Source organism: Gloeothece verrucosa PCC 7822 (assembly GCF_000147335.1).
GTDB lineage: Bacteria > Cyanobacteriota > Cyanobacteriia > Cyanobacteriales > Microcystaceae > Gloeothece > Gloeothece verrucosa.
The window spans coordinates 3,860,001-3,917,671 of record NC_014501.1 but is presented as its reverse complement, the minus strand read 5'-3'; the positions used below and the strand labels follow the sequence as shown (position 1 = coordinate 3,917,671).

Here is a 57,671-nt window from a genome sequence, read left to right as displayed (position 1 = left end):
GTCACATGATGCTGAGGAATTTTAAAGGTGACTCCCTCTAAGGCTTTTTTCGTTCCATACCAAAAGCTAACATTTTCAATATCAATAGCCGGTATAATCGGTTTGGAATTGGCAATTTCTGGCTCATTAAGATTGAGATCAATAGTCATAGTTAAACCTTTCTTTTACGAATAACAACACGAGAAATAATACTGGTAGCCAAAACTAAAATAACTAACACTAAAGAAGCCGTCCAAGCAATAGCATTTTGATCGATAAAAGGCGAACTGGCATAGTTATAAATGAGAACCGGTAGCGAAGGGGTGGGACTGAAAAGACTTTCCTGCCAAAATTGACTAAATAGGGCGGTAAACATCAGGGGGGCCGTTTCTCCGGCTGCCCGGGCCACTGCCAGTAAAACCCCTGTGGTAATAGCCGGAAGTGCCGCCGGAATCACGATGTGAAAAATTGTCGTAAATTTATTCCCACCTAAAGCGGCTGAACCGAGACGATAAGGCATAGGAACTAATTTTAAGGCTTCTTCTGTGGTCAGAGAAACAATGGGCAACATAATCACCCCAAGGGCAAAGCCGCCAGCTACAGCCGAAAATTGCTTAGTGGTTAAGACCAAAACTCCATAAGCAAAAACGCCGACAATAATTGAAGGAACACTGCTCAAAATAACAATTACAAAGCGGATAACATTAGCAATAGTTGATCCTTTAGTAAACTCTGATAAAAAGATGCCCGTCATAATGCCTAGGGGGATACTAAAAATAGCGCCAATTCCCACCATCGTTAAAGTTCCGACAATAGCATTAGCAAAACCATTGGGTTGATCTTCCACCCCAGGAGGAGCCGGTAAAGAAGTAAAAACTTCCCATCTAAATTGGGGTAGTCCTTGATAGGCAATGGCTAAGAGAATTGCAAATAGCGGTGCTAAAGCCACCAAAGTAAGGGCAAAAGCTATCACCGTCATGCCCAGATCAAAGCTAGACCTAAACGGCGATAGTGGGCGATGTAATTCTTTATTTAATGGCAATTCGTTGGTCATAAATAGTAGGGAACGGGGAGTAGGGGGAGAGGGAATAACTAAATTAAATCTAAAATTCTAGCCGCTCAGAAAATCCCATGAATCAAAGTGATTAAATATTTCTTTGAATAAACTGAACTAATAGAACAGCAATACTATTAACAAATAAAGTAATCACAAAAAGAATCAAAGCCAAATACATTAAAGCGCCAATATGTAAAGGCTCAAAAGCTTCGGCAAACTGATTAGCCAAAACTGCCGGAATCGTATAGCCCGGGTCTAACAAAGAAGCACTAATGATATTAGAATTACCAATCACCATTGTCACCGCCATCGTTTCCCCTAATGCCCGTCCTAAGCCTAAAATCACGCCGCCGATAATTCCAGAACTAGCCGTCGGTAAAATCGTGCGCCAGATTGTTTCCCAACGGGTTGCCCCTAAAGCCATCGAAGCACTGCGTAATTCGGGAGGAACGGCTAACAGAACATCTCGACTAATGGCCGCAATTGTGGGCAGAATCATGATCGCTAAAACTACCCCGGCAATTAACATACTCGGTCCGTAGGGAGGGGTATTAAATAGGGGAATCCAACCCAATGCGCTATGTAACCACTCTTGTAAAGGTTTCGACAGAGGAATTAAGACAAAAATCCCCCATAATCCCACAATCACACTGGGAATAGAGGCGATCAACTCCACCATAAAACCCACTGGTGAGCGCACCCACAGAGGCAGAAAATTCTCACTGGTGGTAATGGCCACAGCCAAACTTAAAGGAACAGCGATCAACAAAGCCAAAAAAGAACTGACTATGGTGCCGTAAATATAGGGAAGCCCACCAAATTTTTGCTCTCCGACATTCCAGTCTACAGACCAGAGAAATTTTAGCCCCATATCTTTCAGCGCGGGTTCAGCATCATTAAAAACAATCCACGCTATCCACAGCAAAATCACAACCCCTGAAAAGGCACATAACCACACCAAGCCGCTAAACAGTTTATCTAGCCATTCAGCAACAGTTTGTTGACTGGTAATATTTACCTGTAAATCAGGGGTTTGAGGGTCAGATTGAATGGGATCAGAAAAATTAGTCATGAGTTATGGGTGGTTGGTCATGGGTCATTAGTCATTAGGTCAGTAGCTTTTACTTACGCCGATGGTCATCGACTAACTGTTTACTCAGAACTGATGACTCATGACTAAAGACTAATAACCCATGACTAATCTCTTATTTACTTAATTTTATCTACTGCCGCACTCGCTTTTTGAGCAACTGAAGCCGGAATTCTCGTGAATTCTAACTGTCCATTGATATTTTGGCCAGCGCCGAGAATCCACTTGACTAATTTTTTCACCTCGGCGGCTTTTTTATCATCTTTGTAGTCAGTGTAGAGGAGTAACCAGGTAACGCCCATAATGGGATAACCATCTTTGGGGTCATCTACATTAGCTGTAAAATCGCTGTTAAAAGTGACACCTTGCATGGCTTTGTTAGCTTCAGCTAGGGTCGGTTCTACATATCTACCGGCTTTGTTTTGAATCAAAGCTGTCTGAAGCTTGTTACTACGGGCATAAGTATCTTGAACATAGCCAATTGCCCCGTCTGTTTGTTTGACGAGAGCGGCTACCCCATCATTTTTAGGTCCTTTGAGGACGGTAAAACCCCAGTTAGGCTCTTTACTGGCTCCTACTTTACTTTTAAAGCTTGCATCGATAGCACTCAGGTGACTGGTAAAGATTTCTGTGGTTCCACTTCCGTCAGCCCGCACCACGACTTTAATCGGTTTACTGGGAAGTTTTGGGTCTACTTGTTTCCAGTTGTTAATTTGTCCGCTAAAAATTTTCCCGAGAACTTGACGAGAGATTTTTAGATTGTTGACTCCAGCAAGATTATAAATGACGGCTACGGCTCCTCCTGCTGTGGGAACCATTAATACTCCCCGTTTCATCTGGCCTTTTTCTGATTGGGAGGGAGGCACGTCACTGGCACCAAAATCTACAGTTTCCCCGATAAACTGGCGAATTCCTGCACCACTACCGATAGAGTTGTAGTTAACGGTGACTCCCGTCGCTTTTTTGTAGTCAGCAAAATAACGTTGATATAACGGAGCAGGAAAGGTTGCCCCGGCACCGTTAAGACTTTGGGCGATGGCTTGCCCTGCGGTTCCCATTGCGATGACAACGGTAGTCATCGAACCCATAACAATACGATTAATTGTGGTTGTTGAAAACACCATTGTTGTTTCGATCTGAGTTGATAAACCCTTAGTAATGGTTAATGAGCAAATGAGTTTCTGTATTAAATCATAAATAATATTGCCACTTTTTCAACAATTTTTAGCTCAATTTTATCAGAGTTAAGGTTTGGTTAAGTTTGGCTAATATTTTGCTTAAAAGAGCAGTTTGATTAAATATTTTCTGGAAGATCCCATTAGAAAATCTTCTTTGATAGAGATGTAAAGTCACAGGAATTTTTAGAGAGTTGGCTGGCAACGTCTCCATGAAACCTATTGATTTTAGTCAATCCCGTTGCCGTAACTGCTAGGCAAAAACAGTTATTCTCAAGGGAAACCCCTAGATCACTTTAACCAAATCGTCCACTCACGTAATCTTTAGTTGCTTCTTGGGCAGGGTTTTGAAAAATGATTGGTGTCTTATCATATTCTACTAGGTAACCGACTTTACCCCCCTTTGCCGCTTCAGCATTAAAGAAAGCAGTAAAATCAGAAACCCGTGAAGCTTGCTGCATATTGTGGGTGACGATGACAATGGTGTATTGCTGTTTTAATTCGTGAAGAGTTTCTTCTACTTTAATGGTAGAAATAGGGTCTAAAGCTGAACAAGGTTCATCCATTAAAATTACTTCAGGTTTAATAGCAATAGCTCTAGCAATACAAAGTCTCTGCTGTTGTCCGCCGGAGAGTGCTAACCCACTTTGTCTCAGTTTATCTTTTACCTCTTCCCATAACGCCGCTTTTTTGAGGGATTCTTCTACCACTTGATCCATGTCCTGTGTGATGCCATTGAGACGCGCTCCCCAAGCAATATTATCATAAATTGATTTCGGGAAAGGATTTGCTTTTTGAAATACCATGCCAATGCGACAGCGCAATCTCACCGGATCGATTTTACTGTCATAAATATCCCGTCCTTTAAAGGTGACTTTTCCTTCAATTTTTGCCGAGGATACTAAATCATTCATGCGATTAAAGCATCTTAGCACGGTACTTTTCCCGCATCCCGAAGGACCAATAAAAGCCACCACTTGTTTTTCAGGAATATCTAGAGAAACATTTTTAACGGCTAAATGAGAGCCGTAATAAACATTTAAATTTTTTGTCCGCAAAACGGCTTCTGTGATTACATCTGTTGTCGTTGTCATAATTTCCTCTCAAGTTTTCATACTCAGTTTTAAAAATACAATATTTAGCCTTTAGCCAAAACGTCCGCTTACATAATCTTTGGTGGCTTGTTCTCGAGGATTGCCAAAAATATTTTCGGTTTTGTCATATTCCACCAGGTAGCCAATTTTACTGCCTTTGCCCACTGCTTCTGCATTAAAAAAGGCTGTCATATCAGCTACCCGCGTTGCTTGCTGCATATTATGAGTAACAATAATAATCGTGTAATTTTCCTTTAATTCGTGCATCAATTCTTCAACTTTTAAAGTCGAAATTGGATCGAGTGCCGAACAAGGTTCATCCATTAAAACTACTTCCGGTTGAGCCGCTATGGTGCGAGCAATACAGAGACGTTGTTGTTGTCCTCCCGATAGAGAAAACCCACTTTCTTTTAACTTATCTTTGACTTCATCCCACAACACGGCACGACGTAAGGAGTTTTCTACCAGTTCATCTAAATCTCCTTGGTAATTATTAATTCTTGCTCCATAGGCCACATTATCATAGATGCTTTTAGGGAAAGGGTTAGGTTTTTGAAAAACCATGCCGATGCGTTTTCTGACTTCTACAGCATCAACATCAGACTCATAAAGATTTTGTCCATGATAAGTGATTTTCCCATTTACTTTAAACCCCTGAATCAAATCATTCAGACGGTTAAAACAACGCAAAATTGTACTTTTACCACAGCCAGAAGGGCCGATAAATGCGGTTATTTTATTTCGATAAATTTCTAGATTAACTTCTTTAACTGCTCGATAATCTCCATAATAGATATCTATGTTTTCAGTCTTTAAAACTGTCTCGGTTTGGGTTATTGTGTTGATTACTTCTTCCATGATCTTTTTTTCCTTGTCATTAGTCATTAGTCATTAGTCATTAGTCATTGGTACTTTCCCCCTTCCCCCTTGCCCTTTCCCCCCTTGCACTGAGCTTGTCGAAGTGTTCCCCCTTGCCCTTTCCCCCTCGCAGAGCCGAGGTGTTCCCTCTAATATGTTTTCTGACGAGTTGCCCAACGGGCTAAGACACTGGTGGTTAATACCAGAAAGACTAAAATCAAAGAACCTGCCCAAGCTAATTCTTGTTGAGCTTTAAAAGGGACAATGGCAAAGTTATAGACTAGCACTGATAGAGTAGCAATAGGTTCTGCTACACCTCTGGGCCAAAAATTGGAATACAACGCCGTAAAAATCAGAGGGGCAGTCTCTCCGGCTGCGCGAGCAATAGCTAGGGTAACACCGGTTAAAATGGCGGGGATAGCCGCCGGCAGCACAATCTTAAGAACCGTTTGATAGTTATAAGCACCTATCCCTAGGGCAGCCCAACGAATATCTTGGGGAACAATTTGTAGGGCTTCATCTGTCGTTCGAATAATAGTGGGTAACATTAACACCGCTAAGGCGACTCCCCCCGCAATTGCTGAAAAACCCACCACGCCGGTTTGTACTAACAACCCATAAGCAAAAATCCCGGCAATAATTGAGGGTACACCACTTAGCACGTTAGTGGCAAAACGAATCCAACGAGCTACTTGGTTGCCTTTACTAAATTCTGATAGGTAAATGGCGGCTAAAACGCCAATGGGAACCGCAATGGCTGTCGCCAAGGCCACTACCATTAAAGTCCCAATAATGGCATTAGCAACCCCTCCTCCTTGTAATCCTGGCGGTGGGGGGAGCTTAGTAAATAGATCGAAATTAATGCGGCTTAATCCTTGAATCGCTACATAAAACAGTAGGGCAAATAGGGGAATCAGTGTCAGAATAATACAAGCCGTCGCTAAAACAGTCATTAACAGTCCAAACAGATTTCGCGGGCTTTTCGGTTTCCTCTTCAGTCCCTCTCCTAATAATCTAGAGTCTGTCGACTCACTCAAATTAGACATACTTTAATAGCTTTACCAAACAAACACAATGGCTATTGATATTTAACCTGGTATTGGTTAAGGATAAATAATGCTCTTACTGATATTTGGCCTTGACTTGGTTAACGATGTATTCGGCGATGATATTAACGACTAAAGTCAATACCAACAAGACAAAGCCGGCATACATTAAGGCGGCTACCTGCATTCCTGAAGCTTCTGCAAATTGGTTAGCTAATAAAGAAGCGATGGTGTTAGCGGGTGCTAATACAGAGGGATTTAGCTGGTTCGAGTTACCGATAATCATGGTTACCGCCATTGTTTCTCCCATCGCGCGACCTAACGCTAACATAACTCCCCCCACAATACCTGAAAAAGCCGCAGGAATTAACACTCTAAATATAGTTTCCCAACGGGTTGCTCCTAAGCCTAAAGAGGCTTGACGTAATTCTGGCGGTAAGGAGGCTAATGAATCTCGGGAAATGGCGGTAATAATCGGTAAAATCATAATCGCTAAAACCATCCCTGCCGGCAGCATTCCAGGACCGGCGGGTGGAGTCGAAAATAAAGGAATCCAACCCAAATGATTATGTAACCAGCTACCAATAGGAGTCACAAGGGGAATTAATACAAAAATGCCCCATAATCCATAAACTACACTGGGGATAGCCGCTAACAGTTCGACTAAAAACACCAAAACTGTGCGAATCTTGAGGGAAATAAAGTCTTCACTCAAAAAAAGTGCTGTTCCTACTCCTAAAGGAATAGCGATGATCAGAGAGATGAGCGAACTAACAATTGTCCCATATATAACCGGTAACGCCCCGTAATCATTGGTAACCGGGTTCCAAGAACTAGAGAAAAGAAATCCTAATCCATATTGTTGAATCGCTGGCCAAGAGCGTATTAAAACAATTAGAGAAATCGATAATAAAATTAATCCTATGCCAATGGCAAAGGCTAACGTTAGCCAAATAAACCCTTGATCTAAAGATTTTTCTAACGGGGACCTGGGGGTACGTTCAGAAGAGTCTTGTTCTGAAAATGTTGGTGCGCTCATAATAGCGTTTAAGAGTTAATAGAGGTGCTTCTTTTAGAGAAGGTTTCAGGGGTTAATTTAAGGGGTAGCAGATGGCTACCCGACAAGTTTTATTTGACCTTAATTTGAAAATCGGGGCTAATTTGATCAGCCGCCGCCGCTACTTTTTCCACGACGTTTTGAGGTAGGGGAATATAACCGAGTTCTGCACTCGATTTTTGTCCTTGAGTCAATCCATATTGAATCATCCCTTCTATGCCTTTGGCAATATTGGGATCGTCATATTTTTTGTAGACTAGCATCCAAGTGTAGGTAACAATGGGATAAGATTTTTCTCCTTCAGGATCGGTAATAAATGCTCGTAAATTTTCAGGCAGAGTTACAGATGCTAAGGTAGCGGCTTCTGATTCTTCGGTGGGGGCAACAAATTGTCCGGCTTTATTTTGTAAGGAAGCCACGCTTAATTTATTGTTCTTGGCATAGCCAGCTTCTACATAGCCAATGGAGCCTTGATTTTGTTGAATTGATGCGGTTATGCCTTCATTTCCTTTTGCGCCGATAAATTTACCGGTTTTGGGCCATTGTACGGTTTTACCTGCCCCTATTTTGGATTTCCAATTGTCACTGATAGCACTTAAATGTTGAGTAAATACGGCTGTTGTGCCGCTTCCATCAGCCCGATGCACTACGGTAATGGGTAAATCGGGTAATTTTACATCCGGGTTATCTTTAGCAATTTTCGGATCGTTCCAGTTAGTGATCTCTCCTAAAAAGATGCCCACATAAGTATCTCGACTTAATTTTAGTTCTCCTTGAACCCCGGGAATATTATAAGCCAGCACGATCGCCCCGGCGGTCATGGGTAAGGTTAACACGCCTCGCTGCACTTTGGCAATTTCTTCATCTTTCATGGCCACGTCACTCGCCCCAAAGTTGATGGTTCCTTGGATGAACTGTTCAACGCCTGCACCACTTCCCACTGATTGATAATTCACCTGTAAATCAGGCACTTCTTGGTTTAGCTGTACAAACCAGTTGGAATAGAGGGGATAGGGAAAAGATGCCCCGGCACCGGTTAGTCTAACCGGTTGAGCTAAGGCTAAGGCTTTGGCTAGAGAGTCTCCTCCGGCAGCAGCAGGAGTTTGTTCGGCTGTACCGCTTTGTCCTTGTCCTTGTCCTGTGTCTGCTGTATTATTGGCACTGCCACAAGCGCCTAAACTGATGCTTAAAGCAAGTATAGATATAAAATTTATTAGGTCTCTAGGTGAGGTTCTTAAATTCTTTTGATTAAGCATATTTAAGGCAAGGCTACTTACTTGAGTTTATCATTTTCATGATACAGGCTATCATTTAATAGTAAAGAGTAGGTTAAGAGAAATCTTAAATTTTTCCAAAATGGTTATTTTATCTTAAATCCACTAGATCCCTTGACGATTTTAGGGTCTCTAGGGGAAGGCTAACAAAGTAGGTTTATTAACAGAATAATCTAGAATTATTCATAAGCTCATCAGTTTATTACCATTCAAGAGCCTCTAATCCGATCAACTCGAGCAAGTAACAAGAGAATTTGCTGGTCAAAGATCAGCCGCATCACAAGAATTTCAGGTTATGATTTATTTAAGGAAAAAAATTGCCTTTTCGCTTTTCGCGGATTTAGCCCTTCAACTTAAGTGACTTAATTATGGCCTCCCCGATTACTTGGCAGCAAGACAGCGATAACCCAGACAACGCTCAAAACCTCTCTCTAATTGGTCAATGGTGGGAAAAACTCGATTCACAAGAAGTCTCGTGGCAACAGCGCATCCTTCCTTCTAATGGGGATATTGATGAGCTTGACTGGAGTTCGCAGCGCTTTGACGAAAAAATTAGCTTACAGAAACCGCAAATGCGGGGAATTACGCTCTATTGGTATAGTCCTTCCTTCAAAGATGAACGCAGCACCACTCCTAGACAGCTTACCCTAGACATGACTAAGGGCGACCTCTACATTTATCCTCAGTCGCAAACTCAGTTAGTTATTCGCATCAATAAACCTCAAATAGTCTTTCAAACTGTAGAAGTGAATGACCCTCTCATCGTTGGTAATTCTGTAGGGGATAACTACGTTCTTCTGCTACGAGACAAACAACAGCAACTACAAGTGAAAATTACGCTAACTCCCCATAGTCTTCAGCAACTATTAGCGAGTCTTCCCCAAAACCCATAAAATTTGTACGATGCGTAACTTCTACCCCAACAACTTTTCTAACAAATTAATCCCCTTCTCACTTTTAACAATAATACTGCGGTCACGCTCAAATAACACTGAACCCACACACACCGATTGCTCGGCTTGTTTTCGGATATACTCTTGAGAGCGTTGATCAATTTTAGCCGCTATAGACTCATATACTGCTTTTACCCAATGAGTATGATTTTCCTGATCTAACTTTCGTAAATAAGATAACGCCGCTTCTGTCGTAGGACAATTAAACACTTGTTGTAAATTAGAAGTCGGTAAACCTAATTGAGCTAAATGAGCGGTCAAAATTTCTAAGCGTCCATCCGCGAGATAATGATGAGTATGAAAAATTCCGCCGGCTAATTTAATCAGCTTTCCATGATAGCCAAATAAAACTATTCCCTTTACCTTTTGAAGTGCTGCCGTCACCAACATCGGACCTAACCAATTAGCCGTTTTAAGCAGTTGTGCCGGATTAATACCCATTTGTTGCGCCAATTGTAACCCGTTTTCCCCGACACAAAACACTAAAGTCTCAAACTGTTGAGCTTTCTCGATTAATGCTTGCTGATAAACTTCTAATTGTTCACTGGCACTGAGCGGCTGAGAAATTCCCGTTGTTCCTAACAAAGAAAGTCCTTCAACTACCCCAAAAGCCTCATTAGAGGTTCTTTGAGCTAATTTTCGCCCTTCCGGTAAGATAATGGTTACAGTTATCTGTTCATCGTTTTGCAGTAGAGATTGGAGATTTTCCTGTAGCAGTCGTCGAGCATACTGATAAATGGCTGATTTCCCCAGTTCATTGCTCAATTTACCCACGCCTTCACCGCCTCGGATCAGAATATTTTCTTCTAGCCACTCGTTTTCTGTTTTAATCCTAGCCGATAAAGATTGAAGATTTTCTGACCTAACTGTTGACTCCACTATCGCCCAAACGGGAGTATTACGAGTAATGTCTAAATTATCCCCAGGATCACTACGAGTAATGGCTAAAGCCTGATTTACGCCGATCTGTGCTACTTGTTCTATTTCAATTTCTACTGTTTGCGCCGCTTCAATTAAGTTGACCCAAACTTTTTTATTTTCCTCCTGTTGATGTAAATGACGCAATGCCGCTATAGCCGCAGCCGTTGCAAAGACAGGTAAAGTATATCCTGAGCGGGGTTTCATAAAAGTTATGAGTGAACAGTTCTCTTCAACAAATTTCCTTAGAATGAATTAATTACTAATTTATTAAAATTTCATCGCTTTTTGGGATTGACTGTCAAGCCAGTAGGAAAATCGGGCACGGCTGTAACATTCTAGTCTCAACTAAATGTTATTCAATCCGTACCCTTACTTCTAGTTATCCTAAATTTCAATAAATTTTGGGGCAACTAAAGCTAGTTTTTTCCATTACCCACAAAAGCAATAGTCAAGCTATCGTGAGCCAAGAAGTGATCGAGATGATAAGCTCTTTCTTCCGTTGCTAAAAGAATTTTTTCTAATAGATAACGGGTAGCACGATCGCCTAAACTTTCAGCTTGAGAAGCTAAACGACGTAACAGTTGAATAATCGCTTGTTCTGCTGATAAATCGTGTTCTACCATAGAGCGGCTATCATAAGAGCCATCTTCTTCAGGTTCAAAGCAGCATAACTCAGCCAGTTTAGTAAAACTAGCGACAGGAATGCCACCTAATCCATTTAAGCGCTCACCCAAATCATGAACATGATTTTGAGCGGCTTCGTACCCTTCTTGGAAAAATTCATGTAAGGAGTAAAATTCTGACCCCTCTACGACAAAATGATGTTTTTGATACTGCAAATACAACGCTTGAAAACTTGCTAAGGCACTATTTAACCCCTCACACACGGGCGTGGTTACGCTTTTATCTAGTAATACGGAATTCTCGCCTACTTCACCGAAGGCACGTACTAAGCCCTGAGTTGTAGCCATTTGATTTTTCTCCTGTTGTTGTTGGGGAATTACTTGTATAGGGTATCTACCTTATCACACTTTACCTGGAGAACGGACAAATTGCACTAGGCATCTCAAGATTTACTGACAATTTCTCCAACTTAAAAAATAGTTGAGAATAATTAGCGTTTATATGGTAGTCTACAAATAGAAGATTTTCCCAGTAAGACTCTAGCCACTCACACTCAATTACGCCCAAACATGAGTTCAGCCAACCCGTCATCATCTTCAAATCAAGTTATTCAGGTTCAAGGTACCGACCGTTGGGAAGTTTATCACCGCTTACAGGAGTTAGACATCCCTTGCCAATGTCATCTCAATCAGCCTTTACAGATAGAACTGGATACTCATATTCAGGCGATTCAGCTATGGAGCGTAGTGAGAAGAATTAAAGCACCCCGCCAGGAATTAATTCTCTGGTTAGATCGATGCTGGGTGCTAGACATTGATAATGAGAATCATTAAACTGTACACTTATTGAAAATATATGTCAAACTGTAAGCCGGAATACACACCCTTTAATGCCGTCGGACAATTGCTAGATTTTGTTATTAAAGACGGGGACAAAATCAAATACTTGAGGATTAATGTTTCAGAGCGCGAATATTGGATCAAACTGCCCAAAGAAATGCGGCAAGGACTAGATCCGCTCATTGCGCCGGGTTGCTGGATAGAAGTGAATGGGAACAGTAAATTATGTGCCAAAACGGGTAAACTGAAGCTAAAAGCCGAAACAATTCGGCCGACTGTACCCTTATCAGACAGAGAAAGCTACCCTCAACAACAGCCAACCCAAACCAGTAAATGCAGAAAACCGGCAGCGAGTATCCTGGTGTGTCAGAAATCTGACTGTTGGAAAAAAGGCGGCAAAGATATGTGTCAAGCGATCGAAAGTTGCCTAAAAGATAATGGTCTAGAAGACCAAGTTCAGGTCAAGCGGACAGGTTGTTTAAAAAGATGTAGTAAAGGCCCCAACATGATTATTTTACCCGATAAGGCCAATTATACTCGTGTTAAACCCCAAGAAATTCCGGTTTTATTGGAAAAGCATTTTGTGGCGGCAAAGGATTAGTCTAGTGCTTATTTATTTTAATCAGCCTCACACTTATATCTATATAGTGTGGGGTTTGTTCTTAGATTTAATCATCAAATTGCTATAGAGGCGCAAGGTTTGCGCCCCAGGAAGGAAAAGAAAAATTTTATATTTAGTTACCTATAAACTAAACAGAATTCGCCCAATCCTTAGCCCAATTCAAAGTAAGATGAACTTGATCTAAATTAGCCGCTTCACAATAAAGACGTAAAATCGGCTCAGTGCCGCTAAAACGAATCAACAACCAACTTCCATCTTGGAGACGGAACTTATAACCATCTATAGCTAGACAATCGATCACAGACTGGCCGGCGATCGTTTTAGGGGGGTCAGTTTCCAAACGAGTTAATAATTTAGATCGTACCTCCATACTAGCCAAAGGCAAATCAATGCGATCATAAGCCGAAATAAAGGCGGCTTTTTCTTGTAATTGAGTATAGCGATCTGATAAATCGACACCCGATTCAACCACCGCCTCTAAAACATATAAAGCTGATAATAAAGCATCGCGTTCAGGGATATGAGTCCCATAACCCACACCACCGGATTCTTCCCCACCAATTAACACCTGACTGGTTAACATACGGTCAGCAATATATTTATAACCAATAGGAGTTTCAAAGATCGGTAAATTATAAAGTTTAGCCAGACGAGGAATAATATCAGAACCGCTAACGGTTTTAACCACCTCTCCACTTAATCCCTTCTTATCAACCAAATGGTCCATTAAAATCGGAATTAAAATCTGAGTAGAGAGAAAATTTCCCTTAGCATCTACTGCCGCAATGCGATCACTATCACCATCAAACACCAAACCCACCTTTAACCCCTCACCCGGGGCCGTTTTAACCGTTTCTAACAATTCCGATAAATAACGGGGTAGAGGTTCAGGGGGATAACCGCCAAATAGGGGGTCTCGCGCACTATGAAGTTCTTGTACCTCACATTCAAGAATTCGACCCAACCCACCAGCCGCCGCGCCGTGCATCACATCCGCAAACACCCGCAAACGTCCAGAATTAATCGCTGCGCGAATGGGTTCAACTTTGACCTGAGTTCGCAGGCGATCGCAGTAACTTGACCAAGGGTCAAAATAACTTAAACTGGGGGAGAATGCGAGTTCCGCACTGCCGCTTGGGGAACTTGGGGAAACCGTTGAGGATAAGCGGGCTTCAATTTGCTGAGTAATCTCAGGAGAAACCGAACCGCCAAACGGTCCTTTAACTTTCAAACCGAGGTAATTTGGGGGATTATGACTAGCCGTCATAACGATGGCTCCGAGAGCCTTGTGAGCTTTAGCCGCCCAACTAAAAGCCGGCGTTGGGGCATAACTCTCGGATAACAACACATCAAATCCGGCCTCGGTAATTGCCTGGGCTGCCGTTCTAGCGAAATCCTCGGCCATAAAGCGGCGATCATAACCGACCACAATCAGACGGTGATCGACATTAGAGCCATAATTATCTGCTAAAACCTGAGCCGCCAGAGGAGCAAGCCGCCAGACTCGCTCAAAAGTAAAGTCGGCGGCGATAATTCCCCGCCAGCCATCAGTACCAAATTTAATCGGGTTGACTGTAAAAGACATGAAATCGCTCATTAATAAACCAGTCTGATCCCAGAGTAGCCGACACAGAGCATTTTGGGAACTGAATTTTCTATCTTTCGGGCGGCAACTCCGAGTCGGGGGTGAGGGTTTTGAGTAAAATTTGAAGTTTCATGCGTTCTATGTAAGGCCAACCTCCTGTTTCTTCAATCTCTCTGAGCAAATGATATAAATCTTTACGAGTATCCGGTAAAGAAGGTTCAAAAAACTGTTCTCGGATTTCTCGATGGAGTTGTTCTAGAGTTCGCAGCAGAGATAATAATGCGTCGAGATCGCCAGAGCATTGCTGCGCCAGCGTTCGGATTTCGGTGGTAATTCGAGCGAGTTGCTTGTTATCTGTTTGAGTATCCCCATTTGGATCGTGATTCATGTAAAGGCATCCATTGAGAAAATCACCCTCATCATAAAAGATTCTGGGTAGTTGAAGTAACCAAATTTGGTAGAGTAGATCCCGATATGTCTCAATAGTGAGCGTTGTCCACAATCTATTGATGGCTTTTTGATAAGTAATACTTATTTGGACAAGAATTATTAATTAGAGATTGACAAAGCGAGGTTGATCATGAGGTTTCGTGCTTTAATTGTTGCCTTTCTGGCTTTATGTCTGGGCTTATTCACAGTTGCTTGTAGTGAAGCGCCCACCGATGTTAGTCGGGAACAACTCACTTATGACGAAATTTTGAACACAGGACTGGCTAACAAGTGTCCTCAAGTTTCCGAATTTACCCGAGGTAATATTCCCGTTGAACGTGGACAAACTTATTTAGTGACAGATTTGTGTTTAGAACCCCAACAATATTTTGTTAAGGAAGAACCCGTTAACAAACGACAAGAGGCTGAATACGTACCCGGTAAACTATTAACCCGTTCTACCACTAGCCTTGAACAAATTTCCGGAACCATTAGCGTTAGTGATGACGGCGTACTAACTTTTACCGAAGAAGAAGGGATTGACTTCCAACCCATCACGGTTCAATTACCCGGCGGTGAACAAGTGCCTTTCTTTTTTACCATTAAAAGCTTAGTGGGTCAAACCGAGGCAGGTTTTAACTCCATCAACAGTTCAGTGGACTTTGAAGGAGGTTTTAAAGTGCCTTCCTATCGAGGTGCTGGTTTCTTAGATCCCAAAGGTCGGGGTGTAGTGACTGGGTATGATAACGCGGTTGCTCTACCCGCTTCTGCTGATGCAGAAGACTTTGCTAATGTTAAATCAACTGATACCGGTAAAGGAGCAATTTCTCTACAAATCACCAAAGTTGATGGAGCTACCGGAGAAATTGCTGGCGTGTTTGAAAGTGAACAGCCTTCCGATACCGATTTAGGCGCTAAAGAGCCAGTAGGTGTGAAGATCCGAGGCATCTTCTATGCCCGCATTGAACCAACCGTTTAATATAAACCCTGCCCTTAAACGGTTTAAAACACTTTGTTAAATTAACGATGGAATAGAGGAAATCACGGTGAGGGGCGTTTCGCCCCTTTTTGAGTTTTTTAAAGACCGTCAAAACTAACTGAAGAATTTACCTTGAAAAAGTTTAAATGAATTTGATGGCTTTTGAGTAGGAAACCCCGGGCAAACCGGACCCTTTTTCTGCTCAGTAAATTAGCGCAAGCCTCATTTGAAAATTGAACAGAAACCTGGTATTTACTCGGTTGCACTAAGCCAGTGACTAGCCTAATCTAGATACAGTCAAAGACTACAACCCGTCAATAAAAACTATTACTTGACGAAAAAAGTTAGCTTTTGACTAACTCGAGTTAGACCGTTTTAAATAAAACCCTAAAAACTTATTTTCCCTTGAAATAAAGTTACAAAAAAATCTTGCAGCAAATAGCAGAAATAGGTTAAGTGCGCTATGTATATTCCCGTCAAAGAAAATCTCAAACTGGAAAGCTTGCGCTTGTTCCAAGATTACCAAAAATCCCCATCAACTGAACTTCGCAACCAAATTTTGGAACTCAACTTCGGGTTAGTAAGAAGAGAAGCTTATCATTGGGTGAGTCAATGTAACGAGAATTATGAAGACTTGCTGCAAGTGGGGTGTTTAGGATTAATTCGAGCTATTGAACGATTTGAAACCGGCAAAGGTCACGCTTTTAGTTCTTTTGCTATTCCCTATATCCGAGGGGAAATTCAACACTATCTGCGCGATAAGGGTTACTCGGTCAGAATTCCTCGGCGTTGGTTAGACTTAGGCCGCCAAGCCATGACTATTCGGCGGGACTTCCAAACTCGATTGAACCGTCAACCCAGCGATGAAGAAATTGCCGAGATTTTAGAAATTTCTGCCAAAGAATGGCAAGAAATAAAACTAGCTTTCCAAAATCGTGAGCCGCTCAGTTTAGATGTTTCCATCAATCACGATGATGATGGACAAACGAGTTTAGGAGACTTGGTTCCCGATCCCAAGTATCGCAGTTTTCAGTTGTCTGAAGATGACCGCATTCGTTTACAACAAGCACTCGCTCAACTCGAAGAACGAACCCGGCGAGTTTTAGAGTTTGTATTTTTGTATGATTTAACTCAACGAGAAACAGCAGAACAATTAGGAATCAGTGTGGTGACCGTTTCTCGCCGCGTTAAAAAGGGTCTGGATCTGCTTAAGGAAACCATGACCAAAGAAGTATTTTGAAAATTAATATTTATGGCCCCCGAATTGCCTAAAATGAATACATTGATGATTATTATTGTCTCAAGGTAAAGCATGACCAAAACGGTTGGCGATGTCATGACCCACAATCCCTATACGGTAACGCCTCAAACTCCACTCTCTGAGGCGATTAAACTCATGGCAGAAAAAAAAATCAGTGGATTGCCTGTGGTCAATGAAATAGGCAATTTAGTCGGGGTAATCTCAGAAACCGACTTGATGTGGCAAGAAACCGGCGTGGAACCCCCACCTTATATCATGATCCTCGATAGCGTGATCTATCTCCAAAATCCGGCTCGCTATGAAAAGGAAATTCACAAGGCACTAGGGCAAACGGTAGGAGAGGTAATGAGCGATAAGCCCATTAGCATTAAAGCCTATCAACCATTACGAGAAGCCGCTCAACTCATGCACGACAAAAAAATCCGACGCTTACCTGTGATTGACGAAACAGAGGCAAAAGTAATCGGTATTATTACTCGTGGCGATATTATCCGCGCCATGGCCAGTAATTGAAGTCTCCCACTCGCTTCGTTTTGGGAGTAGCTCTTGATTAAGCTACATGGTTAAATTTTTTGGGCGACAAAATTCAAGGTGAAGAAAATTAAGAAAAATTCACTAACCTCGCCGGTCAAGTGCGAGGATTGTCCAAACCAATTTGGTCAACGCAAGAAGTGAATAGCCCATTTTAGCCTAACAATCTCACAGACTTCCGAATGCTTCCCTAGTTCGGATTCTCTCTAAACTCGATTGGTACGAGTGTTGCTAAAGACAAGACATGGTTTGTTAGGTGGGCAAAGGAACTTAAACTTAACTCTTTAAGGATTATCTCCATGCTAAGAGTACCTGTTATCTCAAAAGAAGGAAAACCCTTAATGCCCACTAAACCTAGTAGGGCAAGAAAATGGATAAAAGACGGTAAAGCTGTTGGCAAGTTCAACGACTTAAATCAATTTTATGTTCAACTAATTGTCAATTCATCTGACAACAAAACTCAAACTATCTCTATAGGAATTGACCCAGGTAAGCTGTTTTCAGGTATAGGTGTTCAGTCTTCGTCATATTCTTTATGGGCTGGACATTTAGAATTACCTTTTAAAACAATAAAAAAGCGAATGGAAGATCGCCGAATGATGCGTCGTACAAGGAGAGGAAGGCGAATTAATCGCCACCTGCCTTTTGAACTAAGAGCGCACCGTCAAAAGCGTTTTAACAACCGCAAACAGGGCAAATTACCTGGGGTGCGGAACGAGTTCCGCACTCCATCAATTCGCGCTAACAGACAACTAGAATTGAGGGTCGTCAAAGAACTGTGTAAAGTTTTTCCGATAACTGATATTTACTTTGAGTATGTAAAAGCCGATGTAGATTTAACTTCAGGCAGGAAAAAAGCCTGTTCAGGAAAAGGGTTCTCTCCTGTGATGGTTGGTCAAAAATGGATGTTAGAGCAACTAAGGCAGTTGGGAAATGTTGATACCCGTTATGGATGGCAGACCTCTAACTTAAGACAACATTTAGGATTAGAAAAGTCTAAAGACAAAGCCAAACAATCTAAAGAGAGTCATGGCTTAGATGGTTTAACTTTAGCTTGTTTTCAGTTTTTAGATTATAAATCTTTTCAGACTGTTAATAGTCAAGGTCATCACTGGGTAGGTTCAGTAACAATAACAAATTGTCCATTCGCTGTTATTAAAAGACCTCCGTTTAGTCGTCGTCAACTTCATCTTATGCTCAAGAGCAAGGGAGGTATAAGACGACAGTATGGAGGAACAATAACCGACTTTGATTTAAGAAAAGGGGATTTAGTTAATTGCCCTAAAGGAATTGACTATGTCTCAGGTCAAACTAAAAAACAAATATCTGTTAGCGATGCTAATTGGAAACGGTTAGGGCAGATAGCTGTTAGCAAAGTGACTTTGATTAGACGTTCAAACGGATTGATTGTCAATTGCTAAAAAATGTAAAGCCGTCCTTCGCTGTCGCTAAAGGACGGGGTTTCAAACCCAAAATTTTCGATGAGTGTAACCCCAGAATCAGTTCAAGCATTAATTGACTCCAGCGATTTTGGTGATCGCATCCGAGGGATTAATCAATTACGTCAATTAGACCCGAAAATAGCTTTTGAAATGATTCAACCCCTCGTGAGCGATCAAAATGTTCGGGTACGCTACGCGGCAGTTAGTCAGTTAGATCCTTTAGGAAAACAAGATTTAGAAAAAGCCTTAGAATTATTGCGCGAACGCCTACGCTTTGACCCGGAAGCCGATGTTAAAGCAGTGGCGGCTGATGTCATTGGCGGCTTAAAACTGACCGCCGCCTTTGAAGACCTACAACAGTTATATCATCAAACCTCGGAATGGCTGATCCAAATGAGCATTATTGCTTGTTTAGGAGAGTTTGGTGACCCCAGAGGCTTTGATCTTCTTAAAATTGCCCTCCAAAATGAAAATAGCTTGGTGGCTACAGCCGCCATCAGTGCTTTAGGAGAATTAGGCGATTCCCGGGCGATTGAGTTATTACTTCCTTTTATAAATGATCCAGATTGGCAAGTTCGCTATCGTTTAGTCCAGGCCTTCGGAAATTTAGAGGGAGAACAAGCTAAGACCGCTTTAGAACAATTGTCTGGCGATCCAGTGGAACAAGTGGCTGTGGCGGCTCAAACACTTCTTAGTCATTAGTTATTAGTCATTAGTCATTAGTTATTAGTCACGCTCGTCAGTAGAGCAATTGTTCCCGCTACCCTATAGCCTATTGCCTAGTTATTACTAACCATCAACTTAGGGTAAGATAATCAACAAAACTAAGCATTAACGCCCTGAGAGCATCTTGCTATGATCAATCTGCCAAAAGCAACTTTTACCCTATTGGTTAGCTTAGTGATCAGTGGAGTTTTAAAAATTACTCCTACTCTAGCCCAAACCGAGCCGCCTTTATCCACCAAGCAACATAATGAACAATTGGGGGACTTACTACGACAAGGCCGTCAGTACGTCGATAACGGAAACTATACTGAGGCTCTCAACCTCTATCAACAAGCGGCTACCCTCGCTCAAGATAACCCGAAAATTTTTTCGGGCATAGGCTATCTCTACTCCTTACAGGGCAATTATCAAGCCGCCGTCCGCGCTTACCAACAAGCCTTGACGCTAGAGCCTTCTAACCCTGAATTTTACTATGCGCTCGGTTACAATCTCGCTTATGCCGGTGACTACAGCAATGCGGCCACAGCTTATTATTATGCCATGCAGCTTGAGCCGAAAAATGTCAAACACTACATCGGTTTAGGCGTAGTTCTGCTACGACAAAAAAACTATGATAAAGCTATTGAAGTGTATCAATGGGTATTAGCTTTAGACCCGAATAATCAAGAAGCACATGAAATTATGGGGGTCGCTTTATTAGAGCAAAAACGTACCTCTGAAGCCATGAGTTTTCTACAAAATGCCACTGAAAAATTTCCCAGTAGTACCGAATTAAAATTACAGTTAGCTAGTGCTTCTCTTGCTCAAGGAAATCTCGATCAAGGATTAAGTTTATTACAAGATGTACAGCGCTTAGACCCAAATAATTATAAAATTCAATTAAAAATAGGGATTCTGCTAGAAAAGAAAGAGCGTTACGACGAGGCGCTTACTGCTTACCGCAGAGCCTCTTATCTGGCACCTAAATCTATTGAAGCTAATGCTGGTATTGGAAGGGTGTACTTGGCTCAAAAAGATTATTTAGGAGCCATTGTGGTTTATAAAGAACTGGCAGAAGTAGCACCTAATAATCCTGATATTTACTATAATTTAGGGTTCGCTTTAAAACAAAGAGAGCGTAAACAGGAAGCAAAAGAAGCTTTAGAAAAAGCCCGCCAACTTTATCAGAGTAGAAATGATCAAGAAGGAGTAGATAAGGTTAATAAGTTATTGAAAAAAAAGGGGAAGGGGTAGAGGAATAGAGTTAAAATTTGCGAAGTGGGTTGCCAAACATTTATCTTAATTAAAACCACTAGGAGCTAAATAAGGAACATGAAAACCTTAATAATAAACATTAGTGTAGCTAGTTTATCTACTATTTTTGGAACAATAAATTGTTTAGCGGTTCAAGCGGCTAACATAAATTTAACAGCCAAAACAGATAAACCTCTTATTCTAGAAACAAATTTGGCTACTTGGACAGATAATATAGACACAATTGTTTTTAATGCAGACAATTGGACAATACGAGGGAAGCTTAATATTCCGGCACAAACTTTTGATTTCACTTTACTCTCTCATATTGTAGCTCCACATCCAGAAAATCCTTTTAATGAAGAACGCTTTAATGATACATCTGGAGTTCTTGGGGTTTCTATAGATGTCCCAAGAGAACGAAACAAATCTAATACAAAAACTTTTTCTTCAAAACACGGTAATCTTCATCAAGATGTATGGACAGTTACTATAGACACTAACCGGGGTATAATAGGCGGATTTCCTAGCGGTGGAGGAATACAAATAAAAGCAGCACACGTCCCCGAACCCCTCACCCTCCTCGGCGTAGGAACAGCCCTAAGCTTCGGCGCTTATTTCAAACGCCAACTTAAAAAGCAGTAAACCTTCATTTTAATCTATAACCCCAAAGCGACAAGAATAGTAAATAAGTATTGTAAAAGTTTAGACTAGATGATAATTTTTTAACCCGTTTTGGGAACTATACAAGTAAGCATTTACTCCCAACTTGTGTAGTAAAATGAAATCTGTTAAGCAAACTGAACAGCAATTAATTTTAACTTTCCTACCGATTTCTGCCTGGCTTGCCTGTGTAACAAGCTTAATTGGCGCGATTTTGCTCCCTTTACCCGGGTGTTTATTCTGGTTTATTCCCTCAACAATAATTAATCTTATCATTCTCTTCTTTGCTGACTCGGTTAACTGTTATTTTGATAAAAGCAAAGGACAATTAATTCAGCAAAAAATCGGTCTTCGAGGAATGCGAGTAAAGCGGCTGAATCTGTCGGAAATTTCAGGAGTTTATATTGAGAAACTACCCATCAAAAATGATTATATTTATTTGATATATTTTTATGTAAATTCTCGGGAAAAATTTTATTTAACTCGCTGGAAATATGCCAATTTTATAGGAATTAGCCATTCAGCCGCTTTGATTTGCCAATTTCTTGAGCTTCCTCTTTACCATCTAGTGGAAAAGTAATCTAGCTGGTTGAACCTTAATTAATTATCCTCAAATCCGCTCAAAACATTAACGATATTATTACCGATATCTTCTACAGCGTAGCCGCCTTCCATAACAAACAAAGTCGGCTTATGAATGCTGGCAATGTCCTTACCCAAAGTTAAATAATCTTCGGTTTTCAAACAAAATTTAGAAATAGGGTCATATTCAAAGGTATCAACCCCCAGAGAAACCACTAACACATCAGGATGATAATTTTTAATAAAATCAAGCGCGATTTTAAGGGTTTGACGATACTGCTGCCAATCAGTGCCCCAAGGCAGAGGATAATTAAGATTAAAACCCACTCCATCAGCCGCTCCTTTTTCATCTTCATAACCTAAAAAATAGGGATATTCTACTCGAGGATCAGCGTGCAACGAGACGAACAAAACATCACGACGATGGTAAAAAATCTCCTGAGTACCATTCCCGTGATGATAGTCTACATCCAAAATAGCTACCCGGGTTGCCCCTCCATCCAGCAAAGCTTGAGCGGCGATGGCGGCATTATTGAGAAAACAGTAACCCCCGTAAAGATTAGTTGCCGCATGATGACCAGGAGGGCGACACAGAGCAAAAACCGCCTGTTCTCCTGCGGCTAATAACTGTTGTGCTGTTAGAGCTACATTAGCTGAAGCTCTAGCGGCTCGCCAAGTCCCTGCTGTAATGGGAGTGCCGGCATCAAAGGAATAATAGCCTAACTGACCATCAATGGCTTCTGGAAGCCGGTCATAGCCTAAAGTTCGGGTTGGCCAAATCAGGGGAAGGGCTTCCCTTTCTCCGTATACTTTAACCCACTCTGACCAAGCGTTTTGTAGAAAGTCAACAAAAGCCTGCTCATGAACCCGTAAAATGGGCGCGAGACCCCTTTCAAGAGCCGGCAAAACAGAACCTAACCCGACCGAGCGAATGCGGCTTAACACCGTCTCCACTCGTTGAGCATTCTCTACAGGTGGGCGGAGTTGACCGTCAATGAGTTCAAATTTGGGGTTCTGATATTGGTGATCGCGGCTATGAATAGTTAACATGGGATTCAGTAATGGAGAGTAAAGTCATTCCCCTGATTCATTTTATGCTACAGGTTGGAACAAATTCTCAGCGACATAATTACCTATGTTTAAACCTGTAGGCAGGGCATCGGTAATGGTGGACTCTCGCACATGAACCCCTCCATAAACGCGGCTGATAGCATCTTCGGTAGCTAAATCCGAGAAACTATTGTAATTACGAACGATACCGGGTAACTCTTGGGAAACTACACTAAATTCATAATTATCCCCAAAAAAGTTCTTTAAAACCCCTGCAAAAGCTCCTGCAAAAGTTGAATGACCCGAAATATAGTCCGGGAAAGGAGGAGTATCTAGTAAAGGTTTCCAATTGGGATCAGCCACAGTTGCATCAATTCCATCATTGGCGGCAATGCCACCGGCTATCACGTCATCGGGACGGGGTTGAGTATATTTATACTTAGCCGCCCAAGCCACGATCGCCGCATCAGCCAAAGCGACGTTTAACGAAGCAAATAAACGGGCATTTTCCGCTAAAGAGGTGCCCTCACGCACAGCAACTTCTTCAGCGATTTGATTTAATTGCCCGTAGGGACGGAAAGTATCAGCCCGGTCATAAGACCAAAAATGAGCGACTTGGGTTTGGTCAGGAGTACGAGTAAGAGTAGTTATATCAGTGTTAAACCTTCCACCGATTTTTCGTACTTCTTCGATGTTTTCAGCATAGAGTGTGGGGTTATGGGTAGGTGTACCATCAAGCCCATTAGGAGCAAAAGCCTCCTCACTCGGGATAGCCCAGGGGGTAACTTGACCCCAATTAGGGCTAAGTGCTATAAAGTCCGGTGCATCGGGCTGCCAAACATAATCACCCGTAGGGGGTACATAGGGGGCGTTGTTGTTGGAGCCATCGTTTGCTCGCAGAGCGAGAATTTGGTCAGCAACAGAATAGCCAAATAAAGTCCCTGCTGTCTCAGCAACGGGCAGATCGGTAATTTCTGCCAAAGATTTAACCAATTGTTGATTAAATAAAGTGGTTTGCTGAGGAATCAATTGAGTTAGAACCCGGTAGGCTGCACCCACCGCCGCCGCTTGTAATGACGCACCCTTCGGGGCATTAACATCCACTGCATAAGCAGTATAGTTATGTTTAAAAGCATTAACTGTGTCATAAACGGCCGTAGAAACCAGTGCTAATAGCCGAGAGCCTACTGTTGGGGGAATGCCTCGTCCGGCTTCTCCTTCGGCTTGAATGGCATTTAAAGCCGTTGCATTCCAATCGATCACCACATCGGTATTGGGAGCAGACACGAGACGACTAACGGTGTTGTTGTTTTCCTCAAGTTCTGCTACTTGGTTTTGGCTGTCTACTCTGGCAATCAGATTGTAAGCTCCAGGAGCGATAGCTGAAGTATTATTGTCATAATTAATCGTTAGGGTAATACTTTGAAAAGGTTTTAAGTTAATGTTTTTCGTTTGATTCGCCAAAAGAACATCGTTTTTATCAATATTGTTATCGGTTGAACTCCATAGTTCCAGGTTAATTGGACCTGTGGCAGTGGTATTACCCTGATTAGTTATTTTTATCTTGACTTGGCCTTGATCGCCAAATTCCACTGTATCGGGTAGCTTGATTTTGGTAAATTGAGCGATTAAGTCCGGTCCCTGTCCAGTCAAAGTTTGGTTACTAGCAATATTGCTGTTGTTGGCAGGTTGAGGAGAGGAATTGTTTGCTGTGTTATTAGAAACAGAATTGCCCTGACTCTCGATAATGGAATCAGGGCTTGAAGAAGCCGCCTTATAAATCTTGTCTATTTCATCTGACTCAACATCTAAATTTAAGTTTTTTGCCAAACTAGAAAGGTTTTGTTCTGCTAGAGGATTGGCGACATTTAGATCAACAACAGAAATAGAATTCGTGGAACTCATCTCAATAATCTCCTTTTTGCTTTAAATTTACATTTCTCAAAAATCAGCAATATTATTGCTTAAAAATAGAAAAGCCTATTTTTTTGAGGAATTCATGCTTAAATAAAGCTAATTTACTCCAAGGGAGAAATTATCTTTCTCGTTGAGCTAGGGGAAGATTAGAGGTGAACAGTCATGATTAAGATACATCATCATTGAGTCAGATTCCTGAAAAAAAAATTTTTTTATGTTGAAGAGTGATCTATCTGATGGCGGAGTATATTTAAGGTGGCTTGTCCGGTTTTTGCCCAACTAAACTGGCTTGCCCTTTGTAAACTAAGCTTACTGAGATGCGATTGTAATTGACTATCGTTGGCAATAGCTGTCATGGCTGCTGTAATTTCATGGGTTTGATCAGGATTAATTAAAATGGCGGCATCGCCGGCCACTTCAGGCAAAGACGACAAATTAGACGTAATCACCGGCACTCCACAAGCCATTGCTTCTAAGACTGGCAAGCCGAACCCTTCCCATAAAGAAGGAAACACCAAGGCTAAAGCTCTATTAAGAATAACGGGTAATTGGCCATAACTCACATAATCGAGAAATTTCACCTGATGAGTTAATCCTAATTCCTCTACGGCTGTTTGTAGCTTAGGGGTATAACGGCGATCGCTTGGTCCGGCAATCCACAATTGATAGTCGTTGCGGTTTTTCAGTTGGGCAAAAGCTTGCAGCAAACGAGGTAAATTTTTATAAGGATTGGGGCGACCTAGATAGATAAAATAGGGTTGAGATGGTTTAGGCAGATTTAAAGGACGGAAATGGGTAGCGTCATAAGCTAGAGGAATAGGGGTAATCTTTTGGGCTGAAATGCCGAAAAAGTCGATAATATCTTGGGCTGTTGCTTGAGAATTACAGACGATATGACCGGCTTGTTGAAGGACTTGGGGAATATAATAGCGAAAGTAGGGGGTTAAAGGAGAGTAAGGGTTAGAAAAACGTAGGGGAATTAAATCATGAACCATGACCACAAAGCGATGATTTCTATATAGCGGCGCTTCAGGCAAGGGAGAAAATAATAGAGATGGTTGAAGTTTTTTACAGATTTTATCGAGTTTAAATTGAGTCCACCATAAACGATTTAAGTGTCCTTTAATGCCTTGTTCTGGGGTTAAATTGCCCGGAATCGAGTAATTTTTAAAATCGTCAATCGGTTTCGCTGTTAGTAAAGTCGGATTGAGTGGTTTTAAATAGGGCAGAAGATTTAAAATATAATTACTAATCCCAGTCGGTTTATCAAAAACCACAGATAAATTGATTAAAATTTCACTCACCGTTTTTTGATTTTAGGGAACAGGGAACAGGGAACAGGGAACAGACTAATGACTAATGACTAATGACTAATGACTAATGACTAATGACTAATGACTAATGACTAATGACTAATATTTTTTAGCCGCTAAAGCGATCGCCATTGGAAAAATGAGATGTTCTTGGACTTGAATACGGGCGTGGAGGGTGTCTGGTGTATCATCAGGAAGAATGGGGACAGCCGCTTGCATGACGATGGGTCCGCTATCGACTTCTAAACTGGCAATATGAACGGTACAACCTGTCACCTTGACACCGGCGGCTAAAGCTTGTTCTACACCGTTAACGCCTTTAAAACTGGGTAATAGACTGGGATGAATATTTAAAACATGATTGGGGAAAGCATTTAGCAGGACAGGGGTAATAATCCGCATCCAACCGGCCATAATCACCCATTCTACCTCGTGCTGTTTTAAGACCTCGACAATTTTTTGATCCAGTCCTTCTCGATTTTTTTTGTAGTGTCGATGGTTAATTAATACGGTGGGAATATTCCATCGTTGTGCCCTTTGTTGAACTTTAGCATCAGGATTATTATAAATGACGACTTGAATTTGGGCATTTAAGCGCTTATCTGCGATCGCTTGTGCCAAGGCTTCAAAATTTGTCCCACTTCCAGAAGCCATTACCCCTAGTTTTAACGTTTGATCTAACTGGAGTTCTTCGGGGGAACACTGAGGCGAAATAAAGCTAGGTAGTTGGTTGGTCATTCAGAGGATGCTTAAAAGAGCAAATTTATAAGACAACTGTCTCATTTTACTACTCCTAAAGTAATGATTTGATCCAATCTAGCTAGAGAAGATGGTCAAAAAAGACTACAGTCCGCTTCCTGTGCCCTAACCATATACTTTAGTCTATCTTCTAATTTTTAATTATAGAAAAAACTAATAGATAACTTAAAAAATTGGCATTTTACAAAATCAATACTTATAAGTCACTATAAATACAAGAATCTTAACGAAGATGATCAATAGATCGGAGGTAGCCCTTTATGATTGCATCCACAACAGTCGCTCAACAAGTTAATTATTCAGGTCGTTTGACCATCCAAACCCTTGAAATAGGAGAGCAAACAACGGCTATACGCTCGCTGGACTGGGATCGGGAGCGCTTCGATATAGAATTTGGTTTGAGAAATGGAACAACCTATAATTCTTTCTTAATTAAAGGCGAAAAAACCGCTCTGATCGACACCTCTCACCGAAAATTTGAGCAATTATATTTAGAAGCATTAACAGAATTAATTGATTTATCCCAACTAGATTATTTAATTATTAGCCATACCGAACCGGATCATAGTGGTTTAGTCAAAGAAGTCTTAAAAAGAGCGCCTCATGTCACAGTGGTGGGAGCCAAAGTGGCCATACAATTTTTAGAAAACATGGTGCATGAACCTTTTCAACACCAGATGGTCAAAAGTGGCGATCGCCTAGATTTAGGGAACGGACATCACTTAGAATTTGTCTTTGCACCGAATCTTCATTGGCCCGATACCATTTTTACTTATGATGAAAAAACCCGCATCCTTTACACCTGCGACGCTTTTGGGATGCACTACTGTGATGACCACACCTTTGATGAAGAACCCGATTTACTCGAAGATGATTTTAAATATTATTATGACTGTTTGATGGGTCCTAATGCCCGTTCAGTGCTAGCCGGACTCAAACGTATTGAAAAATTAGACATCGGGATGATCGCCACAGGACACGGACCCCTACTACAACATCATTTAACTGAGTGGGTAGAACGTTATCGCAGTTGGAGTCAAGAACAGACAAAAACCGAGAAATTAGTGGCTCTATTTTACAGTCAAGATTATGGTTGGAGTGACCAACTGATCAGGTCCATCGCCCTAGGAATTCATAAAACTGAAGTAGCGGTAGAATTGATCGACTTAAGCACCAGTGAACCGCATGAAATTCGGGAATGGGTCTATCAAGCCGCAGGAATAATTATTGCCATGCCGCCTCAAAGTGATGCTATTGCCCATACAGCCCTAAGTACCATTTTAGCCTCAGTCAACCGCAAACAAAGTATCGGATTATTAGAATCTGGCGGGGGCGAAGATGAACCTATTTATCCGCTACGTAATAAATTTCAAGAAATTGGTTTAACAGAAGCCTTTCCGCCTATTTTAGTCAAAGAACCCCCTACAGCCACCCTAGAAAAAATCTGTGATGAAGCCGGCACCGATCTCGGACAATGGTTAACTCGAGAACGTACCATTAAGCAGATGAAATCTATGGATAGCGACCTTGATCGGGCTTTAGGGCGACTCAGTGGGGGACTGTATATGATCACAGCCGCTAAAGACAATGTTACAGGGGCAATGTTAGCCTCTTGGGTAACGCAAGCGAGTCTAGAACCTCTAGGCATAGCGATCGCCGTTGCCAAAGATCGGGCCATTGAATCTTTAATGCAGGTAGGAGATCATTTTATTCTCAATGTTTTAGAAGAAGGAAACTATCAAAAACTGATGAAACATTTCCTCAAACGTTTTGCCCCTGGGGCGGATCGTTTTGAAGGAGTGAAAACCTATCAAGGAAATAACGGCTGTCCAATTTTAGGGGACGCTTTAGCCTATATGGAATGTGTTGTCACAACACGTATGGAATGCAGCGATCACTGGATTGTTTATAGCACAGTACAGACAGGACGAGTGGCCAAACTCGATGGCTTAACCGCAATTCACCATCGTAAGGTAGGAAATCACTATTAATTAGTTAACCGTGAACAGTTAATTAGTCATAAGATTTGTAGGGTTGGGGAATAAAACCCAACCACCCATAACTTAAAATTGGAGTTTTAATCAAGTGTCTCAATCTTTCAATAATTCTCAGCAAAACTTTAATTGGTTAAGTCTAAAAAGTATTGTTTTAGTTTTAGAACTAATCCAAGATTTTATCGTCATCTGTCTGTGTTTCGGTCTGTTTAGTTTCATGGTACTACAGATCCGAGAAATGTATCTCTCCTTACTGCCACCGGTTCAATTTGAGGCAGTAACGGCAGACATTCTCTCATTATTAATTTGGGTAGAATTATTCCGCCTATTAATTATTTACCTGAAAGAACAACGAGTCTCTATTGGAGTAGCCGTAGAAGTCGCGATTGTTTCTATTTTAAGAGAAATCATTGTTAGAGGGGTACTCGAAACCAGTTGGACACAAGTCTTAGCCGCCTGTGCGTTTTTGCTAGTCTTAGGAGTGCTAATGGTGGTGAGAGTTTGGCTACCCCCCACCTTTGATAATATCGACCCCGAACAACAAGTATCTAAACGACATAGGAGTCGAGTTACCGTACCCGATCCCGACATCAACAATCATATTAATCCCGTTTCTCTCACACCCTCAGAAAAACATAGTTAAAACAAGGTGGGTCAAGTACCCACCCTACCAACAAAATCATCTGTATTCATCTGCTACAGGCTGCATCTAAAAAACCCTTATAAATAAAAACAAAAATGCAAACCTTAACACCAAACCTTAAAAGAGATGTACAAGTAGCCACCCTAGCTACAAACACCACAATATTCCGTTCTCGCACCTGGGACCGACTCAAATTTGAGATAGAATATGCCCGTCAAAAAGGAACAACCGCTAACTCTTATTTAATCACAAGCGAACGAACAGCCCTCATCGATCCACCCGGCGAGTCATTCACCCAAATATTTTTACTGCAATTACGGCAACAGATCAACATAAACCAATTAGACTACATCATTTTAGGTCATGTAAATCCTAACCGCATGGCAACCCTAAAATTATTGATAGAACAAGCACCCCAAGTAAAGCTAATTTGTTCAAAACCGGGGGCTAACATCCTCAAAAATGCCTTTCCCTCATTAGAATCTCAAATTCAGGTGGTGCGTTCCGAGGATACTTTAGACCTTGGCGGCGGTCATCTTCTACAATTTATCTTTGTTCCTACACCCCGATGGGCTGATGGACTCTGTACTTATGACTCCCAAACCCGTATTTTATACACCGATAAGTTATTTGGGGTTCATGTGTGTGATGATGTGCTTTATGATGAAGACTGGAAACAATTAGATAGTGATCGCCGCTACTATTTTGACTGTATCCATGCAGCACAAGCGAAACAGGTGGAGGCGGCTTTAGATAAATTAGGAACCTTTACAGCCAAATATTACGCCCCCGGTCATGGTCCCATTGTGCGTTATAGCCTTAGCCGCTTAACTTATGATTATCGCCAATGGTGTCAGTTGCAGAAAACCCAGGAATTAAAAGTCGCTTTATTTTATGCCTCTGCTTATGGGAATACCACCACTCTCGCTAATGCCATCGCTCAAGGTTTAATCGATAATGGAATAGCGGTAGAATCAATTAACTGTGAATTAGCTGAACCGGCCCAAATTAATCAAGCGGTAGACAGTTGTGACGGGTTTTTAATTGGTTCTCCCACGTTAGGGGGTCATGCGCCGGTACAAATTCAAACAGCATTGGGTATTATTTTAGCGTCAGCCGCCAAAACCAAGTTAGCCGGTGTCTTTGGGTCTTATGGTTGGAGTGGAGAAGCGATCGATCTGCTAGAAAGTAAATTAAGAGATGCTAATTATCGTTTTGGGTTTGACAGTATTCGAGTTAAATTTACGCCCGATGAGAAGACCTTACAGCAATGTCAAGAGGCGGGGGCCACTTTTGCCCAAACCCTGAAAAACCGGCAAAAATTGCGCGTTCCCCGTGCAGGCGGCACAGATGGGCAAGCTGATCGTACTGCACAAGCGGTAGGTCGAATTATTGGTTCTTTGTGTGTGCTAACTACCCCAGGAGGCGACAGTGATCAAGCTTTTCTGACTTCTTGGGTGTCTCAAGCGAGTTTTAATCCTCCGGGCTTAATGATAGCACTGGGAGAAGACCAGGGTGCTGAGAGTTTAATTGAACCTGGAACTCAATTTGTTCTCAATATTTTAAAGGAAGGGCGCACGCTAAGACGGAATTTTGCTTTCTCTATTGCCGGTGAAAATAATTCTTTTCCTGAACTAGAAACTCGTGCGGCTTCTAATAATTGTTTAATCTTAAGTGAGGCATTAGCTTATTTAGAATGTACGGTACAACAACGGATCGCCACTGGTGATCGTTGGTTAATTTATGCTGAAGTTAATAAGGGCGAAGTTCTCGAAGCCGATGGAGTAACTGCTATTTGGCATCGTAAGTCGGGAAGTTGTTATTAAGTTTAGGTGAGCAGTGCGGAACACGAGCGTTGCACCCCAATCCATTTCCTACTGTGTAGAGGCGTTGTCTGTAACGTCTCTATTTTTATGAGATAATAAAAAAACTTGAAATAGTTAAGCTTAAAATTATGGCTATACCAAGAATTAGAATTGCTAAAGATAAAGCCGAATTAGTACAGGCATTAGTGGATTTTAATGGCGCAACGGGTCCCTTTCAAACCTATGCAGATGTGATGGTTTTTGCGGCGGCTTTAGGGGCAAAATTTCAAAAGCGAGTGCCTTTAGGCATTATCTCTAAAGAACCCGCGCCTATTAGTTTAGAAATTTTTATTTCACGCGGCTATGATGCCCTGATTAAACTTTTAGCCATTGCTGAAACTAAAGACCCAAAAATTCTTTCAGCTTATCGTCTTGAAGCTGAAGCCCAACGAGTAGAAATTTTTGAAGAGTATGCTAATGGAGGGTTAGAAATGTTAAGGGATGAGTTACGAGGAGCGGTAGACTATTCAGATCGATTATTATTAATTTTAAGTAATGAACGTTTTCAAGAAGATTCTACTGATGAAGAATTTGATTTAAGTCGATTTTTATCTATTTAATCTTGACGAGGTTGACTATCTATGCTAGTATCAGTCTTCGTAAAAAATCTATTAGAGTTAAATAATGCTGACAAACATAAGACTTTTGACTGAAGCTTGCAAAGCCTTAAATATTCATTATGAAATTCTTCATCCCAGTCAAAATCTAGTTAGATTTAAAATCGGTCAAGAAGATTATTATTTTACCAATTATACTACGCCTTTTCTTTCTAATTCTGTGGGTAAACTTTTTAAAGATAAAGATTATGTCTATTATGTCTTTAAAGACCGAGTAAATGTGCCGAGAAGCGAATCATTTTTATCTCCTTATTGCCCAGAAAAATATTCTAAGTATTTACACTATAAAAATATTGACGCAATAGTCGAAGAAATACAAAAAAATTTTTTGCTGCCTATAATTATTAAAAGAAATACCGGTTCAGCCGGTAATAATGTATTTCTTTGTCAGGATATTGACCAGGTTAAATCCTCCCTGGATATCATTTTTAATGTGAACAGTAAAGAATATGATTATGTAGCCATCGCTCAAGAACAGATAGATATTTTGCGGGAATATAGAGTTATTATTTTTAAAAATGAAATCCTTCTAGTTTATGAAAAAAGTATAGTTGATGCTATCTTTACTGGCAATTTATCGCCGCTTCACTGGGAAGGTTCAAAAGCAATACACATAACCGACTCAAAGATTATTGCTGAGATCAATCAATTTATCGCCCCCATGTTTGAAGAAATGAAAATCCCTTACGGCGGCTTAGATATAGCCATCGATAAAAATGGCCAATACTGGTTAATTGAAATCAATTCTCATCCCAATTTCGAGATTTTTATTAGAGATAATGATGAAAATATTATCATAGATATGTTTAAAAAAATCTTAAAAAGCTATTTAAAAGGATATGTAGGTTAGGTTCAGGCGATGTCTTGAGTGATAGTCGAAGGAAACGAAACCCAACGCCGGTTAAGATAATGTTGGGTTTTACTGCCGTTCAACTCAACCTACAACTAGATTACCGATCAATACTGATCTGAGCCGCCTCTTTCCAGTAATTGTAGCTACAAGTTGAAATTTCTTGTTTGTAATCTTGATACAATTCATTTAAAATGTTGAAAAACGCTAAAGCATATCTATTTAGTCCCAATAGAGTTAAGCTTTTTAATATACGAGTAATTCGTAAATGATTATGATTTTTTATGGTCAACCAATTTTTGCTTCTTTCCTGAAAATTATTCGATTTTTTGAGAGAAACTGACCCCCGAGAATCGTCACAGTCAAACCCATAAAATTTCATCATTAACTTAAAAGATTTAAGGACATTTGTTTTTAAATCTTCATCATTCTTAAAGCATTCTATATCTTCATCGGTTAATACCGGAGCATCTAGATTAAAAGCACTTCTTTCAGCCAGAGGAAAGAGCCATTGAATATAATCATGTACATATTCAAGCCGCTCAAAGTCCCAATTATAAATTTCATCAATTAGATAGCCTTTTTTGCCAGGATGAGAGGTAATAGTGCTGCTTTCACCCTTATAAAAAAGAATCAAAGGACTAGACAGGTTTTTAGCATTCACAAAAGACATAATCTTACTTAACCTCAATAAATCAGCAATTAAACACTACAATTAAACATATTTACGGCCATTTCCGTGTATTCTTTTAACAACTCTTGCGGCAGAGCAGGTTCAGAATTTTCTTTTTTATGAACTATTATATTAATCTCTTCTCACTCAAAAAATATCTTCTTTACCTCCAAGAGTTAAGCAACAATAGACAAAATTAGCCGCTCTCTGGGTTAAACTGCATAAAAGTAGAAGTCAACTTGTGATATCTATGCTCACCCAACTACAGATCTGGTTCAACATTGCTTGGCAGGTGTTAAGTTATAGCCATAAGCTGATCGCTTGGAATCTCTTTTTAGCCTTTATTCCTCTCGTCTTAAGCTTTTGGTTATTCCGTCGAGCGCAAAAACGTTCTCTACTGTGGTGGATCGGTGTTTTAAGTTTTATGGGTTTTTTACCCAATGCGCCCTATGTCTTAACAGATGTTATTCATCTGATTGATTTAATTCGTTATGGGTTTTCAGCTTGGATTGTGGCTTTGGTACTCATTCCCCAATATACCCTATTTATCTTATCCGCTTTTGAAGCATACACCATCTCTGTGATTAATGTGGGTTACTATCTCCATCGACAAAATCTCAGCCGCTATATCCTAGCCACTGAGATCATCATACACGCGCTTTCTGCCATCGGCATTTACTTAGGACGTTTTCAGCGCTTTAATACTTGGGATTTTGTCACCCAACCTAAAATTTTATTGAGTAGTATTTTTGAAACTTTTGTCAAAAAGCAACCGATTCTAGTGACTGTAATTACCTTTGTTGTGATCACCGTTTTATACTGGTTAGTGAAACAAGTTAATTTAGGAATCGCTTTGAGAATAAAAGAATCGAAAAATAAAAATTATTCCGAATAACCCTTTCTTGACCAGTAAAAATTACCCTTTAAAAAAAATGGTTTTAAAGATGAAATACAAAAGCTATTTAAATTTTAGAGAGTCAAATGCGTTGCAGTGCCCCAGAACTTTTCAATTGTGACAGGGTAGTATTACCAGTGCATAATAACGCGGTTTCCAGTTCAGCAATTAAAAATTCTACTAACTGCTCAACAGCCGATTCTGATTCTACGGCGGCTTCTAAAAAAGGTCGCGCCAATCCGGCTAAATCTGCTCCTAAAGCCAGTGCCTTAGCCGCATCTAAACCGTTTTTAATCCCACCAGAAGCAATCAAAGGAATACTCGGAGCAATCTCACGAATCGAGGTGATACACTCGGCGGTAGGAATACCCCAATCCGCAAAAGTTTGCCCTAGACGGCGTTGCTTTTTGTCTTTAGCTCGTTGACTTTCCACTTTCGCCCAGGAGGTTCCACCGGCTCCGGCTACGTCAATGGCGGCTACACCCGCCTCGATTAATTGTTTAGCCATTGGTGCAGAAATCCCATTTCCCACTTCTTTGACCATGACCGGCACGGGTAACTTTTGACAGAGTTCGGCAATTTTGCTCAATAGTCCTCGAAAATTCGTGTCTCCTTTCGTTTGCACGCACTCTTGTAGAGGATTAAGATGTAGAATGAGAACATCAGCCTCGAGCAAATCTACCAGATGTAAGCACTCCTCTAAACCGCATCCATAATTCAACTGCACAGCCCCCAAATTCGCCAACAACAGAATGTCAGGCGCAAGGGAACGCACAGCAAAAGTCGGTGCTAAATGGGGTTGTTCGAGGGCAATTCGTTGGGAACCTACCCCCATCGCTAACCGATAGTGTTGGGCAACTGTTGCTAGTCGTGTATTGACTAGGCGAGCTAATTCTGTTCCTCCAGTCATAGAGGAAATTAACAGAGGTGCGCCAAGAGATTTGCCGAGGAAGGTGGTACGGAGATCGATGTCGCGGCGATCAATTTCCGGAAGACAACAATGGGTAAAGCGATATTGCTCTAAGCCACTGGTGACTTCTCTAAATTGTACGTCTTCTTCTAGACAAACTCGCAGGTGTTCGGCTTTTCTGCTTTCAATATCAGTGATTTGGTTCATTACGCGCACTTGTGGTCATCAAACACGCAAAGCTTACCATAAATCGCTGCCTCATTCCCAGTGTTTTCTGCATGGATGCAAATAAAACAAACCCTTCCCCTACTCGCTACTAAGGAGAAATCCCGAAGCCATTGGGTAACTGCCACAGGTTGATCCAACCTCTCTGACCGCTTTGGGTTTCAACCATAACAAAGTTGCCGCTACGTAATCCGTTATAGGGACGTACAGGCTGACCATCCCGCAATTGGGTAATTAAAGAACCTCCATTAGGTTCTGAACGTAAGTCGGTAGAATCATTAATGGGTTGCCATTGGGCATTATTATAGCCACTCGCTCCTGTAAACCCTGTAAATCCTGTAAAATCTCTATATCCGTTTCCTCCTGTTGGTGTTGCCACAGTGCCAGGGAGAGCGAAGGTTTGTTGTCCTGCAAAGTTTCCTGGCTGCCCTGGAGGTGACTGTTGAGTTAGTGTTTGTTGGTTGTAATTTTGTAAGGAAGAATTTTGAGAGTTAGAGGGAGCTTGTTGCCCATTGAATTCGTTACTTTGAGGTCTATTCGGTGTTGCCTCTACTCCACAGATGGAGGACAAATCGATTAGCTGTCCGGCTTGAGTTACCATATAGCAAGCTGGAGGTTGTGCCTTGGCTGTAGAGGGAAAGCCTACAACTGCCCCTAAACTGAGTAATCCTAAAGACAAACTTATCAGCCGATCAAGTCTATTAACACCCATCATCTTTTTAACCCTTTTCACTACCGCTTTAGTTTTAGATTAGCGGTAGTCAGGGTTCAATCTCCTCTCAAAAGAGAAAGATCATGGTCTATGCTTTAAGGTGTAGAAACTCCTAACCTTTAAAATTTGGTTAAATCAATCGAACCACTGACGGGTTGTACATCCCCATGATTCGTATTTTTCCATTGATTTTGTTCCTCGAGGAAATCCACAGAAGGCGCGGCTTTGTAAGAGCCATTATCAATCTGATATAAGTTAGAATCTACTCCACGATTCGAGGATGATTGATTAGAAAACCACTCGGAAAGATCTTTTGAGGGAAGTTCTCTTAAATCTTGTACTGTGCCGGTGGAAACTTCAGGGTTTTTAACTTCTTCGACAGGAATCTGTCGAACTTCGTCGGCTGTGCTTGGACTAATCCACAAGCCAAAAATTGCCCCAAAAATCGGAAAAATAAGGATTAATGATTGCTTATTCATAGATACAACTCCAAGAGCCTTGATTATTAACTTTAGTTCAAATTTGAGATTAGATTAAGATGGCTCTCGTTTGGAAGGAGCCAAAGCGGGAAATGTCGGAAAATAACTCTTATTCAAGCTGAGAATTAAAACAAGAACTTTTTCTAGCCTACAGAGTTATGACATCCGATCTAAGAGATAATTTACCAGACTGCCCGCTTTTGTGCTACCTGTTAGAGAAGTAGATTTATGGTGCTACGCGCAAGCCGCTCAGGCAATAGCTTACAGCTAGAGGAGTGATAGCCCTACAAGAGCAGCGAGTACACTGCTTCAATCTAGGCCGAGAGCTTAAGTTACCGAATAAATTCAATGAATATTGGGATGAAGAGGGATTTGGGACATCCGCTTATCAGTTACAGAGTATGGGTTTAGTCAAGCTTGCGGGTAATCAAGTCGCGCCGCGTTGTCAATTGTATGGAGTTATTTTAGTGATCTGATTGAAAACCAAACAAATGTAAATCCTAACTAAAATAAATCTATATTTTTGATGTTAAATTCAGACACATCAACTGATAGATCATCTGTATCAAGTTTAACTCCTCTTTCCGCCTCTCTTTTTCCGATTGTTTTAACTTCTGCCAATCTCGCAGATGCTGGAAGATCACCTTTTTCTTCATCGTACAGACTAAACCAGGGTAATCCATATTGGGTGTAAGTCTGCACATCAATTGGTGTTGGAGGTGGTTCAAGACCGGTTATCTCTTGATACTTTTCACTGTTGACAATATATACAGAAATCGACCCGTAGTTCTCTAGATCCCAAGTGTCTATACCATATTCGTCAGGATAGATTTTTTGTTTCATCTTCCCTCCTGCCCCAAGTCCCATTTCACTATCGACTGCGGGTGTCATAGAGGTACTCTCCAATATTATATCATCATAATTATCTGAGATAGGTGGTGGCTGGTCGGGAAATTTACCAAGTTTGGGTTCATAGACTAAAATTTGGATGCCACCAAATTCCTCTACCCCAGTTACTTGAGCTTCAATCGTATCACCTAAACCTAGCGGTACAGCAACAAATTGACGGATGAAACCTTCACCCACATTGATCCCATCTAACCAAGGTTGATTAGGACAAACAAGATAGTCTTGTGGATTATCTTGCAGATATTCGTCCCATGCTTCACCAGAGACTGCATTGATTTGGCCAACTCCTATTTTAACTGCGTTTGGCTTCCAGTATCTCCCGTTAAAGCCAAGCCATAGTGCTTCTCGCTGATACATGGGAATGAAGAAGCTATTAGGCTTCTTCCAATGGTCGGGGACGCGGTTTAGATAGTCAGCAACTCGGTAAACTGGAAACACACCTAATCCTGGTGGGAGTGGATAAATTTTACCATCATCAGGAATTTTGAGTGTCCGTTGAAATTCAATGGAAAATCTTTCTCCGATAAGTATTCTAAAGTCTTCGACAGTAATATCTAGCATAGTAACCGATCTCCAAACTCGATCAATAAATGAAATAGGACTTACACCTAAATTCTACCCATAGCAAGAGACAGTCTCTTTATTCCTACAGGTAGACTATTGACCATTAATTTGCATAAGCCTTGCAGGACTGTTTTAAAACTCAGCAAAGCTCTAACTCTTGAAGACGTTGTTTTATAACTGATGCCGGAACTGCATGGTTAGTGATTCTGGCGTTTCCTCCGTAGTGAATCCCCAAAGCCTTTCCTGTCTCTAAATCCAGTAGAACAGAACCAGAATTTCCTGTAACTGTAGAACAATCATGCTTGATAGAATTATTAGTTACCCCAATAATATTACCAGGTTGTAGCCTCTTCACGTCGTATTTATACTCCAATATCCGAGCTATAAGAGACGCATCTTCGTCTTTGCTGTCAGGTCTTCCTGGATAACCTATTATCGCTACATTTTGGGTCGGTGTGAATTTTGTTGATTCTGATAAAGGAATTGGTTGTCTATCTAGTAAAGAAGTTGGTTGTCTATTTAGACCGTCAGTATTTTCTGTTGTAGATAGCTTTAAAAAAGCAATATCTGGTCCTGATGTTTTCTCAATGTGAAGGATTCGTTCTACTTTAAACAGAGATGTATCGAAAGAGAAATGTTCTCCTCTAAAATCAATACTAGAATCCCTATTAGCCAATTCATCTGCTACATGGCGGTTGGTTATCACAATATCAGAAGTAACAAGCCAAGCTGTTCCGATTGTTATAAAACGATCACTAAAACTATATTGAACTCTTCCAGATGCCTTAATTGCAAACTCGATATGTTTTCTTGCGTTCTCCAAAGGGTCTTTCCATAGGGGATCTACTGCCTCTTTAAAAGTGTCATCTTCGATTAAGATCGGAGTTCTATTAGCTGTTAGGATTATAGCCTCTAGATTTATCTTTAATTCTTCCTCTGGTGTTTTCTTCTCAGAAGGAGGAAGCAAGTCATTCAGATTAATATCTGGATTGTTAATTAAATCTTGCAGATATTTTTTAACTGTTTCGTCTTTAAGAACTTTTTCTACCTCGTCGGCGAGATTAATCTTACTTGTTCCATCAAGTATGTCTTGTAATAGCGATTCTATTAATGAGTCCATTAGTCCTCCTAAGATTGGTTAGTGTTTCGTGAAATTTCAATGGTAAAGTCCCAAGAGAAGTAACCGAATAACTCTTGTGTGTTTCCATCCTTAGCCAACTTATAGAGAGCTATGTAAACGCTCAAATTTTCCGTTCCTGCTCTGCTTACTTTAGCTTCATAACTAACCGAAGTAATGCTTTCGTATTTTGGAGGCAGACCATCTGGGTTTTCTGAGTTGTAGAATGCGCGATTTATAGTGACGAAATTGGGTTGAAAAGATTTAAAAGTACTATTTTTTTGAAAAATTCCGTAAATAATCGTCGCATCTTGGGAATTGGCATAGATCGAAGTAGATTTAAAAGATAGCTGATCGCCAGGTTTGGCGATTAACTCAAGCTTGAAAATCTCTTCGGAAGTTTCTATAACCCTTGTCGAGCCAGAAACGATGAGAAACAGGTCATTGGAATTAATGCGAGTCGGCTTAGTCTTATCCTGGCTAGGTTTTGGATAAGTTGCTCGAATGCGCTTAGTGTCAATTACTGCAATAACATTGAATTTATTGGGCGTTTGCTTTAATTCTGTCGTCATAAAAACCCCTATTTTGGCTATACCTCTGAAGATATACTGTTTTAGGGGATTTGGTTTTTCCCACATCTATTAGACGTTTCTCCACCCCTATTGAGGAATTTTTCAAGTTACGAGCCAATTTTCTCCCCAAAAATCTCCCCTCATCCCCTATAACCATTACCCTTCTTACCTTTGAGGCGTTGCAAATTCTTCTCCACTTCCCCACGAGCCGGATACAATAATTGCTGAATTAAAGCGCTTTGATATGCTTGTATTACTCCCAACTTATCTCCCAACCCTACCAAAGCTATCCCTAACCAGTAATCAGCCGCAACCGGATTAAACGCTTTCAATTGCTGACATCCTTTACAAGCCGCTTCCCACCATCTTTTACTCGCCCTAGCATCTCCTCAACTCTATTCCCCTGTTTCCTCAGCAAAAGTAGAATTTTTATACTAATCAAGCCAAAAAGGTTCTGCTAACAAAGTGGATGTTAGCAACGTCGCGTCAACCTGATATACAGCGTAGTGCAGAGGTAATTCATGCTAAAATAGAACCAAACTTTGGGAGATAAAAATGAACTGGTGGCAAAGGCTAAAACATAACTCTCTAGCTCGTTTTGGAGCCATCTTACTGATCCTGTTTTATGTTATAGTCATTGCGGCTGACTTTGTTGCGCCTTATAGTCCTTATGATGGGCAAGACGATGGTTCCCTCCTACCACCTACCCCGATTTACTGGCGAGTGCAACAAGGCCCTGATCAGGGAAAATGGATAGGACCCCACGTTTATCCCACTACCCAAAGTCCTACTGATCTCAAAACCGGCGAACGTACCATTAAAGAAGACTTTAGTCAACCCTCTCCCATTCGTTTGTTCGTCAAAGGAACCCCTTACCAACTGTTTCAAATTCGTCTTCCTCTTCCCCCCTCGTTTCAAGAAGTGGATATTTTTCCAGGTTTGACAGTGGACCGACATTTATTTGGTGCAGTAGGTCCTGGCAAAATTAATTTACTCGGAACCGATGAACAAGGCAGAGATGAATTTAGCCGCTTATTATTTGGCGGCAGAATTAGCTTATTTATTGGCTTAGTGGGAATTATCATTTCTTTCCCGTTAGGTATGATTATTGGTGGCATATCTGGCTATTTCGGCGGCTGGATTGATATGATTTTGATGCGTTTTGTTGAAGTGCTAATGACGATTCCGGGGATTTATTTATTAGTGGCTTTAGCGGCTGTTTTACCCCCGAGTTTATCGAGCGCTCAACGCTTTTTATTAATTGTTTTAATTACCTCTTTTATTAGTTGGTCTGGACTCGCTCGGGTGATTCGAGGTCAGGTACTTTCTCTCAAAGAACAGGAGTTTGTACAAGCCGCGCGAGCGATGGGGGCTAAACCTTTTTATATTATTATCCGTCATGTGCTTCCGCAAACGGCCAGTTATATTATTATTTCTGCCACGTTAGCGGTGCCGGGTTTTATTATTGCTGAATCGGTTTTAAGTTTAATTGGGTTAGGCATTCAGCAACCCGATCCCAGTTGGGGAAATTTATTATCTTTAGCCACTAATGCCTCTATTTTAGTGTTACAACCTTGGTTAATTTGGCCACCGGCTGTATTGATTGTTTTGACGGTATTAGCGTTTAATTTATTAGGAGATGGGTTAAGAGATGCGCTTGATCCTCGTAGTTTAGAACAACGATAAAAGTCGCTCAATTAAGCAGAAGGTAAAGCAATAATATTAAGATTTCCTTGTAACTCTTCAAGAGACTCAATGGCAATTAGGTCTTGGACATAGGAACGATAACGAAATAGCTGGTATCCTCTTGATAAAAGATATTCAGCAACGGGTGTATTACTGCTTTGACTACCCGCAATATTTTCATAGATAATATTAGGAGAAAATTCTCTCAATAGCCGCTCACAACCGGCTAAAACCTGCATTTCATGACCTTCAGCATCCAGTTTAAGCCAATCAACTTGACTAAGATTTTCCTGCTCAATTAAGCTATCAAGAGTCAAACATTGGATTTCAAGAAGGTTTTTGCCTTCAGGAGCAACAGATTCCTTCATCACTACTTCATTTAATTCATTAGCTGCATGGAGAGCTAAAAAAGCCGTTCCCTGGCGCTCACTGGCGGCTGCTGCATAGATTTTTACCTGAGTTAATTGATTGATTCGTGCAGTTTCTTCTAAACATTTTACACAGCCAACAAAAGGTTCAACAGCTATTACCTTTCCTGTAGAACCGACTTTTAATGCCGCGCTGAAGGTATAAACGCCGACATTAGCTCCCACATCAATAATTGTCATTCCCGGTTGAAGCTGATTGTGCCAAAATTCTATTTCGGTTTCAAACCAATCTCGTTGAGCTAATAATACTAGAGTAACGATACTGTGGAGACTTGATTCTACGGCTAGTAAAACCTCTTCATCAAAAGGTATATAGGTAAAAGGACTATCTAGCGGCAATTGACTCCACGCCCAATCAGAAGATTGATTTGTTTGTTGATAATATTCAGCCGCCATCTGATGCCAAAATTGACTAATTGCGGGTTTTTGTAATTGTTTATAAGCTAAATATAATGACTGAATGGTTTGAGCATAATTGGGTTTTAATTCCCTAGATCTTTGTAAATATAATAATCCTTCCCATTGTTTATTCGCTAAACAAGAAAGTCCTAACTGAAGATTACGAATCACCGAATTAGGAGCAATTTGAGTTCCTAACTGAAGAAACCGCAATCCGCTTAGATTATAAAAAACTAACTGAGCTTGTACCAGGACTTCTGTTAACAATAATAAAGCTTGAGCATAGCCATCGTGAGCTTGTAATAAATTATCTATTTCTTTTGTATAAAGATTAGCAAAAATGGGGTTTTTCTTGGGTAAATAGACTAATCCACGACCCAAATTTTCTCCTTGATATAGAGGTTGCATAATTTCCAAAAAAGACGAAAAAGCTATCCTCCGGGCCTGTTCAATTTCACCTATCATCACGTTAATCAAAGCAATATGAGCCGCACACAGAGGATGAGACTCTTCTTGTACCCCTTGCCTTAAAACTTCTATTGCTGTCTCTAAATAGAGAGAACGAATTGATAAATCTTGGGCCTGTTCTGCTTCAATTAAAGTTATAACAGCAATATTATTTAAATCTGTTGCTGATTGGGGTTCATCCCAGTTGGTCTTTTCTACATCCGTCAACAATTGTGGATAAGAATTTAAATTAAGTGCAGGATAATTTTGTTGAAGATATTCACAATAAACATTTATAGGAGAATTCTCTTGGGAAGTTTCCATATCTAAACAATTTTTCTAACATCTAGGTTAGAAAGATAAATTAAGGGATTTATATAGGCATTCTCCATGAAAAGAGATCTAGTTACTATCTCCTGAATTCTGCTATATGCTCAATCATAACTCTCGGTTCACGGGTTTATAGGATTTCTTCTTTTCCTTTAATTTTCTTCCTCATAGGAAATTGCACTTTCTCTAATTCTGGCAAAGCGACTAACTCGCGTTGTTTTTCCTTAACTGGGGTAGGCATTAACATCGGTAAGGGTTCAGGTTGTTCTAACCAATAACTGGCCACTGGTAGGGTATTTTCTAAATCTTCTAACAATCTGGGGATCACCATTACCGCGTGTAATTCGCCAATGCGTTCAGCTTCCTGCATTCCTACTTCGATGGCCACCGCCACATTAGCAATAGACCCTCGAATAATAGCCGTACATAATCCATCCCCAATAGTCTCATAAGAGGCTAATTGGACATCAGCCGATTTTAACATGGCATCGGCTGCCCCTACCATGGCCGGAAAGCCGCGTGTTTCCAATAAACCGATGGCCCGGTTACTCAAGCGGCTATAACCCTTTTGTTGTTGGGCCACTTCCGCTAGACGAGTTCCGATGGGAAAAATCGCCTCTAAATTGGGCATCGGGCGAGGAATCACCAATTTAGAGATTAATTGGCCAAACTGTTCGGCGGTTTTTTGCCCCTTCTTCTACCGCTAAACGGACATCAGCAATGGGACCTCGCACAATAGCCGTACAGTGACCCCCACCGATTTTTTCATAGCCCACTAAGGTCACTTCTGCTGATTTGAGCATCATATCAGCCGTTCCTACAATAGCGGGAAAGCTTGTGGTGGACACTAACCCAAGGGCACTATCTCGAGATTGTATTCGTTTTTTCATGGGTTGTTGCGAGGGGGCAGGGGTTGAACTCGAATGATGAATCGGTAGTTTAGCCATTAAAAGATAATTTTAGTTTAATTGTGAGAAACCTGCTGGTCTAGTCTATGGATGCTATTATCTAGTTTATCGTGTAGCCTTTAATTAATGCTTAAGATTTATCATCAATTTTATAAGTTACCCTAATTTCTACAGATGAATCGCGCGATGGCAATCATGCTAAGATTGAGAAAGGTAGTAAACGGAAAAGCTATGAGACTCACCACTCTAGCTGGAGTCCCCACACCGTATTTTTAGATGGTAATGAACGAAAAACCTGAAGAAACTTCCACTAATCTCAAAGAAGAAGAAGCCGCCGAATTACTGCGCTCGCTCCTCCATAAGCAAGGAAACTGGGTTGATTGGGGAAAAGCTTGCTATGCTTTACAAAAAGCCGGATATAGTTCCCAAACTATTTTTGAACAAACTGGCTTTCAAGGCAGTCAGCAAAATTTAATTATTGTCGCCTCACAGGTTTATGAGAGTCTCCTCAATGAGGAAGTATCAGCAGAAACCTTGACCTATTATCAAGGCCCTCGTAGCGACATTTTATATGAATTTCGTATTCTAAACCAACAACAACGAGCATCGGTGGCAGAATTAGCCCGAGAAAAAAAATTAGACCTCGATGAATCTCGTGAGTTAGCTAAAGCGGTACAAACTTATGATCGCTTTCCCCAGTTGCCGGCAGGGTTTGAAAAACATCCCGGAGATGCAATGGCTTATCAGTGTTGGAAAGCCGCTAGACAAAAAAAAGACCTTCAAGCTCGTTCCCGTTTAATTGCTAAAGGTTTGAAGTTTGCTTACTCTTCGGGTGCTAGAGAAGCTTTAGAAAAACTCTTGCTTGATTTTACGGTGGTTTCAACTCGCACTGCGCCTTTGATGCCAGTCTATAGGTTAGAACAAGAAACTGAATTAGCCCGTATTATTCCCTTGGTGGGAGTTTTACCGCTAACGGTGGAAGCTCTAGCGGCACTCACCCCGATTGTGGCTGAAGGACCTTTTCAAATCGTCCGCTTAGATCATCAGGCGACTATGGTTCCTATTCCGGGCTGGCAAGTGATTTTAAAAGCCCAAGAGCCGGTAGCCATTCTCTGTTCAAGCGAACAATTGCCTAAACCTTTACCCGGAAAAGCCGAAGAGGTTTTAGTGGTGGTGGAGCGAAATTTAATTGAGTGGGATGTCAATAATTATTACCTGATAGAACAAGAGGGAAATTTAGTCTTTCAATGGTTTGAAGAAGACCCAAATATTCCCTTACTCGGTCAAGTGATTCTAGTGATGAAACCTAAGAAAATCTTTGATGAAAATAATCTTCTAGAACCTTGGCAAATGGATGATTAAATTGCCAAATATCCGTAGTTCTTTATGTCGAACAAAAGCCATTTAAAAAACCTTGATGCTCTCCGAGGAGCGGCGGCTTTTTACGTAGCTTTAGCTCATTTTATAGATGGGCTAAAGTTTTTCCCTCATTCTCTCCAAACCCTGTGTTTTTCCTTTGGGCAAGAAGCCGTTATGCTTTTTTTCTTGCTCAGTGGATTTGTCATTTATTGGTCGGTTGAACAGAGTCCTAATTTAAGCTTTAAATCTTATTTAATTAAAAGATTTCGTCGCATATATATACCTTTTTTTATTGCCCTTCTGGTTTCAATAACGATTTTTTATTTAAATGGATCTTTAGCCGATAAATTTAGCTGGAAAAATTTTCTTGGCAATGTTTTTATGCTACAAGATTTTGCTTCAGTGAAACCTGGAACTTTAGTTAAACCCTTTTTAGGGAATGATCCCCTTTGGAGTTTATCCTATGAGTGGTGGTTTTATTTACTCTTTTTTCCCGCTTATAAATTGTTACCTAAAACTTCCAATCGCATCTATTTTATATTGATTTTATCAATTATTAGTTTAGGGGTTTACCAGTTCATTCCTAATCAACCTGCTCTCTGGTTATCTTACTTTATTATTTGGTGGGCAGGATTAGAATTAGCGGAGATTTATAAGAGTCAAGGAAAATTTACCTGGCAAAACTGTACCTCAATTTTTTTATCTTTGTTGGTGATGCTGAGTTTGTCATTGATGCCGGTTTTATATACTAAAGAAATTCGATTTGGCTACTATCCCTTTTTAATTTTTAGACATTTTTTTGCGGCTTTCTTATTGTTAAGTTTTGGCTTGATTGTGTTTCAAAAAAAATTTTGGTTTATGGAAAAATTTTTAGCCGTATTTGCGCTCATTGCACCGATTTCTTACGGACTATATATTTTTCATTATCCGATTTTAAAACACAGTCATTTAGAGCAATATTTTTCTCATGTTTGGCTTGGATATATCCTCGAGGTTGGGCTAATTATCGGATTAGCTTATGTGGTAGAGCTAAAAATACAACCTTGGATTTATAAATGGTTGAAATAACCAGGTGCGCTGAAAATACTATTTTGGCTTGGTTTTCCAATATTTCTTAAAGAATCAGGCTAAACTCTTCAGTACCAAAAACGCCATAACCTCCCTTGACTTTCCCTTGGTATAGCGCCTGTTGCGCCGCTTGATATAAATTTTGTAAAGTCTGGCCATTAAGAGGATACTCAGCAACACCCACAGTAAGTTTAACTTGAAAACAGTGATCTAAAGCATCAGTAAACAGTGAGTTTGAGCAAAGAGCTAAAAACTCTCTGGTTCGGGTAATTCCCCCCTGTAGATCAATATTATATAATCCAAGAACAAACTCTTCGTTTCCCCAACGGGCAATAATATCCTCATATCTAAAAGTCTGCTGTAAGATTTTTGCTAAACCTCGCAAAACCTGATCCCCAACAGCATGACCATATAGCTCATTAATCTGTGACAAATTCTCTATATTAAGAATAATAAAACAACAAGGCTGTTTTTGGCGTTGTGCTAAATGCAGCATACGAGTGATTTCTTGAATAGATTTGCGCCGACTGGCAACACCGGTTAAACTATCTACATCAGCTAATTGGCGGCGTTGGCGTTCTCGTTCTAAACGGTTAAGAATGCGGCTAACCAAATCAGAATCAACAATCGGTTTATAAATATAATCATCTGCACCGGCTTGAAATCCTTCACGCACTACCTTAGCCGAAGTATGAGCCGAAAGAAATAACACCGGTAACTCATGCCAATGGGGATCATTTCGCACCACCTGGCACAAATCTATGCCGCTAATTTCTGGCATTTCAACATCCAGAATTAGGAGGTCTGGATTAGTTTGTTCTAAAGTCTCCCAAAATTGTTTCGGGTCTTGGAGTAATGTCAGGGTAAAGCCCCAAGGTTCCAAATAAGTTCGCGTGATCTCTAACAAGTTGGGATCATCGTCTACAATCATCAGTTTAGCTGTGGGTAGACAACCGGGTTGTACCACTTTGACGATCGCTTCAACAATGCGCTCAGGAGCAAGAGGTTTTTGCAGAAAACCTACTCCCCCTAAACGAGCCACTTTCACCCGAAATGAAAAATCATTTTGAGCCGTCAACACAATGGTAGGAATAGAAGGAATTAATTGGCTCAGTTCTTGTAATAGTTCTAGCCCATTTTCTCCTGTATCAGGAAAGAACAGATCTAACAAAATTACATCAGGCTGAAAACTGGCAATCGCTCTTTTGGCTTGAGATAAGTTACAAGCAATCTCAGATTTTAATCCCCATATTTTTGCCTGAGTTGCTATGGCTTGAGCTAGGGCAAAATCGTTATCGACAATTAACAATTGATAATCTTTTCTTTGATAAGGATGACAAAAACTTAAGGCTTTTACATCTAAATTCGTCTCTTCGTTGTTCTGGTCTGTCTCTAGTTTTTGTCTTAATGTTTTCACCAATTTTAAAAGATTTTCTCGGTCTATTTGATTAGACCCCCTCTCCATTTTTAAAACTCGTTCTATTTCACGAGCAATTCCTGAAGCTTGTTCAAATCCAAAACTGCCAAGGGCACCCACTAGCGTGTGAGCTTCAGTAATGGCTTGTTGTCTATTGACTCCATTCCCATCGGTTAGATGGTTAGAATTAACCACTTGTTCAATAAATTTTACTCGATTAAAATATCCCTCTCGGTGTTGGTTCCAGAGTAATTTAATGGTTTGATCAACTAGATTGGAAGTGCCTGAATTGTTAATCAGGTTGGGGTGCCGAACGAGTTCCGCACTTTCTTTGTCGTTTTCTTCTAATGCCGCTTGTGCGGCGTTAAGGATAGTCCCATTGAGTCGATAGCCGAGTCCATAGACGGTTTCAATCAAATTAGGAGAAGCTCCGGCTCCTCTGAGTTTTTGTCTAAGGCTTTTAATTTGGGTTCTAACGGCATTTTCTGTGGGGGATTCATCAAAAGACCAAAGATGTTCAATCAGGGCGCTTTGACTAAAAATGCGGTTCCGGTTCCTTAAAAATAGTTCTAAAATTCCATATTCTTTGGCTGTTAGATGCAGGAGTTGCCCTTGGTAGCTCACTTGACAACTACTAGGATTAAGGTCTAACGGTCCCCATTGTAAAAGGGGAGTTGAAGACAAACCCCCCCGACGTAATAACGCACGAACTCGGGCTAACAATTCTTGTATATTAAAAGGTTTGACCAGGTAATCGTCTGCCCCTGCATCTAGTGCCCTGACTTTGTATGTGGCATCGTCTTGGGCGGTTACCAGAAGAATGGGTGTAAGGTCTCCTTGTTTACGTCGCTGTTGGCAAAATTGAATACCATCAAGTTTTGGTAACATTAGATCGAGCATGATTAAATCATACTCAAACATTTCGGCAAATTCTAAGCCTGTTTGTCCGTCAGTCGCTAGATCTACAAGGTAGTGCTGACTTTTAAGTGCCCCTTTGATGACCTCAGCAAGGTTTTGGTCATCTTCTACCAGCAAGAGTTTCACGCCTTATTTATTTCTCCCTACATTACAAGGTCTTTATTAAGTAGGAGATAGCTTAAGTTATCTATTTTTGAGGTAAGATGTAGTTTTTTGAATCAAACTACCCTTTTGTGTCCATTGTCTTAGCAGATTTGTTGACAATTTCTTATTTATTAAATTTTAAGTCTCCTCTTTTATCGTACCCTAGGAATTACGGGCGTAGTGCTAAGTTTTGTTGACCTGGTGACACCGAACAATTAAAAGGCAAGGGCAACGAATGACTAACGACTAATAACTAATAACTTACTCGGCCCATTTTCTCAATAAATTAGCAATAGTTTTAGAAACCAGGTCAAATTCTACCGTTTTACCCTGTTGGGAAAACATTGATCGCCTAGCAGTCTCTAGATCAAATAAAATTTCTCGCTCACTTTCAGAGCGAATTAAACTTTGTACCCAACCGACTCCCACCAGTCGAGTGCCTTTTGTCACCGGGTCAACTCGATGGAGGGTTGAGGAAGGATAAATTAAAGCCGCGCCGCTTTGTAATTTATAGGCTTTTTCATCATCAGCCGATTCAATGACTAATTCTCCTCCTTCATAGTCTGAGGGAGGATTAAAAAAGATGGTAAAAGACACATCAGAACGCCAAAAACCTGATCCCATCAAAGCATTATCAGTATGAGTTCCGTAGGACATTCCCACATCATAGCGGCTAAATAGTAGGGAATGAATCATTCTCGGACGCACGGCTGTCTGAAATAGGGCGTTTCGGTTCAGTGCCTCTTTTACCTTCTGTGTTAATTGAGTTTGAATTTGGCCGGATTTTAATTGTTGATTATCTTTTACTAACTGAGCGTGCCAACCGGCGGTTAGTTTCCCATCAGCAAATTCTGCTCCTTCGAGGATAGAGCGAATTTCCTCTAGTTCGGATGCTGTCAACAGATCGGGAATGGTAAAAATCATTTTTGCCCGGTCATGCTTGAAGATGCTAATTCAATTTGCCCTACTAACCCATAAACTTCTTCAGTGGTTTTTACAGGTTTGTTAGGTGGCTCAACCGATGGCCAAGTTTTCTCGAGTTCATCTAATTTAGCCGCTATTTTTTTGGCTTCTTCTGGGCTTTTTTGTTGGATATCTTGCGATATATCTTTATAGAGGGTTTGAGCATAGGCCACAAAGCCCATTGAATCCTGATATTCTACGATTTCTACAATTTTGCCATCTGCGATCGCGGCTTGATATTCTTCGGCCGCCGTTCTGAGCATTTGGTTGATCACTTGTAGTCCAAATTCTGAAGACTGACGTTCTTTTTCGGGTATAGCCGCCATCGCTTGGTCGATCTTTTGAGAGGCTTCTTGGTACAGTTGTTTAACTTTGGGGTCTTTGGGAGCCGATTTGATCAAGTCATTGAGTTGATTTAGGGTAGATTTAAACTCGGGGACTTTACGCTCTTGTAGTTGGGGTTCTATTCCTCCGTATAATTCCTCTACAGGATGACCAATGTGAGGAACGGCTTGTTCATATTTGCCTTTTTCAAGCAATTCTCCTGCGGCTATCAGATGTCCTTTCATTAATCCCAAGGATGTTATGTAATCCACATTTGGACTACCCGTACTTGCGCCTTCACCGCCTTCGCCACCTTCACCACCTTCGCCGCCTTGATCATCTTTATGGCCTCCGTGACCTCCTTGATCTTCGCCGCCTTCGCCGCCTTCACCACCTTCACCGCCTTGAGTTTGAGTGGGGGAAGGTTGTTGATTTACCTCTTCTTTGGTTTGTCCTCCATCATTAGAGGGATTTCCACAGGCGACCATCGTAGTCGCTAAACCAAGTGCTAAAAATATTTGTACTGGCTTTAATTTTTTTGTCATTGCCAAAGTTCCCCCTGAGAAAAAGACTAGAACAATAGATTAGTTTTGATGCAAATAATTGTCAATACTTTCTTGATTCTTATTAGTTTATTTTTTCATTAAGTCGGAAGCACATTAAAAAATCCCATACAACCGAGTTCTGCGGCGAAATCTTGATGAGGATGAAACATATAGCGGCCAGTATAAGGATAGGAAAATTCTAGGATATGACGTTCTGCTGTCCCCATAGTAATCACATCGGTTTCTTCATTGGGGGTTAATGTTCGCCCGCTACGATAGACTCGAAATAGATTAGCGTGGATATGAAAGGTTAGGGCAGGGTTATATTCAACCATATTGAGGACATATAAGCGGATCAGTTGGTTTTGATAAATAGGTATGGGATGATCTCGGTAATAGTTGGGAATGCCATTAAAAGCATAAAGTTCATTTTGCTCATCGTTGTTGATGTCATACGCTCCCATCACCATCACCATTTCATCAGCAGGTGGGCGACCTTTTTTGGGATCGACAATTAATAGGCCATATAGTCCTTTACTAATATGACGAGTTACTGGTGCTATATGACAGTGATAGGGATATAAACCATAGGGACTGACATTAAACTCATAAATCGTGCTTTTGCCATGCCGTACAGGTTTAACGCCATCCATGTCTTCAGGATGAATACCGTGAAAGTGGATACTGTGAGAATGTCCGTCTTGGTTATGAAAGATAATTCGAACCCGCTCTCCTTCTATGGCTCTTAGAGTTGGTCCTGGCACTCGTCCATTTAAGTTCCAACTGACAAAGGAGATGGCGGAATTGAGTTGTAGGGTAGAGCTTTTGGCAACTACTTCAAATTCTCGCACTGTTTTACCGTTTTCTCGTTTAAGAGTACCATAGTTAAAGTCTCTTAAGACAGTGATGGGGTTAAATCCCTCTGCTACTTCGGCTTTTTCTGGGAGGGGGGGAATTTTGACGGCTAGGGAGGAACGACGTTTCTGATAGCTCACAGCAATAGCGGCACTAGCTGCGCCGATTCCACTTAACCCCGAAATTAATAGCTTGCGACGAGTCCAAAAGGAGTTTTTACTCTCTTTTAGATCGGAAAACAATGTCATAATTGGCCATAGTTGAAAATTATTCGCTTTTATTTTATCAGAAAAATTTTCAATAACTCTTGGGCTTCAAAAGATATTAAGTATTTTAAACTAAGTCTAAAGGTAAGGGATAGGCACGCCGGCACTACCCCTAGATGGGCTATAGATGGGTTAAGCTGGTAAACGCTCAGCAATTACCGCATAAAAAGGATCGACTCCGGCTAACCCAAACATTTGTAAGAAAGCAGGGAGTGATGGCTGACGCACCACTACTTCCGGTTGACTAAAACCTGAGACAGCTTGGAAATAGCTTTTAACCAGTTGTACGCGGCTGCTTTCTGTTCCATCTCGCCAAGCGGCAATGGCTTTTTGATAGAACATTCGGTTAGAAAAGCTGATGATAGCCAGGCCACCCGGCTTAAGAATGCGGTAAATTTCCGAAAATACTGCTTCCGGATACTGTAAATACTGAACCGAGACAGCATTGAGAACAGCATCAAATTCTTGGTCATTAAAGGGTAATTTGGGGTTTGCGTTGATATTTTGGACAATATAATGATTTAGGCGCGGATTTTTGGCCAATTCCTCCTCATTTAGTCCGTGTCCTTCAACGTGAGCAAATACCATTTCCTCGGGAAGATGGGAAACCCAACTACTCATGAGATCGAGGATACGAGTATGGGGTTTGAGTTTTTCTCGATAGAGTTCACTCAGTTGATCAATAAACTGATCGTCAACATGGGTCACAAACCGAGGATAGGAATAAAATAGATCGTCTTCGGTTGGGTCTAATTTGGTACGTTGTTCAGGTCGCAACAGCATCAGTCTTTAACTATGATGAGAATGATTGATTGAATTAGTATGATTTTATTTTAGTGATGTTTGCCGGAAAAAAATTAGCTAAATTAGCTCAAGATACTAACGATAAGTCATGGTTAATTAAAAAATTATTTCCTCATAGTTAATAACTATTCTTCAAGGTAACCAACGCGGCTTAAAACCTGGATTAAGTTCTTCGGGAAGAATTTTTACTAAGTTCTGTTCTGTCACCTCTTCTGGTAAGGGAAGTAACCAAAGACGGCCATCAGCAATTCCCTGTCCTCCTTGTGTTACCAAGTTATTTTTAAGATTTAAAGGAGTTGTGACTAATTGATCAAATAATAAAGCCACTCCATCGGGAGACATACTCATCTGTACATCTCGATAATTAGGTAAGGCTAAAAAAGGAATATCTTTACCGGTTTTTAAATCCACAATAGAGAGAAAAGGTTCTTCTCTATATTTTTCTTTTTCCTGTTCAACTAAATCGGTTTTAAGGCAATAAAGAGTCGTTTCTTGTCTCGGTTCAAATTTACAGCTAATAATAGGATTATGAGTTTGTAATAGCTGTTTGCCTTTTCCGTCCTTATTGACCAGCAATAAAGATCGGGTAAAATCTGAGTTATTTTTGACCAATAATTTTTGAGTTCCGTCTTTGGAAAAGCCAACAACTTTTTCATATCCTTGAAAAAATTGAGGAGAACCCGAGCCGGGCGTTAAGGGAATAATTCCGACTCCTTGATCTTGAGAAACCGCTACGGTTTGACCATCAGGAGCGACGATAAATTCATTGGCTTGAAGACCTAAAGGTCTAGGTTTTCCATCTTCAGGAATCACCCATAATCCGGCATCGGCTCGGTTGCGTTGATTTTCTCGTTCTATGACTATGGTTTTACCGTTATCAGATAAGTCAAACTGTAAGTTTTTATAGTCTTTGGCATCTAAAATCCGTTGCAGTCTGCCACTAGGTTCTCTTTGTTCTGATAGTAGAAAATTGAGTCCTGTGGTGACGGTGTAGAGTTGTTGCTGGTTGAGCCCTTCTGTTCCTTTACTGGGATCAAATGCGGCAAAAAGAATTTTATCGCCTTGAGGATAAATTTCAAAATTAGTGACCACTAAATCTTCTGGCGTTAAAATGACTTTTTTTAATTGAGTGGTGCTTTGATTGGACTGAATAATATTACATAAAATTAATCTTCCGCGTTCTTGTGCTTCTATGCCAATATAAGCAAAAGCTCGATCATGAGTATTAATTACACTGATAAAGGGTTCAATGGCTTGATTGCTGTAAGTAGGGGTGGCATCAGTCAGTTGTATTTCATATTTAGTGCCATAAATTGGCAGTTCAGTTAAAGTATAGACTAATTTTGGGCCGGACCAACTGGTTTTTCCGGGAAGAGGGGGATTGGTGACTAAATTTTGTTCGACGGTTTGAGGATTTACAGGACGATTAAATGAGAGGGTGAAGTAACGATCTTTTATACCTATCTGTTTTCCATCCCAACTAAAGTGAGTGACTTGGAAGGGAACTTGATCCCCTCGCCAGAGAATTGCAGTGATCGCCACAGCTAAACTGAGGATACAGATCATTACAACCCAATCAAAACCTTGTAAACGTTTTACTTGTAAACGCTTGAAGCGTGGCAGTTTGAATTTAAGTTTAGGAATTGATTTCATCGATTATCACTCCTCTAGAGGAGCGGGGGGGTTAAAAAGGAATCAAAAAAAAAGAATGATGTAGATAGGTTATTTTATCTCATCACTCATGACTTATGATAGTTGCTTGTTGATCCTTAGTGGATTTATTTTTTCGGAGAGAGCAACATCATCATATTACGTCCTTCTTTTTTGGGAGCTTGTTGGACTTCGGCAATTTCCTGCAAATCGTTTGCCATTCGTTGGAGTAATTCTTCTGCTAAATTAGCGTGTTGAATTTCTCGGCCTCGGAAGGTTATCGTTGCTTTTACCTTGTCCCCTGACTTCAAGAAACGTTGCGCTTGATTGACGCGGACATTATAGTCATGGTCGTCAATTTTGTAACGCATTTTTACTTCTTTGACATCAGCCGTATGTTGTTTCTTTTTAGCTTCTCTTGCTTTTTTCTCTTGTTCAAATTTATATTTACCGTAATCCATGACTCGGCAAACTGGAGGATTGGCCGTTTCACTGACCAATACTAAATCCAGTTCTTTCTCCTCGGCAATTCTTAACGCCTCGTCTGGTGTCATGATGCCAATTTGCGAACCATCATTATCGATGACCCGAATTTGTGGAAAACGGATTCTTTCGTTTATTTGGGGTTGATCGCGCTGAGGGCGTTTAGTATTATTTATCACAGGTGTTTGTTTATCGCTCCAATCAGTGAAATTAGCTAAATGAGTTAGATGGATAATTTATTTGCTATTTTACTAGCTGTAAATGCAAGTGTCTGTATTCAGTAAATAAGTGTATTAGAATTGTACCTTAACCCCTAGAAGGTAATGGTGGTACATTATATCGATTATCCCCCTACCAAGCCCGAGCGGCTACTACAATTAAAGAAAAGTAAAGATTTATTGGGGGAGTTGAGAAAGTTGTGACTATTGCTGAAAATTGGGAACAGCGAATCGGCTATCAACGGGATTGGGTATGGCGCGGTTGGCAAGTTCGTTATTCTTATAAGCGTTGCGAAGCTGAAAATGATAAGTTATATCCCTCTGTAATTTTGATTCATGGTTTTGGAGCCGCCATTGAACATTGGCGCAATAATATTGGGGTTTTAAGTCAACGTCATCGAGTTTATGCCATTGATCTACTGGGTTTTGGCGCTTCCAGAAAAGTCTATACTAATCTTACCGTTGATTTGTGGGTAGAGCAAGTTTACGATTTTTGGCGAACCTTTATAGGAAAACCTGTGGTCTTAGTTGGTAATTCTTTAGGGTCATTGGTTTGTGTTGTTGCTGCTGCCAAACACCCGGAAATGGTTAAAGGCATTGCTATGCTCAGTTTACCGGATTTTTCGGCTCGGCAAGCGGTTGTCCCCCAATGGGTGCAGCCTATTGTGGATAATATAGAACGGGTTTTTTCTTCTCCGATTTTTATTAAACCTTTGTTTCAATTTTTGCGCCGTCCAGGGGTCATTCGTCGTTGGGCCAGCATTGCTTATTATGATCATAAGGCTATTACAGACGAGTTGATAGCTATTTTAGCCGCCCCTCCCCAAGATGAGGGCGCAGAGCGAATGTTTTGTCTTTTATGTCAAAGAGTTTCTAATCCTGAAGTTTTTCCTTCTGCTAAAACGATTTTAGAGCGCTTAGATCTTCCTATGTTATTAGTTTGGGGCCGTCAAGACAGAATGGTTCCTTTTAAGTTAGCTCCCTTGTTAGCGGCAAAAAATCCTCAAATTAAGTTGGTTGAACTAGATCACATGGGGCATTGTCCTCATGATGAAGATCCCCAAAGATTTAATCCAATTCTTTTAGATTGGTTAAAGGATAATTTCAGCTAGTGACTCAATACAATCTGAGTGAGAAGAACTTTACTAGCAATCCTTGATCATCTCCTGCCAACAGACTCAATGATTAGCGGATCGTTACAGAGCGAGTATTGATGGGAAGCGATTCCAGAGAGTCCGATAAATTTGGGCTTTTTTCAAACTTCAATGTTTTTTGATTTAGGGAACAGGGCATCTCTTGACGGCATCTTCCACAAAAATAATACAGTCTTCCTTGACTGTAGTGTCGTAGCATTGAAACAGCGCAAATCGGGCAAAGACTCATAGATTTTTAGGCAGTTGATTGAAGGAACAATTTTTTAAGCTTTGAAATTTGGTGCGTTGATTAGGTTTTTGAAAAGGGGAGCAGGTAGCCTCGGGCTATTAATTCATTGTAGAAACTATCTGTTAGTCCTCGACAATCAGCCCAGACCTTTTGGCGATCCCCCTGAGAACTCAGTTCTACCCTGTCCCAATATTTCGGGTCTTTATAGGTTTTTTCATAACATTTGAGGTCGTAATTGTTCATAAATTTTACCTCCTTGTTTCTCTATTCTAATTGTTTTCATTTGGCTCTACAACAATTTATCTCAAACTGTAATTTTATTTAACGTTTTTTCGCACCTGCCCTGACACGCCATTTGGGCTAAAATAAATAAATCTTAAACTTTTATTTTTTGTATCCTAAACAACAATATTTAAACCCGCTTTTGTGTTTATGATATTTGATAAGTAACAAGACAAAAAAGAAAAGAACTGTTAAAAAAAACAACTGGGATCAATAAAGTGCCGATGAACAAGTAGAAAGCCGGTAACAGGGACCGGAGCAATAAATAATTTGAGAGATTACATTTCACGGGTACGGGTAGCCTTTACAGATGTCAGTGGCCCTTATAAAGACAAGCTTGGCAAGTTAAGCCAAGTTAACATAATCAATCAGTTGAGGAAAAAACTGTAAAAAGTCTTCTTCGAGTTGAGAATAATTCTGAATCAAATCCTCTAAAGCAAAAGCTATATTATTAGTTCGCTTAATACGTCGAGAGAGGCGAGAGAAAGTTTGGTCTATTCCTTCAAAATAACGGTAAGAACCTAACCAGTCTTCTTGAATCATGCAGGGTAAAGCTTTTTGTAACTTTTCAGGTAACAACAATTGATGCTGTTCGAGCATTTGATAGGTATTAGCCACAAATTCATCTAAATCTTGTTCAGAATAGATTAACCAGTTTTTAGCCAAAAAGTGATCGTAATAAATATCAATAATTACTCCGGCAAATTTTC

General features: G+C 40.7%; 57 protein-coding genes and 1 pseudogene (2 of these 58 cut by a window edge). 22 read left to right on the top strand and 36 right to left on the bottom strand.

Going from position 1 to position 57,671, the window contains the following annotated elements; genetic code table 11:
- From pstB (CYAN7822_RS17305) to pstS (CYAN7822_RS17265), 9 genes are all read right to left on the bottom strand, one after another.
- A protein-coding gene (gene pstB / locus CYAN7822_RS17305; protein ID WP_013323549.1) for a phosphate ABC transporter ATP-binding protein PstB crosses the window boundary here: on the bottom strand, positions 1-149 show its 5' end (the start). It extends 673 nt beyond the left edge of the window; 149 of the gene's 822 nt are visible here — the first part of the coding sequence; it begins with the start codon at positions 147-149; its stop codon lies beyond the left edge, outside the window.
- Positions 150-151: 2 nt separating this feature from the next.
- Positions 152-1,033, bottom strand: a complete 882-nt coding sequence (gene pstA, locus CYAN7822_RS17300; RefSeq protein WP_013323548.1) for a phosphate ABC transporter permease PstA — start codon at positions 1,031-1,033, stop codon at positions 152-154.
- A 91-nt stretch (positions 1,034-1,124) separates the two neighbouring features.
- Positions 1,125-2,108, bottom strand: a complete 984-nt coding sequence (pstC, locus tag CYAN7822_RS17295; RefSeq protein WP_013323547.1) for a phosphate ABC transporter permease subunit PstC — start codon at positions 2,106-2,108, stop codon at positions 1,125-1,127.
- Positions 2,109-2,245: 137 nt separating this feature from the next.
- Entirely contained in the window at positions 2,246-3,250 is a 1,005-nt protein-coding gene (gene pstS, locus CYAN7822_RS17290; protein ID WP_013323546.1) for a phosphate ABC transporter substrate-binding protein PstS, read from the bottom strand.
- Between the two features lie 347 nt (positions 3,251-3,597).
- Positions 3,598-4,395: a phosphate ABC transporter ATP-binding protein PstB gene (gene pstB / locus CYAN7822_RS17285; protein WP_013323545.1), complete on the bottom strand. Its 798-nt coding sequence runs from the start codon at positions 4,393-4,395 to the stop codon at positions 3,598-3,600.
- 51 nt (positions 4,396-4,446) lie between these two features.
- On the bottom strand, positions 4,447-5,253 hold the full coding sequence (gene pstB, locus CYAN7822_RS17280; protein WP_013323544.1) for a phosphate ABC transporter ATP-binding protein PstB: 807 nt from the start codon (positions 5,251-5,253) through the stop codon (positions 4,447-4,449).
- A 149-nt stretch (positions 5,254-5,402) separates the two neighbouring features.
- A complete protein-coding gene (pstA, locus tag CYAN7822_RS17275; protein WP_013323543.1) occupies positions 5,403-6,299 on the bottom strand; it encodes a phosphate ABC transporter permease PstA in 897 nt (298 codons plus the stop codon).
- Between the two features lie 76 nt (positions 6,300-6,375).
- Positions 6,376-7,338, bottom strand: coding sequence for a phosphate ABC transporter permease subunit PstC (gene pstC, locus CYAN7822_RS17270; protein WP_013323542.1), 963 nt, complete (start codon positions 7,336-7,338; stop codon positions 6,376-6,378).
- A gap of 89 nt (positions 7,339-7,427) precedes the next feature.
- A complete protein-coding gene (gene pstS, locus CYAN7822_RS17265) occupies positions 7,428-8,612 on the bottom strand; it encodes a phosphate ABC transporter substrate-binding protein PstS (RefSeq protein WP_013323541.1) in 1,185 nt (394 codons plus the stop codon).
- A gap of 386 nt (positions 8,613-8,998) precedes the next feature.
- Here pstS (CYAN7822_RS17265) and CYAN7822_RS17260 point away from each other — a divergent pair, with 386 nt between their 5' ends.
- Positions 8,999-9,523, top strand: coding sequence for a hypothetical protein (locus CYAN7822_RS17260; protein WP_013323540.1), 525 nt, complete (start codon positions 8,999-9,001; stop codon positions 9,521-9,523).
- 21 nt (positions 9,524-9,544) lie between these two features.
- On the opposite strand, the gene cbiD is transcribed toward CYAN7822_RS17260, so the two are convergent.
- The gene (cbiD, locus tag CYAN7822_RS17255) at positions 9,545-10,717 is read right to left on the bottom strand and encodes a cobalt-precorrin-5B (C(1))-methyltransferase CbiD (protein WP_216701611.1); all 1,173 of its coding nucleotides are present in this window, start codon (positions 10,715-10,717) and stop codon (positions 9,545-9,547) included.
- 203 nt (positions 10,718-10,920) lie between these two features.
- A complete protein-coding gene (gene dpsA, locus CYAN7822_RS17250) occupies positions 10,921-11,475 on the bottom strand; it encodes a DNA starvation/stress protection protein DpsA (protein ID WP_013323538.1) in 555 nt (184 codons plus the stop codon).
- Positions 11,476-11,697: 222 nt separating this feature from the next.
- Between dpsA and CYAN7822_RS17245 the strand changes: the two genes are divergently transcribed.
- Both CYAN7822_RS17245 and CYAN7822_RS17240 read left to right on the top strand, forming a co-directional pair.
- Positions 11,698-11,961: an Asr1405/Asl0597 family protein gene (locus tag CYAN7822_RS17245; RefSeq protein ID WP_013323537.1), complete on the top strand. Its 264-nt coding sequence runs from the start codon at positions 11,698-11,700 to the stop codon at positions 11,959-11,961.
- 22 nt (positions 11,962-11,983) lie between these two features.
- Positions 11,984-12,568, top strand: coding sequence for a (2Fe-2S) ferredoxin domain-containing protein (locus CYAN7822_RS17240; protein WP_013323536.1), 585 nt, complete (start codon positions 11,984-11,986; stop codon positions 12,566-12,568).
- A gap of 148 nt (positions 12,569-12,716) precedes the next feature.
- Here CYAN7822_RS17240 and CYAN7822_RS17235 read toward each other — a convergent pair whose 3' ends face one another.
- Complete coding sequence (locus CYAN7822_RS17235; protein WP_013323535.1) at positions 12,717-14,174, bottom strand: phosphoglucomutase/phosphomannomutase family protein; 1,458 nt, start codon at positions 14,172-14,174, stop codon at positions 12,717-12,719.
- A gap of 70 nt (positions 14,175-14,244) precedes the next feature.
- Positions 14,245-14,562 (bottom strand): hypothetical protein, encoded by a 318-nt coding sequence (locus CYAN7822_RS17230; protein ID WP_013323534.1) that lies wholly within the window; start codon positions 14,560-14,562, stop codon positions 14,245-14,247.
- A 192-nt stretch (positions 14,563-14,754) separates the two neighbouring features.
- Between CYAN7822_RS17230 and psbO the strand changes: the two genes are divergently transcribed.
- The 8 genes from psbO to CYAN7822_RS17190 all read left to right on the top strand — a co-directional run bounded on the left by psbO (position 14,755) and on the right by CYAN7822_RS17190 (position 22,018).
- On the top strand, positions 14,755-15,582 hold the full coding sequence (gene psbO, locus CYAN7822_RS17225; RefSeq protein WP_013323533.1) for a photosystem II manganese-stabilizing polypeptide: 828 nt from the start codon (positions 14,755-14,757) through the stop codon (positions 15,580-15,582).
- A gap of 463 nt (positions 15,583-16,045) precedes the next feature.
- Positions 16,046-16,822 carry an RNA polymerase sigma factor SigF gene (locus CYAN7822_RS17220; protein WP_013323532.1) on the top strand — a complete coding sequence of 259 codons (777 nt, stop codon included), beginning with the start codon at positions 16,046-16,048 and terminating at the stop codon, positions 16,820-16,822.
- Between the two features lie 72 nt (positions 16,823-16,894).
- Positions 16,895-17,356, top strand: coding sequence for a CBS domain-containing protein (locus tag CYAN7822_RS17215; RefSeq protein WP_013323531.1), 462 nt, complete (start codon positions 16,895-16,897; stop codon positions 17,354-17,356).
- A 317-nt stretch (positions 17,357-17,673) separates the two neighbouring features.
- Positions 17,674-18,795, top strand: a complete 1,122-nt coding sequence (locus CYAN7822_RS17210; RefSeq protein ID WP_013323530.1) for an RRXRR domain-containing protein — start codon at positions 17,674-17,676, stop codon at positions 18,793-18,795.
- 60 nt (positions 18,796-18,855) lie between these two features.
- On the top strand, positions 18,856-19,518 hold the full coding sequence (nblB, locus tag CYAN7822_RS17205) for a phycobilisome degradation protein NblB (RefSeq protein WP_013323529.1): 663 nt from the start codon (positions 18,856-18,858) through the stop codon (positions 19,516-19,518).
- Positions 19,519-19,671: 153 nt separating this feature from the next.
- Positions 19,672-20,775, top strand: coding sequence for a tetratricopeptide repeat protein (locus CYAN7822_RS17200; RefSeq protein ID WP_013323528.1), 1,104 nt, complete (start codon positions 19,672-19,674; stop codon positions 20,773-20,775).
- 78 nt (positions 20,776-20,853) lie between these two features.
- Positions 20,854-21,420, top strand: a complete 567-nt coding sequence (locus CYAN7822_RS39510; RefSeq protein WP_013323527.1) for a PEP-CTERM sorting domain-containing protein — start codon at positions 20,854-20,856, stop codon at positions 21,418-21,420.
- A gap of 136 nt (positions 21,421-21,556) precedes the next feature.
- The gene (locus tag CYAN7822_RS17190; RefSeq protein WP_013323526.1) at positions 21,557-22,018 is read left to right on the top strand and encodes a hypothetical protein; all 462 of its coding nucleotides are present in this window, start codon (positions 21,557-21,559) and stop codon (positions 22,016-22,018) included.
- A 20-nt stretch (positions 22,019-22,038) separates the two neighbouring features.
- Here CYAN7822_RS17190 and CYAN7822_RS17185 read toward each other — a convergent pair whose 3' ends face one another.
- The 4 genes from CYAN7822_RS17185 to purN form a co-directional block, all read right to left on the bottom strand.
- The gene (locus CYAN7822_RS17185) at positions 22,039-23,070 is read right to left on the bottom strand and encodes a histone deacetylase family protein (RefSeq protein WP_013323525.1); all 1,032 of its coding nucleotides are present in this window, start codon (positions 23,068-23,070) and stop codon (positions 22,039-22,041) included.
- Between the two features lie 42 nt (positions 23,071-23,112).
- Positions 23,113-24,975 (bottom strand): CARDB domain-containing protein, encoded by a 1,863-nt coding sequence (locus CYAN7822_RS17180; RefSeq protein ID WP_013323524.1) that lies wholly within the window; start codon positions 24,973-24,975, stop codon positions 23,113-23,115.
- A gap of 224 nt (positions 24,976-25,199) precedes the next feature.
- Positions 25,200-26,291 (bottom strand): glycosyltransferase family 4 protein, encoded by a 1,092-nt coding sequence (locus tag CYAN7822_RS17175; RefSeq protein WP_013323523.1) that lies wholly within the window; start codon positions 26,289-26,291, stop codon positions 25,200-25,202.
- A 108-nt stretch (positions 26,292-26,399) separates the two neighbouring features.
- Positions 26,400-27,038, bottom strand: coding sequence for a phosphoribosylglycinamide formyltransferase (gene purN, locus CYAN7822_RS17170; RefSeq protein WP_013323522.1), 639 nt, complete (start codon positions 27,036-27,038; stop codon positions 26,400-26,402).
- A gap of 281 nt (positions 27,039-27,319) precedes the next feature.
- Between purN and CYAN7822_RS17165 the strand changes: the two genes are divergently transcribed.
- From CYAN7822_RS17165 to CYAN7822_RS17145, 5 genes are all read left to right on the top strand, one after another.
- Positions 27,320-29,050: a diflavin flavoprotein gene (locus CYAN7822_RS17165; RefSeq protein WP_013323521.1), complete on the top strand. Its 1,731-nt coding sequence runs from the start codon at positions 27,320-27,322 to the stop codon at positions 29,048-29,050.
- 94 nt (positions 29,051-29,144) lie between these two features.
- Positions 29,145-29,696, top strand: coding sequence for a phosphate-starvation-inducible PsiE family protein (locus CYAN7822_RS17160; RefSeq protein WP_013323520.1), 552 nt, complete (start codon positions 29,145-29,147; stop codon positions 29,694-29,696).
- A gap of 95 nt (positions 29,697-29,791) precedes the next feature.
- The gene (locus CYAN7822_RS17155) at positions 29,792-31,522 is read left to right on the top strand and encodes a diflavin flavoprotein (RefSeq protein WP_013323519.1); all 1,731 of its coding nucleotides are present in this window, start codon (positions 29,792-29,794) and stop codon (positions 31,520-31,522) included.
- A gap of 128 nt (positions 31,523-31,650) precedes the next feature.
- Positions 31,651-32,121 carry a DNA phosphorothioation-associated protein 4 gene (locus CYAN7822_RS17150; RefSeq protein WP_013323518.1) on the top strand — a complete coding sequence of 157 codons (471 nt, stop codon included), beginning with the start codon at positions 31,651-31,653 and terminating at the stop codon, positions 32,119-32,121.
- Between the two features lie 64 nt (positions 32,122-32,185).
- On the top strand, positions 32,186-33,028 hold the full coding sequence (locus CYAN7822_RS17145; RefSeq protein ID WP_013323517.1) for an ATP-grasp domain-containing protein: 843 nt from the start codon (positions 32,186-32,188) through the stop codon (positions 33,026-33,028).
- Positions 33,029-33,128: 100 nt separating this feature from the next.
- Here CYAN7822_RS17145 and CYAN7822_RS17140 read toward each other — a convergent pair whose 3' ends face one another.
- Entirely contained in the window at positions 33,129-33,701 is a 573-nt protein-coding gene (locus CYAN7822_RS17140; RefSeq protein ID WP_013323516.1) for an opioid growth factor receptor-related protein, read from the bottom strand.
- Positions 33,702-33,951: 250 nt separating this feature from the next.
- On the opposite strand from CYAN7822_RS17140, the gene CYAN7822_RS17135 reads away from it, so the two are divergent.
- Complete coding sequence (locus CYAN7822_RS17135) at positions 33,952-34,596, top strand: DUF1361 domain-containing protein (RefSeq protein WP_013323515.1); 645 nt, start codon at positions 33,952-33,954, stop codon at positions 34,594-34,596.
- An 82-nt stretch (positions 34,597-34,678) separates the two neighbouring features.
- Here the strand turns inward: CYAN7822_RS17135 and fni are convergent, their stop codons facing one another.
- The 3 genes from fni to CYAN7822_RS17120 all read right to left on the bottom strand — a co-directional run bounded on the left by fni (position 34,679) and on the right by CYAN7822_RS17120 (position 36,922).
- On the bottom strand, positions 34,679-35,713 hold the full coding sequence (gene fni / locus CYAN7822_RS17130) for a type 2 isopentenyl-diphosphate Delta-isomerase (protein ID WP_013323514.1): 1,035 nt from the start codon (positions 35,711-35,713) through the stop codon (positions 34,679-34,681).
- Between the two features lie 109 nt (positions 35,714-35,822).
- A complete protein-coding gene (locus CYAN7822_RS34650; protein WP_013323513.1) occupies positions 35,823-36,446 on the bottom strand; it encodes an SH3 domain-containing protein in 624 nt (207 codons plus the stop codon).
- Positions 36,447-36,562: 116 nt separating this feature from the next.
- On the bottom strand, positions 36,563-36,922 hold the full coding sequence (locus CYAN7822_RS17120) for a hypothetical protein (protein ID WP_013323512.1): 360 nt from the start codon (positions 36,920-36,922) through the stop codon (positions 36,563-36,565).
- 275 nt (positions 36,923-37,197) lie between these two features.
- Here CYAN7822_RS17120 and CYAN7822_RS39505 point away from each other — a divergent pair, with 275 nt between their 5' ends.
- Positions 37,198-37,398, top strand: coding sequence for an AAA-like domain-containing protein (locus CYAN7822_RS39505; protein WP_041933287.1), 201 nt, complete (start codon positions 37,198-37,200; stop codon positions 37,396-37,398).
- A 28-nt stretch (positions 37,399-37,426) separates the two neighbouring features.
- On the opposite strand, the gene CYAN7822_RS17110 is transcribed toward CYAN7822_RS39505, so the two are convergent.
- The 4 genes from CYAN7822_RS17110 to CYAN7822_RS17095 all read right to left on the bottom strand — a co-directional run bounded on the left by CYAN7822_RS17110 (position 37,427) and on the right by CYAN7822_RS17095 (position 40,416).
- Positions 37,427-38,392, bottom strand: a complete 966-nt coding sequence (locus CYAN7822_RS17110; protein ID WP_013323511.1) for a hypothetical protein — start codon at positions 38,390-38,392, stop codon at positions 37,427-37,429.
- A 142-nt stretch (positions 38,393-38,534) separates the two neighbouring features.
- Complete coding sequence (locus CYAN7822_RS17105; RefSeq protein ID WP_013323510.1) at positions 38,535-39,515, bottom strand: trypsin-like serine peptidase; 981 nt, start codon at positions 39,513-39,515, stop codon at positions 38,535-38,537.
- Between the two features lie 8 nt (positions 39,516-39,523).
- Entirely contained in the window at positions 39,524-40,150 is a 627-nt protein-coding gene (locus tag CYAN7822_RS17100) for an inclusion body family protein (RefSeq protein ID WP_049802576.1), read from the bottom strand.
- A gap of 74 nt (positions 40,151-40,224) precedes the next feature.
- The gene (locus CYAN7822_RS17095; RefSeq protein WP_041933286.1) at positions 40,225-40,416 is read right to left on the bottom strand and encodes a hypothetical protein; all 192 of its coding nucleotides are present in this window, start codon (positions 40,414-40,416) and stop codon (positions 40,225-40,227) included.
- Between the two features lie 223 nt (positions 40,417-40,639).
- Here CYAN7822_RS17095 and CYAN7822_RS17090 point away from each other — a divergent pair, with 223 nt between their 5' ends.
- Positions 40,640-41,770, top strand: coding sequence for an ABC transporter permease (locus tag CYAN7822_RS17090; RefSeq protein WP_013323508.1), 1,131 nt, complete (start codon positions 40,640-40,642; stop codon positions 41,768-41,770).
- A gap of 11 nt (positions 41,771-41,781) precedes the next feature.
- On the opposite strand, the gene CYAN7822_RS17085 is transcribed toward CYAN7822_RS17090, so the two are convergent.
- Positions 41,782-43,368 carry an FkbM family methyltransferase gene (locus CYAN7822_RS17085; protein WP_013323507.1) on the bottom strand — a complete coding sequence of 529 codons (1,587 nt, stop codon included), beginning with the start codon at positions 43,366-43,368 and terminating at the stop codon, positions 41,782-41,784.
- A gap of 136 nt (positions 43,369-43,504) precedes the next feature.
- Positions 43,505-44,264 (bottom strand): annotated as a pseudogene (gene ccmO, locus CYAN7822_RS17080) (beta-carboxysome assembly protein CcmO).
- 300 nt (positions 44,265-44,564) lie between these two features.
- Here ccmO and CYAN7822_RS17075 point away from each other — a divergent pair.
- On the top strand, positions 44,565-45,644 hold the full coding sequence (locus tag CYAN7822_RS17075) for a RuBisCO accumulation factor 1 (RefSeq protein WP_013323506.1): 1,080 nt from the start codon (positions 44,565-44,567) through the stop codon (positions 45,642-45,644).
- A gap of 24 nt (positions 45,645-45,668) precedes the next feature.
- A complete protein-coding gene (locus CYAN7822_RS17070; RefSeq protein ID WP_013323505.1) occupies positions 45,669-46,709 on the top strand; it encodes an acyltransferase family protein in 1,041 nt (346 codons plus the stop codon).
- Positions 46,710-46,755: 46 nt separating this feature from the next.
- Here CYAN7822_RS17070 and CYAN7822_RS17065 read toward each other — a convergent pair whose 3' ends face one another.
- The 7 genes from CYAN7822_RS17065 to infC all read right to left on the bottom strand — a co-directional run bounded on the left by CYAN7822_RS17065 (position 46,756) and on the right by infC (position 55,254).
- Entirely contained in the window at positions 46,756-49,170 is a 2,415-nt protein-coding gene (locus tag CYAN7822_RS17065; RefSeq protein WP_013323504.1) for a response regulator, read from the bottom strand.
- A 279-nt stretch (positions 49,171-49,449) separates the two neighbouring features.
- On the bottom strand, positions 49,450-50,112 hold the full coding sequence (locus CYAN7822_RS17060) for a Fe2+-dependent dioxygenase (RefSeq protein WP_013323503.1): 663 nt from the start codon (positions 50,110-50,112) through the stop codon (positions 49,450-49,452).
- Entirely contained in the window at positions 50,109-51,020 is a 912-nt protein-coding gene (locus CYAN7822_RS17055) for a hypothetical protein (RefSeq protein ID WP_013323502.1), read from the bottom strand. Before CYAN7822_RS17055 ends, CYAN7822_RS17060 begins: the two co-directional genes overlap by 4 nt.
- A 98-nt stretch (positions 51,021-51,118) precedes the next feature.
- Positions 51,119-52,123: a multicopper oxidase domain-containing protein gene (locus tag CYAN7822_RS17050; protein ID WP_013323501.1), complete on the bottom strand. Its 1,005-nt coding sequence runs from the start codon at positions 52,121-52,123 to the stop codon at positions 51,119-51,121.
- A 150-nt stretch (positions 52,124-52,273) separates the two neighbouring features.
- Positions 52,274-52,924, bottom strand: a complete 651-nt coding sequence (locus CYAN7822_RS17045; RefSeq protein WP_013323500.1) for a class I SAM-dependent methyltransferase — start codon at positions 52,922-52,924, stop codon at positions 52,274-52,276.
- A 153-nt stretch (positions 52,925-53,077) separates the two neighbouring features.
- Entirely contained in the window at positions 53,078-54,598 is a 1,521-nt protein-coding gene (locus tag CYAN7822_RS17040) for an Ig-like domain-containing domain (protein ID WP_013323499.1), read from the bottom strand.
- Between the two features lie 125 nt (positions 54,599-54,723).
- Positions 54,724-55,254: a translation initiation factor IF-3 gene (gene infC, locus CYAN7822_RS17035; RefSeq protein ID WP_041933806.1), complete on the bottom strand. Its 531-nt coding sequence runs from the start codon at positions 55,252-55,254 to the stop codon at positions 54,724-54,726.
- 242 nt (positions 55,255-55,496) lie between these two features.
- Between infC and CYAN7822_RS17030 the strand changes: the two genes are divergently transcribed.
- A complete protein-coding gene (locus CYAN7822_RS17030) occupies positions 55,497-56,408 on the top strand; it encodes an alpha/beta fold hydrolase (protein WP_013323497.1) in 912 nt (303 codons plus the stop codon).
- 331 nt (positions 56,409-56,739) lie between these two features.
- On the opposite strand, the gene CYAN7822_RS17025 is transcribed toward CYAN7822_RS17030, so the two are convergent.
- A complete protein-coding gene (locus tag CYAN7822_RS17025; RefSeq protein WP_013323495.1) occupies positions 56,740-56,922 on the bottom strand; it encodes a hypothetical protein in 183 nt (60 codons plus the stop codon).
- A 384-nt stretch (positions 56,923-57,306) separates the two neighbouring features.
- Positions 57,307-57,671, bottom strand: the 3' portion of a protein-coding gene (locus CYAN7822_RS17020) for an acyl carrier protein phosphodiesterase (RefSeq protein WP_013323494.1). It continues 217 nt past the right edge of the window; only the last 365 of its 582 coding nucleotides appear in the window; its start codon lies beyond the right edge, outside the window; the stop codon is at positions 57,307-57,309.

Excerpts from the sequence above, each read along its gene's own strand:
- psbO (WP_013323533.1), top strand. The coding sequence starts at position 14,755 with ATGAGGTTTCGTGCTTTAATTGTTGCCTTTCTGGCTTTATGTCTGGGC.
- CYAN7822_RS17185 (WP_013323525.1), bottom strand. The coding sequence starts at position 23,070 with ATGTTAACTATTCATAGCCGCGATCACCAATATCAGAACCCCAAATTT.
- CYAN7822_RS17260 (WP_013323540.1), top strand. The coding sequence starts at position 8,999 with ATGGCCTCCCCGATTACTTGGCAGCAAGACAGCGATAACCCAGACAAC.
- CYAN7822_RS17165 (WP_013323521.1), top strand. The coding sequence starts at position 27,320 with ATGATTGCATCCACAACAGTCGCTCAACAAGTTAATTATTCAGGTCGT.
- CYAN7822_RS34650 (WP_013323513.1), bottom strand. The coding sequence starts at position 36,446 with ATGATGGGTGTTAATAGACTTGATCGGCTGATAAGTTTGTCTTTAGGA.
- pstB (WP_013323544.1), bottom strand. The coding sequence starts at position 5,253 with ATGGAAGAAGTAATCAACACAATAACCCAAACCGAGACAGTTTTAAAG.
- CYAN7822_RS17150 (WP_013323518.1), top strand. The coding sequence starts at position 31,651 with ATGGCTATACCAAGAATTAGAATTGCTAAAGATAAAGCCGAATTAGTA.
- CYAN7822_RS17140 (WP_013323516.1), bottom strand. The coding sequence starts at position 33,701 with ATGTCTTTTGTGAATGCTAAAAACCTGTCTAGTCCTTTGATTCTTTTT.
- CYAN7822_RS17155 (WP_013323519.1), top strand. The coding sequence starts at position 29,792 with ATGCAAACCTTAACACCAAACCTTAAAAGAGATGTACAAGTAGCCACC.
- nblB (WP_013323529.1), top strand. The coding sequence starts at position 18,856 with ATGAGTGTAACCCCAGAATCAGTTCAAGCATTAATTGACTCCAGCGAT.
- pstC (WP_013323542.1), bottom strand. The coding sequence starts at position 7,338 with ATGAGCGCACCAACATTTTCAGAACAAGACTCTTCTGAACGTACCCCC.
- CYAN7822_RS17100 (WP_049802576.1), bottom strand. The coding sequence starts at position 40,150 with ATGTGGGAAAAACCAAATCCCCTAAAACAGTATATCTTCAGAGGTATA.
- CYAN7822_RS17145 (WP_013323517.1), top strand. The coding sequence starts at position 32,186 with ATGCTGACAAACATAAGACTTTTGACTGAAGCTTGCAAAGCCTTAAAT.
- CYAN7822_RS17220 (WP_013323532.1), top strand. The coding sequence starts at position 16,046 with ATGTATATTCCCGTCAAAGAAAATCTCAAACTGGAAAGCTTGCGCTTG.
- CYAN7822_RS17050 (WP_013323501.1), bottom strand. The coding sequence starts at position 52,123 with ATGACATTGTTTTCCGATCTAAAAGAGAGTAAAAACTCCTTTTGGACT.
- CYAN7822_RS17210 (WP_013323530.1), top strand. The coding sequence starts at position 17,674 with ATGCTAAGAGTACCTGTTATCTCAAAAGAAGGAAAACCCTTAATGCCC.
- CYAN7822_RS17215 (WP_013323531.1), top strand. The coding sequence starts at position 16,895 with ATGACCAAAACGGTTGGCGATGTCATGACCCACAATCCCTATACGGTA.
- CYAN7822_RS17230 (WP_013323534.1), bottom strand. The coding sequence starts at position 14,562 with ATGAATCACGATCCAAATGGGGATACTCAAACAGATAACAAGCAACTC.
- pstS (WP_013323546.1), bottom strand. The coding sequence starts at position 3,250 with ATGGTGTTTTCAACAACCACAATTAATCGTATTGTTATGGGTTCGATG.
- CYAN7822_RS17235 (WP_013323535.1), bottom strand. The coding sequence starts at position 14,174 with ATGTCTTTTACAGTCAACCCGATTAAATTTGGTACTGATGGCTGGCGG.
- dpsA (WP_013323538.1), bottom strand. The coding sequence starts at position 11,475 with ATGGCTACAACTCAGGGCTTAGTACGTGCCTTCGGTGAAGTAGGCGAG.
- CYAN7822_RS17090 (WP_013323508.1), top strand. The coding sequence starts at position 40,640 with ATGAACTGGTGGCAAAGGCTAAAACATAACTCTCTAGCTCGTTTTGGA.
- CYAN7822_RS17075 (WP_013323506.1), top strand. The coding sequence starts at position 44,565 with ATGAACGAAAAACCTGAAGAAACTTCCACTAATCTCAAAGAAGAAGAA.
- CYAN7822_RS17055 (WP_013323502.1), bottom strand. The coding sequence starts at position 51,020 with ATGACAAAAAAATTAAAGCCAGTACAAATATTTTTAGCACTTGGTTTA.
- CYAN7822_RS17105 (WP_013323510.1), bottom strand. The coding sequence starts at position 39,515 with ATGGACTCATTAATAGAATCGCTATTACAAGACATACTTGATGGAACA.
- CYAN7822_RS17085 (WP_013323507.1), bottom strand. The coding sequence starts at position 43,368 with ATGGAAACTTCCCAAGAGAATTCTCCTATAAATGTTTATTGTGAATAT.
- CYAN7822_RS39510 (WP_013323527.1), top strand. The coding sequence starts at position 20,854 with ATGAAAACCTTAATAATAAACATTAGTGTAGCTAGTTTATCTACTATT.
- pstC (WP_013323547.1), bottom strand. The coding sequence starts at position 2,108 with ATGACTAATTTTTCTGATCCCATTCAATCTGACCCTCAAACCCCTGAT.
- CYAN7822_RS17190 (WP_013323526.1), top strand. The coding sequence starts at position 21,557 with ATGAAATCTGTTAAGCAAACTGAACAGCAATTAATTTTAACTTTCCTA.
- CYAN7822_RS17135 (WP_013323515.1), top strand. The coding sequence starts at position 33,952 with ATGCTCACCCAACTACAGATCTGGTTCAACATTGCTTGGCAGGTGTTA.
- purN (WP_013323522.1), bottom strand. The coding sequence starts at position 27,038 with ATGACCAACCAACTACCTAGCTTTATTTCGCCTCAGTGTTCCCCCGAA.
- CYAN7822_RS17240 (WP_013323536.1), top strand. The coding sequence starts at position 11,984 with ATGTCAAACTGTAAGCCGGAATACACACCCTTTAATGCCGTCGGACAA.
- pstS (WP_013323541.1), bottom strand. The coding sequence starts at position 8,612 with ATGCTTAATCAAAAGAATTTAAGAACCTCACCTAGAGACCTAATAAAT.
- CYAN7822_RS17200 (WP_013323528.1), top strand. The coding sequence starts at position 19,672 with ATGATCAATCTGCCAAAAGCAACTTTTACCCTATTGGTTAGCTTAGTG.
- pstA (WP_013323548.1), bottom strand. The coding sequence starts at position 1,033 with ATGACCAACGAATTGCCATTAAATAAAGAATTACATCGCCCACTATCG.
- CYAN7822_RS17180 (WP_013323524.1), bottom strand. The coding sequence starts at position 24,975 with ATGAGTTCCACGAATTCTATTTCTGTTGTTGATCTAAATGTCGCCAAT.
- CYAN7822_RS17045 (WP_013323500.1), bottom strand. The coding sequence starts at position 52,924 with ATGCTGTTGCGACCTGAACAACGTACCAAATTAGACCCAACCGAAGAC.
- CYAN7822_RS17245 (WP_013323537.1), top strand. The coding sequence starts at position 11,698 with ATGAGTTCAGCCAACCCGTCATCATCTTCAAATCAAGTTATTCAGGTT.
- CYAN7822_RS17120 (WP_013323512.1), bottom strand. The coding sequence starts at position 36,922 with ATGAATAAGCAATCATTAATCCTTATTTTTCCGATTTTTGGGGCAATT.
- CYAN7822_RS17025 (WP_013323495.1), bottom strand. The coding sequence starts at position 56,922 with ATGAACAATTACGACCTCAAATGTTATGAAAAAACCTATAAAGACCCG.
- pstA (WP_013323543.1), bottom strand. The coding sequence starts at position 6,299 with ATGTCTAATTTGAGTGAGTCGACAGACTCTAGATTATTAGGAGAGGGA.
- CYAN7822_RS17070 (WP_013323505.1), top strand. The coding sequence starts at position 45,669 with ATGTCGAACAAAAGCCATTTAAAAAACCTTGATGCTCTCCGAGGAGCG.
- pstB (WP_013323545.1), bottom strand. The coding sequence starts at position 4,395 with ATGACAACGACAACAGATGTAATCACAGAAGCCGTTTTGCGGACAAAA.
- CYAN7822_RS17040 (WP_013323499.1), bottom strand. The coding sequence starts at position 54,598 with ATGAAATCAATTCCTAAACTTAAATTCAAACTGCCACGCTTCAAGCGT.
- CYAN7822_RS17060 (WP_013323503.1), bottom strand. The coding sequence starts at position 50,112 with ATGATTTTTACCATTCCCGATCTGTTGACAGCATCCGAACTAGAGGAA.
- fni (WP_013323514.1), bottom strand. The coding sequence starts at position 35,713 with ATGAACCAAATCACTGATATTGAAAGCAGAAAAGCCGAACACCTGCGA.
- CYAN7822_RS17110 (WP_013323511.1), bottom strand. The coding sequence starts at position 38,392 with ATGCTAGATATTACTGTCGAAGACTTTAGAATACTTATCGGAGAAAGA.